The following is a 55,816-nucleotide window of genomic DNA, read 5'->3' on the forward strand; positions in this document are numbered from 1 at the left end:
CCAAGCCGGACGCAAGTCCGGAAGGTGTAGAGACTGGACGGGTGGCGCCTAAAGCGCAAGCCAGGGTGAAGGGACAGTCCAGACCACGAACGCCCATCGGGCGGCGGCGAAAGCCGAAGTGGCAGGTTAATCCGCGGGTCGTGGGTTCGAGCCCCACGGGGCCCACCGTGAAGAGGGGCTCGGTCAGCAATGACCGGGCCCTTCTCCGTGCGCCGAACGCTCAGCGCGGCGATGTCTCGGCAAGCGGCGCGCCCGCCTGGCGCGCGAACAGCGCGATGGCCCGCTCGGCGTCCGCGAAGGAGATGCTGCCGCCCGCGACGATGTGCAGGCCGTACGCGTCCTCGAGGGCGACGAAGTTCATCGCGATGTCCTCGATCGGGCCGGTGAGCGCGAAGTCGCCGCTCGCCGTGCCGGCCTCCAGGATCCGCCGGTACAGTCCGAGCTGCTCGCCGTAGAGGCGCTGGACGAGCTCGTCGTGCAGCGGCGACTTGCCCGCGAGCACATCGAACTCGTAGAGCAGGCGCATGAGCGCGTCATCGGGGCCCGAAGGCAGTCCGGCGCGGATCGCGATCGCGAGCTGCTCCGCCGGATGCTCCGACCGGGCGACGAGCGCCTCGCGCTCCTCGCCCACCCGGCGCATGCCCGCGGCATGGGCCTCGACGAGGATCGCGTCGAGATCCTCGTAGTAGTACAGCAGCGCACCGCGGGTGACCCCGGCCTGGTTCGCGACGTCGGTCAGCGAGAGATTGCGCAGCCCGTGCTCGGCAGCGGCCTCGAGCGCCGCATCGACCACGTCGCGGCGGCGCTGCTCCTGGGTGCTCGGGCGTGCCATGAAGCCAGTATCGCAGTCCCGCGGAGGGATCCGGTTCCGATCGAAAGAGTTTCTTGACATTTGCGTCAATTAATTTACTCTTGAGTCAAAGAACTGCGGTCGCCCCTCCGGGCAGAGCCGCCCGAGCCCCTGGAGCACCGACATGGCCGTCGACACCCTCTACACCGGCGGACGCGTCCGCACCTTCGACCCCGCCCAGCCCTGGGCCGAGGCCGTCGGGGTCACCGGTGACCGGATCAGCTACGTCGGAACGGCCGCCGATGCGCCCGCCGCACGTCGCACGGTCCACCTCGAGGGGCGCCTGGTCACCCCCGGCGTCGCCGACACCCACAACCACCTCCTGCTCGGCTACGACGACCTCGCCGTGAGCCTCGATCAGGTGCAGAGCCTCGACGTCGTGCGCTCGCGCATCGCGGCCTTCGCCGAGGCGCACCCCGACCTGGAGTGGATCTGCGCCGAGAACGCGCTCTACTCGGTGGTCGAGAACCGCCGCCCCCGGGCCGACGACCTCGCCGGCGTGACCGACCGTCCGGTGTTCATCACCACCTACGACCAGCACTCCGTGTGGCTCAACCGGCCGGCACTGGCGAAGCTCGGCATCCTGAACGGCGGCGACATCGCCTGGGGCAACCCCGAGATCGACCGCACCACGGGCGAGCCCACCGGCTGGGTCACCGACTTCTACACGAGCGCGATGACCGTCGACGGCCTCGCCGAGCTGCAGCGCGACATCCCGATGTACTCCCCCGACCGGCGCTACCGCAAGATCGTGAACAGCCTCGACATGGCCCGCCGCTTCGGCATCACGACCGTGGTCGAGCCGCAGGTCCCGCTCGCGGAGCTGCCGCTGTTCGAGCGGGCCGAGCGCGAGGGCAGGCTGACGTCGCGCACCATCGCCGCGATCTACCACCCGGTCGGCGCCGACGGGGACTTCCGCACCCGCATCACCGAGGCGATCCGGGAGACCCCGCAGCACGACCGGTTCCGTCTCGGCATGGTCAAGCTGTACGCCGACGACGTGATCGAGCCGCACACCGCGGCCATGCTCGAGGACTACGCGAACCGTCCCGGCCACCGCGGGCACACCAGCCTCGAGCCGACCGAGTTCACGAAGCTGTTCGTCGAGCTCGACCGCCTCGGCTACCAGGTGCACACGCACGCCACCGGCGACTGGGGCATCCGCCTGACGCTCGACTCGATCGAGGCCGCCCAGCGGGCGAACGGCACGCGGGACGCCCGGCACGGCATCGTGCACGTCGAGTGCCTGGCGCCCGAGGACCTCCCGCGTTTCCGCGAGCTCGGCGTGGTCGCGGCGATGCAGCCCCGCCACGCCTCCCCGGACCTCGTCGCGGGCACCTGGATGGAGAACATCGGAGAGGCCCGCTGGGACCGCGCCTGGCGGTTCCGCTCGATGATCGAGTCGGGCGCGCGCGTCACGTTCTCCAGCGACTGGCAGGTGGGCGAGATGGATCCGCTCGTCGGCGTCTACAGCGCGATGACCCGTGCGCGCCTGGACGGCGGCGACGCCTGGACTCCGGGCGAGCGCCTCGATCTCGACCGCACGCTGCAGGCCTACACCCAGGGCGGCGCCGGAGCGTTCCATCACGAGGACGCCCTCGGGATGCTCCGCACCGGATTCCTCGCCGACCTCGTGGTGTGGTCGGGAGACCTCTACTCCATGGAGCCCGCGGAGATCCTCGCCCAGCACGCCGACCTGACCGTCGTCGGCGGCACCGCGGTGCACGACCACCGCGGCGAGCTCGGCGGCGCCTCCTCCTCCGCCCCGGTCCAGGACCCGGGCGGGGCCGGGCAGACCTGCACCGAGCCCTCCGCCGACCACCACTGCCACTCGCACACCGATTGAGGACTCCCCCACGATGTCAACGCTGCCATCCCACTCCGCCGTCGCCGTCGGCGACGACCAGCTCGCCCACGCCGTCACCCACGAGCCCGGATCGCTCAAGCGCACCCTGAAGCTGCGTCACCTGGTCTTCATCGGCCTCGCCTACATGGCCCCGCTCGCGGTGTTCGACATGTTCGGGATCGTGGCGGATCAGACCAGCGGCCACGTGCCGCTCGCCTACCTGGTGGTGCTCGTCGCGGTGCTGTTCACCGCGTTCAGCTACTCGCGCATGGTGCGCTTCTTCCCGATCGCCGGGTCCGCCTACACCTATGCGAAGGAGAGCATCCATCCCTCCGTCGGCTTCCTCGTGGGCTGGGCGGCGACCCTCGACTACCTGCTGCTACCGATGATCAACGCGATCCTGTCGGGGATCTACATGGGAGCGATCTACCCGGGCGTCCCGTTCTGGGTGTGGGTGCTCCTCACGGTCGTCATCTGCACCGCGCTCAACCTGGTCGGGGTGCGCCTCGCCGCGAGCATGAACGTGATCCTGGTCGGGATCCAGCTCGTCGTCGCCGTGCTCTTCGTGGTGCTCGCGGTGGTCAACATCGCGAACGGCGCGAACGGCGCCGCCTTCAGCGTGCGGCCGTTCTTCTCCGACGACATCCAGGCCGCGGCCCTCGCCGGCGGCGCGGCGATCCTCGCGCTGTCGTTCCTCGGGTTCGACGCCGTCTCCACCCTCGCGGAGGAGGCGGAGCGCCCCACCCGCGACATCCCGCGGGCCATCTTCCTCATCGTCGCCGCAGCGGGCGCGTTCTTCCTCACGGTGACCTACGTCATGCAGACGCTGTTCCCCGATGTGACGAAGCTCGAGAACATCGTCGGGGCATCGCCCGAGATCGCGAAGTACATCGGCGGGGCGGCGTTCCAGGCGATCTTCGTCGGCGGCTACATGATGGCGGTGCTGGGCTGCGGCATCACGCAGCAACTGAGCGCGGCGCGCCTGCTCTACGCGATGGGTCGTGACGGAGCCCTGCCGAAGCGGCTGTTCGGCAGGGTGAACCCGCGCACCGGCGTCCCGGTCGCGAACGTCCTCATCGTCGCCGCGATCGCGCTCACCGCACTGTTCGTCAACCTCGAGCAGGCGTCCTCGATGATCAACTTCGGCGCCTTCATCGCGTTCACCTTCGTGAACCTCTCCGTGATCTTCGTGTTCTTCCGGTTCATCACCAAGCGCACGATCGGATCCTGGATCGGCTTCGTCGTCATCCCAGCGATCGGTGTCGTGATCAACGTGGCGCTCTGGCTCAGCCTGGACGGGATCTCGATGATCATCGGCGGCGCCTGGACCGCCATCGGCGTCGTCTACCTGCTCATCAAGACCCGCGGCTTCCGGGCCGCACCGCCGGATCTGACCGGACCGATCAACGTCGGCATGTACGACTGACGCCGGGCTGGCATCAGCCCCGGCCTCGGCGCCACGTTCAGGCGCGCCGGGCCCGATGCCGGCGCACGGCGTCGCGGTTGGCGCAGCGCACCGAGCAGTAGCGCTGCCGCCCGTTGCGCGTGACGTCGACCACGACGTTCGTGCACGGCGCCGCCGCGCAGCGGCCGAGGCGCCCCATCCCCCGGGTGACCAGGTGCAGCGACGTGCCCACCGCGATGACGGCGCGCAGCACACGGGGCAGCGCATCCTGCTCGTCGCGGTAGTGCAGGTGCCAGCCCTCGCCGTCGTGGTCGGTGAGGCGCGGGTAGGCCGCCGCCGTCGCCATCTGCGCGTTCAGTAGCATCGCGCGCTCCGCGGGGGTCGGCGCGTCGACGACGCGCAGCCACTCGTCGATCACCCGCCGGGTCTCGGCGTGATCGTCGGGCCCCTCCGGGAAGACCATCGTCATCCCGAACTCCCGCGTGCGTCGCTCGATGCCGGCGCGATCGGACGGCCACTCGTCGGCGAGCGACGCCGCCATCAGCACCGCGTACTCGCCGTAAGGGTTGAGATGCATAACGGCATTACATCATCGTGGAACCATGACCGCCACATCCTCCGCCGACACCGCATCGCTCCCCCTCGCCCCTCCGCATCCGCCCCGCGCGGTGCCGGCCCACGAGCACGCCTGGACCACGCGATCGCGGCACCGGACCGCCGACGGCACGCTGCTGTACGTGCAGTGCCTCCGGTGCGGTGCGCAGCGGGTGGATCTGCAGGCGCCCGGGGACGCGGCTCCGCGGGCGCTGAGCCGCGCGCTCGACGCGCCCAGGACGAGCGGACGGTGAGTCCGACCGCCAGCCGGCCGTGACCGTCAGCCGGCGGTGAGTTCGACGAGCTTGCGCACGGTGCGCAGGTTGCGGGCCGTGCCGGCGACGCCGAGGGCGCGATCCAGCACCGGTCGCGTGAGCTTGCTGGAGTGTACTCCCCCGGCGCCGAAGTCGATCCAGAGATCTCGCCCGCGCAGGGCGATCCGCTCGCCGGGCTGCAGCCGCGCGGTCAGCGCCTCCACCGCATCACCCGCGGGCTCCCCCTCGAGGAACATCGCATGCAGCATCTTGTCCTCCACGGCGTCGGGGAACGGGTTCTCGTCGACCGCCCGCACGAGATCGTCATGAGTGCGCAGGATCACCGGAGTATCGACGGCGAAGGCGTCATGGATCAGCGATCGCACCTCGGCGCAGGCCGCCGCCGGGTCGGCGGGGGCGTCGCAGATGACGTTGCCGCTCGCGATGTAGGTGGTCACGATGCCGAACGCCGCACGCTCGTTCAGGAGCGCCCGCAGCTCGGCCATCGGCACCCGGTTGGCGCCGCTCACGTTGACGGCGCGCAGGAGCAGGGCGCAGCGTCCCGCACTCATGCCTCCTCCGCCGGGTGCGCGCCTTCCACGAGCTCCGCCCCCGCGTGGGCCAGCTCCGCGAGCGCCGCGGCACTCGACTCCGCCCCGACGCCGGCCACCAGGTCCGTGAGGATCCGCACCTGCACGCCGTGCGCGATGGCGTCGGCGGCCGAGGCGCGCACGCAGTGGTCGGTGGCGATGCCCACGACGTCGGCCGTCAGCACGCCGCGGGAGGAGAGGATCCCGGCGACCGTCTCACCCGTCTCGGTCGTGCCCTCGAACATCGAGTAGGCGGGGCGGCCCTGGCCCTTGAACACGTGGTGGGTCACGGCGGCGGTATCGAGCAGGGGGTCGTAGTCCGCGCCGGCTGTGCCCGCGACGCAGTGCACGGGCCAGCTGTCCACGAAGTCGGGTTCGGAGGAGAAGTGCCCGCCGTTGTCCCCCGAGGCATCGTGCCAGTCCCGCGAGGCCACGATGACGTCGTAGTCGGCGGCGTGATCGCGCAGCAGTCCGGTGATGCCGCGCGCGACGGCATCTCCTCCGGCCACGGCGAGGGCACCGCCCTCGGTGAAGTCGTTCTGCACATCGACGATCAGCAGCGCACGGGTCATGATCCGAGCGTACGCCGGAACGACGAAACCCCCTCCGCGGAGGGGGTTTCGGGTGGAGCCGCCCAAGGGAATCGAACCCTTGACCTTTTCATTACGAGTGAAATGCTCTGCCGACTGAGCTAGGGCGGCGCACATCCCGAGAGATGCGCATGCGGGCGAACCGCACGATCAACGATCTTACCCTGTCCGCGGGCGTGCTGCGAACCACGCGCGCCCGGGCGCGGCTCGGGCCCGGCAAGGCCCCGCCGCGCCTCGGCCTACTCGCAGCGGATCCCGGCCTTGTCGGGCACGGTGCCGTCGACGAAATAGGCGTCCACCGCGTCATCGACGCAGGAGTTGCCCTTGTTGTAGCCCGTGTGGCCCTCACCGACGCGGGTGATGAGGATCCCGCCTTCGAGCTGCTTGGCGAGGGACTCCGCCCACGAGTAGGGCGTCGCGGGGTCGTTGGTGGTCCCGACGACGAGGATCGGACCGGATCCTGCCGCGGTGATCTCGCCGCGCTTTCCGGTCGGCGGATAGGGCCACTGCTCGCAGGGGTCGGGACCATCCCAGTAGGGGGCGATCGTGGGGGCCTCGGCCTTGATCTTCGCGTCCGACGCGGCCTTGGCCGCGGGATCGTCTTCGACCGGGTAGTCCATGCAGTTGTAGGCCCGGAACGCCTCCGTCGAGTTGTCGGAGTAGGCGCCGTTCTCCCGGTTGTTGTAGAAGTCGGCGAGCTGGAAGGCCACCGACGGGTCGCCCTTCAGCACGGCGGTCAGCGACTGCGTCAGGTACGGCCAGCTGTCCTGCGAGTACAGCGCCGAGACGATCGACGTCATCAGCGTGTCCGCGCCCAGCATGCGCCCGTCGGCGTTCTTCTGCGGAGAGCGGTCGACGCTCGCCAGCAGCGCGCCGAGGTCGCTCATCGCCTCGTCGACGGTGCCCTGGAACGGGCACTTCTTGCCCTTCAGGCACTCGGCCATGTACGCGCGCAGCGCGGACTCGAACCCGATGGCCTGCGTCGTGCTGACGTCGAGGTTGGACACGGCGGGGTCGAGCGCGCCGTCCAGCACCACGTGCCCGACGCGCTCGGGGTACAGCTGGGCGTACGTCGCGCCGAGGAACGTGCCGTACGAGTAGCCGAGATAGTTGAGCTTCTTGTCGCCCAGCACTGCGCGCAGCAGATCCATGTCCCGCGCCGAGTTCACGGTCGTGATGTACGGCAGGATCCCGTCGCTGTTCTTCTCGCACGCATCGGCGAAGTCCTTGTTCGCCGTCTTCTGCGCGGCCGTCCACTCGTCGCTGCCCCGCGCGCCGGGGCGGATCGAGTAGAGGTAGTCGTCCATCTGCGGTGCATCGAGGCACTTCACGGCGGTCGAGGACCCGACACCGCGCGGGTCGAACCCGATGACGTCGTAGTTCTTGATCAGCGTGGGGCTGACGGCGAAGCTCAGGCTGGACTTGATCAGCTCGAGTCCGCTCGCCCCCGGCCCGCCGGGGTTCGTCAGCAGGGATCCCTGGGAGTGGCCGGTCGCGCGATGGCGCACCACGGCGAGATCGAGGCTCCCCTTGCCGGGGTCGTCCCAGTCGAGCGGCGCCTTGACGGTCGTGCAGTCCATGCCGCTGCCGCAGGCGGACCATTGGAGCGTCTGCCCGTAGAACGGCATCAGCTCGGCGGAGACGCCCGACGTGTCGGGGGTCGCGGTCGGCCCGGCTGACGAGGATCCGGCGGGGATCATCGAGTACAGGCAGCCGGTGAGCGCCAGGGCGGCGACGACGACACCCGCCGCCACCGTGGTGATCCGGCGCAGTCGCGAAGCGGAACGCGTGTTCATGGTCTCCTCCCGCTCGTGACGGTCACGAGCAAGCTCTCGAGGGCGAGGGCCGGGGCGACGTTGCGCTCCAGCGACTCCCTGGTCTCGGCGAGGTGGTCCAGCACGACCAGCGTGCGCTCCGGCGGCCAGGCCTCGGCGACGGCGGCGAGCTCGGCGGCGAGCTCCTGGTTGATGAGCCCGTCGTCGCGGCCGAACTGCAGCATGACCACGTCGCGGAACAGCGACTGCAGGTCGGTGAGCACACGGTCGAGCCCGTCGCGCACGCTGCGCTTGGCGCGTTGCTTCTGCTCCTCCTCGAGGGCGTTGATCTGCGAGCGCACGGCGGGGGGAACGGCCTGACCCTCGGCGATGCCGACGGTGTGCAGCAGCGCGCGCCGCTCGGCGTCGTCGCGTTCGGCCGTGAGCGCCTTGGCGTCCTCCGTCGCCGCCTGCACGATCTGGCCGGCGACCTCGACGGCGTCGCTGACGCCCCTGGCTCCCAGCACGGCGCGCATGGTGTGCTCGCGACGAGCCCGGGCCGATTCATCGGTCGCAAGCCGCTGCGCCATGCCGATGTGCCGCTGTGCGAGACGCGCGGCCTGCTCCGCGACCGCGGAGTCGGCGCCCGTGCGGCGCACGATGAGCTCGGCGACGGAGGCGACATCGGGCTCGCGCAGGCGCAGCGACCGCACGCGCGAGCGGATGGTCGGCAGCAGATCCGCCTCGCTCGGGGCGCACAGGATCCACACGGTCTGCTCCGGCGGCTCCTCCAGCGCCTTCAGCAGCACGTTCGAGGTGCGTTCGGTCATGCGGTCCGCGTCCTCGACGACGATCACCCGATAGCGCCCGCTGGACGGCCCGAAATACGAGCGCTCGACGAGGGCGCGGGCCTCGGCGATCGAGATGATCACCTTCTCGGTGCGCAGCACCGTCACATCGGGGTGGGTGCCGGCGAGCACCTGGTGCATGGTCTGCTCGTCGCCGGGGCCGGCGATCAGCGACGCGGCGAACGCCGTGGCCAGCGTCGAGCGGCCCGACCCCGGAGGTCCGGTGATCAGCCAGGCATGCGACATGGCGGCCGGGTTCTCGACCGCGGTGCGCAGCGCCGCGACGGCGGCGTCCTGCCCCCACACGTCGGTCCAGGGGAACGGCGCGGGAACGGTGGCGGGCATGCGGTCAAGCCTAACCGGGAGGGGCGACATGCACCGTGCGCCCGCGACCGGCTGCGGCGCCGCGCGTGCTCGCCCGCCGAGCGGGCGGGAACGTGCTGCCCGCCGAGCCGCGGATCAGAGCAGGGCGGCCACGCGTGCGCGGACGACGTCCGCGATGGCCGCCGGATCCTGCGCCGCGTCGACGACGAGGAAGCGCTCGGGCTCCGCCGCGGCGAGGGCGAGGTAGGCCTCGCGGACTCGCTGATGGAACTCCTCGCGCTCGGCTTCGAGCCGATCGAACGGCTTGTCGGCGGAGTCGAGCCGACGGCGCGCGGCCGCGGGATCCAGGTCGAGCAGCACCGTGAGGTCGGGCAGCGCGCCCTCGGCCGCCCACAGCGACAGATCGCGCACCTCCTGGGCGTCCAGGACCCGCCCCGCCCCCTGATAGGCGACGGACGAGTCGAGGTAGCGGTCCTGGATGACGACCACACCGCGCTCGAGCGCCGGGCGCACCACCGTGGCGACGTGATGGGCGCGGTCGGCGGCGTACAGCAGCGCCTCCGCCCGCGGCGCGATGTCGCCGCGGTGGTGCAGGACGATGTCGCGGATGAGCACGCCGACCTCGGAGCCGCCGGGCTCGCGGGTGCGCAGCACGTCGCGGCCCTGCGCGTCGAGCCAGGCCTCCAGCAGCGCGGCCTGCGTGGTCTTGCCCGAGCCGTCGCCGCCTTCGAGGGTGATCCAGATCCCTCGGGCGGCGCTCACGCCCCGGCCTGCTTCTTCGCGGCGTTGGCGGCGCGCGTGGCGGCCGCCTTCTTCGCCGCGGCGGAGCGGGCAGCGGCCTTCTCGGCGTCGGTCTTCGCCGTGGCCTTCGCGGCTGCGGGCTTCTTCGCAGCGGTCTTGGCGGGCGCCTTCTTCGCCGGTGCCTTCTTGGCCGCCGCGGCACGGGATCCACGCTTGGGCGCCGGTCCCTTGGCCCGCTTGTCTGCGAGCATCTGCACGGCGATCTCGAAGGTGATGTCCTGCACCTGCTGGCCGCGCGGGATGGTCACGTTGGTCTCGCCGTCGGTGACGTACGCACCGAAACGCCCGTCCCGGATCCGGATCGGCTTGCCGCTGACCGGGTCGGCCTCGAACTCGGCGAGCGCGCTCGATGCGCGTCGCGCGCCGTACTTCGGCTGCGCGTAGACCGCCAGGGCCTGCTCGAGCGTGATGTCGAAGATCTGCTGCTCGTTCTCGAGCGAGCGCGAGTCGGCGCCCTTCTTCAGATACGGCCCGAAGCGGCCGTTCTGCGCGGTGATCTCCTCGTCCGTCGCCGGGTCGACACCCACCACCCGAGGCAGATCGAGGAGCTTGAGCGCGGTGTCGAGGTCGATCGTGTCGACCGACATCGAGCGGAACAGGGAGGCGGTGCGCGGCTTCGGCGCGGCCTCCTTCTTCGCTCCGCGCTTCGGCTTCGGCTTCTCCACGACCTCGCCGGTGGTCTCATCGACCTGGTCGTCGTCGGAGACCGGGTCGTTCTCCTGGACGTAGGGGCCGAACCGGCCGTCCTTGACCACGACGACCTTGCCGTTCGCAGGGTTCTCGCCGAGCACGCGGTCGCCGGCGACGGGGGCCTCGATGAGCTCCCGGGCCTTCGCCGCCGTCAGCTCGTCGGGAGCCAGATCCTCGGGGACGTTCACGATGCGCGGTTTCGCGTCGGGGTGCGCGGGATCGGCGACCTCGAGGTACGGGCCGTACTTGCCGAACCGGAGCGTGGCGGTGTCGGTGATCGGAGTCGCGTTGAGCGCCCGTGCGTCGATCTCGCCCAGGTTGTCGACCACCTGGCGGAGGCCGACCTGCGTGTCGTCGCCGAAGTAGAAGGAGTGCAGCCACTCGATGCGCTTCTGCTCGCCGCGCGCGATCGCGTCGAGGTCGTCCTCGAGCGCGGCGGTGAAGTCGTAGTCGATGAGGTCGGCGAAGTGCTGCTCGAGCAGCCGGACCACGCTGAACGCCATCCACGTCGGCACGAGGGCCTGTCCGCGCTTGGTCGCGTAGCCGCGGTCGATCACGGTGTCGATGATGCTGGCGAACGTGGACGGGCGGCCGATGCCGTGCTCTTCGAGCGCCTTCACGAGCGACGCCTCGGTGTAGCGCGGCTTGGGGGTCGTGCGGTGCGGCTTGGCGTCGGCATCGGAGACGCCGAGCACGTCGCCGACGGCGACGGCCGGGAGCGACTGGTTCTCCGCCGCGTCGGCGGCGTTGCGGCGCTCGTCCTTGCCCTCCTCGTAAGCCTCGAGGAAGCCCTTGAAGGTGTACACCGTGCCGGACGCAGTGAACTCCGCGGTGCGGCCGTCCGCGTCCACGGCGAGCGTGACCGTGGTGGTCTCGTACTTCGCGTCGGACATCTGACTGGCGACCGTGCGCTTCCAGATGAGGTCGTAGAGGCGCTGCTCCTCGCGGTCGAGCTGCGCGGACACCGATGCCGGCGTGCGGAACTGCTCGCCCGACGGGCGGATGGCCTCGTGCGCCTCCTGCGCGTTCTTGCTCTTGCCCTTGTACACGCGGGGCTTCAGCGGCACGGCGGCATCGCCGTAGAGCGCGACCGCCTGCGACCGCGCCGCCTGCACCGCCTGGGTGCTGAGGGCGACCGAGTCGGTGCGCATATAGGTGATGTAGCCCTTCTCGTAGAGGCGCTGGGCGACGCTCATCGCCTGCTTCGCGCTCATCGAGAGCTTGCGGCCCGCCTCCTGCTGCAGCGTGGAGGTGGTGAAGGGCGCGTAGGGGCTGCGGGTGCCGGGCTTCGCCTCGACCTTCGTCACGGTGCCGGATCCGGCCGCGTCCACGGCGGCGGCGAGCGCGGCCGCCGCCTTCTCGTCGAGCACGACGACGGCCTTCTTCAGGGCGCCGTTGTCGTCGAAGTCGGTGCCGCGGGCGATGGCGCCCCCGTCCAGCCGCACGAGGCGCACCGTGAACGGAGTGGTGGCGGCTACGGCGGTGGCGTCGACGTCCCAGTACTCGGCCGACACGAACGCCATGCGCTCGCGCTCCCGGTCGACGATCATGCGGGTGGCGGCCGACTGCACACGCCCTGCGGAGAGCCCCGACTTGACCTTGTACCAGAGCACGGGCGACACGTCCCAGCCGTACAGCCGGTCCAGGATCCGGCGGGTCTCCTGGGCGTCGACGAGCGCGAGGTCGAGCTCACGGGTGTTGCCGACGGCGGCCTGGATCGCGTCCTTCGTGATCTCGTGGAAGACCATCCGCTTGACGGGGACCTTCGGCTTCAGGGTCTCCAGCAGGTGCCACGCGATGGCCTCGCCCTCGCGGTCCTCATCAGTGGCGAGCAGGAGCTCGTCGGCGGTCTTCAAGGCGCGCTTGAGCTCGGCGACGGTCTTGGTCTTGCGGTCCGAGACGACGTAGTAGGGGTCGAAGTCGTTGTCGACGTCGATCGAGTACTTGCCGTACGCCTGCTTGTCGGCGGCCGGGATGTCCTTCTTGTCGGCGAGGTCGCGGATGTGCCCCACCGAGCTGAGCACCTCGAAGCCGTCGCCGAGATAGCCCTGGATGGACCTCATCTTCGTCGGGGACTCGACGATGACAAGCTTCTTGCCTTGCGCCACGGGTGCGGTCCTTTCGGGTCCTGAGCTTTGACGAGGGGTCGAAGCACACCATACACACCGCGCCGGAGGAGGGGACTCAGCACGATGGGCCGTCGCCGCAGGAGGTTCGGGTTCTCCTGCACGGGATCCCGCGACAGCCGGGAACCCAGCGTACGCCGCTGCCGGAGGGCCGGGGACCATGAGACGCGCATCGGGCCGCGCCGCCGGCCGCGGACGCCGGTCATCGCCGCCCCGTGCTCGGCGAGGGCGGCCCCGCCCGGGCCCCCGCCGCCGCGGGGAGCCCCGCGTACGCGGTGCCGACGCGCACGACGACCTCGAGGCCGGCGATGCGGCAGTCCTCCAGCGCGGCGCCGTGCGCCTCGGCGACCCTCGCGGCGAGCGCGCAGGGATCCGAGTCCACCGCGACCGCCCCCGACAGCACGTCCGCCGCGGCGAGCGCCGCGGCATCGGCCGCGGCCGCGACGCGCTGCGAGGTCGCGCCCGCGCCGCCCACCGCCACGGCGCCGATGCCCAGCGCGGCTGCCACGGCGATGCCCCCGACGGCGAGGGCGGAGCCGGCCATCAGCGTCCTCCATCGAGCGCGCACCCCGTCGCACGGAGGGGCACCGTCACCGCGCCCAGGATGCGCGCCTGGGACGAGGCGGTGACGCACACCAGCTCGGCGGACCGGCGCACCCCGAACGTCGCTGCCGGATCCGCCCGCGTCACCGCGGCGCCCGCTCGCCCGGCGTCGTCGCCCCGGCCGAGCAGGCGGGCCGCGTCGGCCACGGCGTCCTGCAGCGCGACCATCCGCATTCCGGCGCCGAGGCCGCCGACGCCGAGCAGCAGGATGAGGACGACGATCGGCAGCGCCACGGCGAGCTCGGCCGTCGCCGAGCCGCGCTCCCGGTCGCGCGCGCCACCCCGTGCACCGGAGCGATCGTGACCGGGACCGCGGGCGATCGGAGTCCGGACTCTCATTGCACCGTCAGCGCGCGACGCACGAGATCGGTGAGGATGCCGCGCACCTCGTCGCTGCGCATGATGACCACGAGGAGGCTCGCGAACGCGACGGCCGCCATCGTGGCGATGGCGTACTCCGCGGTCGCGGCTCCGGTGTCGTCGCCGAACAGCCCGGCGGCCCGGCGGCGGGTCAGCGGCGGGAGGGCACTCGAGCCGCTCTGGTGCTTCTGGATCATGTTTCTTCCTTCTCTCTTCTCTCTTCTTCCGTGGGTTTCTTCGTCCCGTCGGATCGGCACCCGGTCGCCGCCGCCCTGCTCAAGCGAACGGCAGCGGCGTCGTCGACAGCACGCTGAGGATCAGGGGCGCGACGCCGAGGAGCAGGAACGCCGGCAGGGTGCAGATGCCGAGCGGGAGCAGCAGGCGCGAGCTCAGCCGCGCGGCCCCGGTGCGCCCCGCGGTGCGGGCTTCCCTGCGTGCACGATCGGCTTCGGCGCGCAGCAGCTCCACGGCCGGAACGCCCGCGGCGACGGACAGACGGAGGATCCGCTCGATCGCCTCCTCGGCCGTCGCCGCATCCTCCCCCTCCGCCAGATCCTGCTCGACCAAGGCACGGGCTCGCGGGATCGCGGTCCCGCCGGAGAGTGCGACGACGAGCAGTTCGGCGCGGATCCCCGGGATCCCGGCCGGCGGAGCCGCGCGTCGGACCAGCGCCCTGGTCCACCCGCGGGCGAGCAGCAGGAGGCCGAGACCCGCCGCGAGGCAGATCCACCCGGCGGGCCGGGTGAGGAGCACCGTCGCCGTATCGAACCCGAGCGCGCCGCCGAGGAGCAGCCCCACGAGCGGCAGCCACAGCATCAGGCGGGCGGTGCCGGCGGGCTCGGCCAGCGCGACCGCCACCTCGTCCCGGATCTCCCCCGCGCCCTCGAGCGCTGCGGCGATCGCGCGCAGCACCTCGCCGAGCGGCGCCCCGACGGTGCCCGCGATCCCCCAGGCCGCCGCGACGACCCGCCAGACTCCGCCGCCCTCGCGGATCGCCTCGACCAGGGGCCGGCCGTGCTCGACGGTCTCGGCGAGCACGCCGACGGCGACGGCGGATCCGCTCTCGGCGAGGTGGCGCCAGGCGGCGAGGGGCGCCGCACCCGCCTGCAGCAGCACGGCCAGCGTGCGGACGGCCTCGGCGACCTCGGCCTCGCGGACGCGGGAGCCCCTGCCCCGCAGCCGAGGGCGCCGAGCCGGATCGCGCGGGGCCCGGAGCTGCGCCGGACGTCGCGCGGAGGGAACCGCCCTCACCACGGCCGCACCTCCTCGATGCCCAGATGCTCGCCGTCCAGACGCAGCTCCCCCACCTGGGCGAGCCGTCGCTCTCCGCCGCTGGCCCGCACCAGGTGCAGCACGGAGGCGAACGCGCTCACGGCCTGACGGGCCAGCGCCGGAGGGTCCATGCCGGCCAGGGCTCCGAGCGCCTCCAGCCGCGCCGGCACATCGGCGAGCCCGCTCGCGTGCAGCGTCCCCGCGCCGCCGTCGTGCCCGGTGTTCAGCGCCGTCAGCAGATCGCGGATCTCCTCCCCGCGGCATTCGCCGACGACGAGGCGGTCCGGCCGCATCCGCAGCGACTCGCGCACGAGGCGCGCGACCGTGATCGCCCCCACGCCCTCCAGGTTCGGCTGCCGGGCTTCGAGCGAGACGTGGTGCGGGTGCCTCGGGCGCAGCTCTGCGACGTCCTCGATGGTGACGATCCGCTCACGCGGCGGCACGTGCGCCAGCAGTGCCGCGAGCAACGTGGTCTTGCCGGTGCCGGTGCCTCCGGTGATCAGCACGTTCTTCCGTGCGACGACGATGCGCTCCAGCCAGCCGCGCTGCGGCGCGTCGATCGCCCCCAGACGTGCCAGGTCGTCGAGATCCGCCGCCCGCACCCGCGGGATGCGCACCGAGACCGCGGTGCCCCTGGTCGCGACCGGGGCGAGCACCGCGTGCACGCGCACCCCCGAGGCGAGCCGCACGTCCACGCACGGGGCCTGATCGTCCATACCAAGTTTTAGACATATCTCTGAACAGGGATTTCTCCGAAATGCCCCGATTCGGGCATCTCCGAGCCCTGATACCGCCCAGCCGTCGCAGGATGACCGTGGACGGCCCCGCGGGCGCTGTGGCACCTGCGAGGCACAGCCCCGGATGCCGATGAGTCAGGCGGCCACCGAGGGAATCGGGTTCGGGAGTGCTACGCGCCGACAGGCTGATACCCGAGGAGGACGTTCACGCTCTCGCGGATCAGGGTCAGGTCGATGTGCGCCCAGGGCTCGGCGTTTGGCCGGGTGCCCTTCGGGAGCGCCGCCCAGCCGATCAGTCCGTCGATGTGCTCCAGGGACCGGAGGAAGTGCGGCATCCCCAGGAAGTCGCGCACGCTGAGGGCCATGGCCTGCTGGCCGACTCCCTGCGCGCGGTCGATCGCCGCATCGCATCGAGCGCAGACCACGCCGTCCAGGGTGTCCGGCATCGGCCTGCCGCCGATGGTGGCGCTGTCGGCGCTCATGAGCGTCCAGACCTCTCCCGCGTCCTCTCGGAACGCCTGCACGGCTCCCACGCCGCATAGGAGGCACCCCGAGGGGCTGCCATCGTCCGAGGGCGCGAGCACGTCCACAGGACGCGCCACGTCGCGCGCGAGGAGGGCTGCGGCGGCGTCTCGGAGCGCCTGCCGCTGCTCTTCAGTGACGTGCGCCCATCGCTTGCCGTTGGCCGGCGTCCGCGTGGCGCGACCGTACCCCGCGGCGCGGGCGTGCAGCACCCACGCGGCGCTGCCGCCCGGGATCGTCAAGGCGTCCATGAGTGTGCGCAGCGGCTTGACGTTCGCGGTCAGCCGGTCGATGATCTGCGGGCTCGTGATCCCGAGGATGTCGAGACCGGCAAGGGCGTCTTCGAGGCGGTCGATCGCGATGGTTCGATCGCCGATGCTGCCGCGCACCGTGGGGTGTGCGTCCATGAGGCCGGATGCTGCCGCACGAGTCATCCGGCACGTGTCACAGCGCGTCCAGAGAAGGTCAAGCTGCCCGTCACCGGGGCCGTGTCCCCTCTCGGGCTTGTAGAGCGTCAGCACCTCCATTTCGGAGTTATCCACAGGCCTGCGCACCGCGATCCCGCACGAGCCGCACGGGAGGGTTCCCGAGGGGATCGCCTCCCAGGCGTCGGCGGTCTCGATCTGCTGCTCTCTGACGGTCATGCTCACAGCGCACCTCGCGTGTTCTTGTTCATCTCGGCCTCGATCTTCCGGAGGCGGTCTCGGGTGGCGGCGTCCGTCGCGCCGTTGCGTGCCGCGGCGAACATGCGCTTCACGGTGGCGGCCTCCTCGGGCTGCATGACGACTGCGCCGTCAGGCTGAGGAAGCACCACGCGAATGGACCTGCCCCGACCGGGCTTCGGCGTCGCAGCAGGCGGCTGCTCGGGCTTCGCCTCCCAGGCCGCGGGCGGCTCAGGCTCCCGAGGGGTCGGCACTGGCTTCGCGTCCTCGCGGTAGCCCTCCGCTCGGAGGGTGGCGGAGTGGTCGACCGCGATCATCCGGGGCTCGTACCGGCGCGTCATGAGAGCTTCCCGAACACCGGGCCGCGCTTCGTCACGCCGATGATCTGCTGATCCTTCGCGCGCCACCGTCGAAGCTGGGCGAGGTTGAACGGGTCCGTCTCGGCTGCCAGTCGCTCCATCGCCGCGAGGGCGGGCGCTGTGCTGGTGCCGGGGGCGAGCTCGATCCACTCGTCCTCGATGCGCTGGCGCTCCTCCGTGGTGAACGCGCTGTCGCGGTCGCTGTTCATCGCGTGGCCGCCCGCCGCTGCACGCGCCGCCAGCACACGCCGCGCGCGACGTTGCCGAAGCAGTATTCGCCCGCGGCGGCCTCGTGCTCGGCGCACGGGACCGTCAGCACCGAGGGCACGAGGGCTGTTCGCCTGAGGCGGTGGCGCACGACCGCGATGCGCTCTTCGAGAGGGGGGAGACCCACCGGCAGGGCTCCCAAGGCGATAGGTCTGCCGGTGGGTCGCACGTCCCCCGCATGTCCTCGGACAGGGGACGTGGGAGGCTCCCCCGCCGCGGGTGCGTTAGCGCCGCGGAGGAGCCGGTCAATGGTCGCTTCCGCGTCGGCGGCAGCGAGGTTGCGCGAGCGCTTCGCGCTCTTCAGGGTGCCGCCGTGGGCAAGCACGGTCAGGGCGTTGACGGTCGCGTCTTCCTTCGCGTCGCTGATGTGCTCAGGGCGACGCGCAAGCTGGATGCGGTGGGGGCTGTCTTCAGATCGGGACATGACGGGGCCTTTGAATCAGGCCCGGCCCTACCGCCAGCAGCGCACCTCGGGCCGTGCAAGGGCCCTCGTTCACAAGCGTACTACGGGCCTCTTCGCTGTGGTACCCCAGAGGGGTATTGGGTATCCTGATGAGGTCAGACCACACCGTGAGAAGAGGGGTCTGACCGACCGAACGGAGCCCCGATGACCACTGCACTCGCCCCCGCACCTCGCCCTGTCGCTGAGGTGATCCGCGACGTCGTCCGCTGGCAGTCCGCCCTCCTGCTCGGGCGCGATCCGGGCGCAACGCCGGTCGGTGAGTCGGGGTGGCCCCTCTCCCGACTCGCCGCCCGTACCTACTTCGGATCCGACGTGCTCAACGGTTCCGCCTGCGTGCTCACCTGAGGCTGCCCCCGCCCCGTCGTACCGTGCCGTACCGTACCGTCGCCCCTACTACGTAGGGGCGTGACACGGTACGGTACGGAACGGTACAGCGGGATCAGGTGCAGCCGGGGTGCTACCCGGCGCTCTGCGCCTTCTTCATGGTGATGATCGCCGCCTTCGTCGGACGCTTGGCCTCGTCCGGCTCGGCTGCGACCACCGCCTTGAACAGCGTGTTGATCCCCGCGGCGATGTCGAGGCCGTGCTCGACGCACCAGGCCTTGGTGCGTGACGCCGGCCACTCGTCACGCCTCGGTGCCTTCTTCGGGACTGTGCCGCCGCCTCGGGGCCAGCCTGAGCCCCGCTTCTTCTCAGGCACCGGCGCGTACGCGGCCCGCTCGGCATCCGAGAGGGCGAGCACTCGCCGGTACTCCGCGGCAAGGTCCAGCGGGCTCGGATCCTCCTCGGGATGCTGCCCGCACGTGTCGTGCGCGGGGATCATCCCTCGGTCAGCGTCCAGCACGTAGGAAACGCGCACCCAGCGCCCATTCTCGTCCGAGTCTCCGCACTCCCACGAGACACGCGCCTGCTCCACCACGACCGGATGCCCAGCCTGTTGCAGCACCGCAGCGAACGCCTGAACGCGGATCCTAGGCGGGAGCATCTGCATGAGCGTGAACGCGTCGTAGGCGGCTTCGTCGGCGGCCTGGACACGTTCACGCTCGCGCCGCAGACGCTCCCACTCCTCGTTCCACTCGTCTCCTGTCGTCGCCACCGCTTCCTCAAGGGCGTCGGCCAGTCCCGAGCGCCAGTCCCACCCTCCGAGGGCTTCGTCCTCGCCGTGACAACACGTGGTGACGCTGAGCGCGTCCACGGCATCCTCGGCAAGGATCAGCGCTCGAGGATCGGTCAGCGTCCGAGGGAATCGGATGCTCACGACCCCATCGCACTCGGCCAGGAGCACTTTCCACCAGGGAGCGTCGCCGTTGTGCGACACCGGCCGCACGCGCCGTGCGCTGTACTGCAACCGCTCCGGCTGACGCGGGTAACAGGCCGCGCACATGATGCTGACGCCCGCACCGAGCACTACCGCGTTGAGCGCCCTGTCCTCGGCGCTCGAATGCAGCAGCTCGACGACCTTTCGGGCCGGGATCACCTCGTCACCCATGCCCGCTGCCTTCCTTGACCGCCTGGTAGGCGTCCAAGCAGTCAGCCGCGATGCGGGCGGCACGGGCTCGCTCTTCCGGGGTGACGCCGGGATCAGGGATCGCGGGCTTCGCCTTCGCGAGACCGGCGCACGTGACCGAGCAGAACCGGCGCGCGCTGTTCGATCGGGGATGGAACGCAACGCCGCACTGAGCGCAGGCCGCGAGCCGCTTCAGTCGTCCGCTCATGAGGCACCTCCCGAGGGGTGCACGACGCTCAGCAGCCGCGCCACACGCGCGCACTGGTCATCGGTCAGGGGCGGAAGCGCCGCCGCGGCCTCCTGCGGCGTCGGATGCACCGCGGCGGCGCTCACTGGTCGCTCCCCTCGGCCACGATCAGGCGCACGATGCGCCCCTTCGCGCCTCGCTTGCGCCCATCGCGCATCTTGCGCGGACCCTGGGTCTTGAAGGCTCGTTCGATCTCGTCCAGGTCGTACTGCAGCGCGCGGCGACCGTCGAGCCGGTAGGCGCGGATGTATCCGAGGTTGCGCCAGCGGACGACGGTCTCTTCTCCAACCTGGAAGAACTGCGCCACGCCTTCTCCATCGCGCATACGGCGCGGGGCGGGGGTGTCGGTGTCGGACATGCGAAAAGCTCCCTGCGGGTGCTCAGCCGACGTCTCCGCGCCTTTCAACTACAGTCCGCGCGAGGACGTCTTGTGTGATGCACCGCAGGGAGCTCGTGGGAGTCCTGCACTGGGCCCGAAGGCCTCGCCCATCGGAGGCGTCCGATCCGTTCTACTCGTCGGCCTGCCTGGTGCGGCGGTGGCCTTGAGGTCCACGCTCCGAGCGGCCAACGGCGAGCCCTCGGGGAGGATCGGAGCCGCCCTCGCGGGCGTGGCTCCGATATGCCTAGTTTATCGGATTTCCGGTGTCTGTAGGGGTTTAGGGCGTTCCCGGAGTTCGGTCATATCCGCCGCTTCCCGGCGTTCTGAGCGCGCGGGAATGCCAGGAACCACCGAGGACAGGCAGAACGCCGGAAACCGGCGAATATGGCCGCCTCCGGACGCCCTCAAACCGCGGGACTCAGGCGCAGGCGCGCCGGGGACCATGCGAGTCCCCGCCGCTCCTGTGGCACGACCTCGACGTTCAGCACCGTGCTCAGCACGGCACGCTGCACGTCAACGGGCGAGTCCAAGAACGCCTGGCCGGGATCCTCAGCCCGAAGGATCGCCGCCGCTGCCGACATACGTAGCAGCCGCGCAGAACGGGTGTCGATATCGGCAATCTCCGCGGTCACGCGCTCTGTCGCGCGCTTCAGCTGGGCCGCGCTGATATGTCCCGCCGCGTAGTCGTCTTCGAACGACTCCAGCCGTCGTGTGAGCTTCGCCCGCTCCTCGCGATCGACGGCGAGCTGCGGATCGGCATTCGGTGCGAGTGCGGCCTGGATCCGAGGATCGCGCACCATCTCCGCCACGACTCCGCGCACGTAGTCGTCGGTGAACGACGCCCGCACCGTCAGGTGCGCGCTCTCCACGCATCGATAGATCGTGTGGCGGCTACCCGGCTTGCTCGGCGTGCCGCCGTTGGGCGCGGTGCGCATCTTCCCGCCGCACCCCTCGATGCCGCACCGGTAGATGCTCGACCCGAGGTGCTTCGACTCGCGCTGGTTGCCGAAGTAGGTTCGCCGTCCCGGATCGGTCAGCACCTTGACCAACGCGCGCCACTGATCCTCGGGGACGATCGCCGGCCAGGCGGCGGGGCCGATCTCCTCGTACTCGCGAGTGCTCTTGTTCGTCGCCGCGTTCCGGTTCGGGAGACCGTGGGCCACGATGCCCGCGTTCCGCGGCTTGAGGAGCATGTCGCGGAGGTTGTTGTAGGTCACAGGCTTACCCTGGGTACCCGTGACGCCGCGCTCTCGAAGCTCGCGCGCCACCGATGCCAGCGTGCGCCCCGCAAGCAGCGCCTCGGTGCATTCGCGGATGATCGCCGCTTCGCTCTCGCGGATGACCATGCCGCCCTTCTCGTACCCGAACGGGCGCAGTCCCCCGCGGGGCTTGCCCTCCCTAGCCCGCTGGTCGGCCGCCGCCTTGATCCGCTTCTTGGTCTGGTCCACCTCGTACCGAGCCACGGCCCCGAGCATGCGCGCCACCAACTGCCCCGCTTCGGTCGAGAGGTCGTAGCTCTCCTTCGTGACTTCGACGGTCTGAATCTGCGTCCCGTACGTCTGCACGAGGGTGATGAACTCCTCAAGCTCCGCCGGACGCCGGTGGAGCCGGTCAGGGTGCCACGCGAGGATCGCGTCAACTTCCTTCGCCTTCACCGCGTCCAGCATCGCCCGGTACTCGGGCCGAGGCTTCCCGCTTGCGGCGCTCACGTCGTTGTCGATGTAGACGCTGACGACCTCCCACCCGAGGCGCTTGGCCAGGGCTCGACAGTCCCCCTCTTGGCGGTCAACGCCCTTCCCCTCGCCCGTCTTGTCGCTGCTGATGCGGGCGTAGATCGCCGCTCGGACGGGGCGCGTTTCCGGGGTTTCGGGCATATGTCTATTTTATGGTTTGGAGTCGTCGAGGTGCCGGCCGCCGAGGGCGACCAGGCGCACGGCGAGCTCGCGCACCTCGCGTTCGGACGCGGTCCACCCTGGCACCGGTTCGACACCCGCGCCTCGGTCGGCGAACAACCCGCCCGCCCCGTTGAGGAAGAGGTCGGTCACCCGCGGATCGGCGGCGTGGACCGCGAGGTCGCCGAAGGCGGGATCCAGGTCGAGCCGCTCCGGGGAGTCGGCGGGACCGCGGGGGACGATCACGAAAGGCGAGGCCATGTCCCGACGCTAGGCACCCGGCTCGGGCGGCCGAGACGCCCGAGCACATCCCGTGCACAAGTCCCTCCCCGCCCCGGCTGTGCAGGAGCAGCACGTCGGAACGGCGTCGGAGCGCGCAGGCCGGGGGCGCGCACCGGACGCACGAGCCCCGCCCGGGGAAGCACGCCGGGCCCGGCAACAGACACGGCAGGAAGAAGGGCGGCATCCCACGGGGGGAATGGGATGCCGCCCGGCCGCGGTGGACGGAGGGGGACCGTCGCTGCCGCGGGAAAGCCGGAATCGAATGATCGGCCGTCGGACAGTGTACGTCTGAAAAGAGACCGAACAAAACGACCGGCACTACCGACTTCCGGCGGTATTGTCAGGCGATGGGCGCGGCTAGATTCGCCCCTGTCGCGGCGAGGCCGCGGCCCATCCCCGCCGCAAAGGAGCGCCCCCTCACATGAGCAGCCAGATCGATCACGTCTTCGACGAGACCCGTGTGTTCCCGCCCTCCCCGGAGTTCGCGGCCGCCGCCGTCGCGCAGCCGGAGATCTACTCCGAAGCGGCCACCGATCGCGAGGCGTTCTGGGCGAAGCAGGCCCGCGAGCTGCACTGGCACACGCCCTTCACGCAGGTGCTGGACTGGACCACGCCGCCGTTCGCGAAGTGGTTCGCCGACGGTGAGCTCAACGTCGCGTACAACTGCCTCGACCGTCATGTGGAGGCCGGCAACGGCGACCGCGTGGCGCTGCTGTGGGAAGGCGAGCCCGGAGACGAGCGCCGCATCACCTACGCCGAGCTCACCGACGAGGTCAAGCGCCTGGCGAACGTGCTCGAGGGCCTCGGCGTCGGGCACGGCGACCGCGTCGCCATCTACCTGCCGATGATCCCCGAAGCCGTCGCCTCCATGCTCGCGGTGGCCCGCATCGGCGCGATCCACTCCGTCGTCTTCGGCGGCTTCAGCGCCGACAGCCTGCGCTCGCGGATCGACGACGCGGGCGCGAAGGTCGTCATCACCGCCGACGGCGGCTACCGAAAGGGCAAGGCCTCCGCGCTCAAGCCCACGGTCGACCAGGCCCTCGCCGACCGCGGCGAGGGCGAGCAGAACACGGTCGAGCACGTCATCGTGGTCAAGCGCTGCGAGAACGAGATCGACTGGGACGACGAGCGCGACCTCTGGTACCACGACGTCGTCGGAGCCGCCTCGAACGCGCACGAGGCGCAGGCGTTCCCGGCGGAGAACCCGCTGTTCATCCTCTACACCTCCGGCACCACCGGGAAGCCCAAGGGCATCCTGCACACGTCGGGCGGCTACCTCACCCAGGCGTCCTACACGCACCGCGTCGTCTTCGACCTGAAGCCGGAGACGGACGTCTACTGGTGCACCGCCGACATCGGCTGGGTCACCGGGCACTCGTACGTGGCCTACGGCCCGCTCGCGAACGGCGCCACCCAGGTCATGTACGAGGGCACGCCGGAGACCCCGCAGCAGGGGCGCTGGTGGGACATCATCCAGAAGTACGGCGTGACCATCCTCTACACCGCGCCGACCGCGATCCGCTCCTTCATGAAGCTGGGGCGCGAGATCCCGAACCAGTACGACCTGACCTCCCTGCGCCTGCTCGGCTCCGTCGGAGAGCCGATCAACCCCGAGGCCTGGATCTGGTACCGCGACGTCATCGGCGGCGGGCACACGCCCATCGTCGACACCTGGTGGCAGACCGAGACGGGCGCCATCATGGTCTCCCCGCTCCCCGGGATCACCGCGACCAAGCCGGGCTCGGCGCAGGTGCCGCTGCCGGGCATCTCGATCGATGTGGTCGATGACGACGGAACCCCCGTGGGCGTCGGCGGCGGCGGGCTCCTGGCGATCACCGAGCCGTGGCCGAGCATGCTGCGCGGCATCTGGGGCGACCCGGAGCGGTTCAAGGAGACCTACTGGGAGAAGTTCGAGAAGCAGGGCTACTACTTTGCGGGCGACGGCGCACGCTTCGACGAGGACGGCGATCTGTGGCTACTCGGCCGCGTCGACGACGTGATGAACGTCTCCGGACACCGCCTGTCCACCGCGGAGATCGAGTCCGCCCTGGTCGCCCACGAGGCGACGGCGGAGGCCGCCGTGGTCGGGGCCTCCGACGAGACCACGGGTCAGGCCGTCGTCGCGTTCGTGATCATCAAGGAGAGCTACATCCGGGTGCACTCCCCCGAGGGACTCGCGCAGCTGCTGCGCGGCTGGGTCGGCGAGCAGATCGGCCCGATCGCCCGTCCGCGCGACGTGTACATCGTCGGCGAGCTGCCCAAGACCCGCTCCGGGAAGATCATGCGCCGCCTGCTCCGCGACGTGGCCGAGGGCCGCGAGGTCGGCGACACGACGACCCTCGCCGACACGATGGTGATGTCGACCATCTCGGCGCAGGTGAAGTAGCCGAGGGCGGCCGCAGGGCCGATACGACGAGACCCCCGTCCCGGATCCCTTCTCGAAGGGACCGGAACGGGGGTCTCGTCTTCCCCGGAGGGGGAATCAGGCGAGGGTGAAGACGACGTCGACCTCGACGGGGCTGTCCAGCGGCAGCACCGCGACGCCGACGGCGGCGCGAACGTGCTTGCCGGCATCGCCGAAGATCTCGCCGAGCACCTCGCTCGCCCCGTTGATCACCCCGGGCTGACCGGAGAACGACGGCGCGGACGCGACGAAGCCGCCGACGCGCAGAACGCCGCCGAGCCGGTCCACGCCGCCGGCGGCGTCGGCCGCCGCGGCGACAGCGTTCAGCGCGCAGGTGCGGGCGAGGGCCTGGGCGTCCTCGGCCGAGACCTCGGCCCCGACCTTGCCGGTCGCGGGCAGGGATCCGGCCACGAACGGCAGCTGCCCCGACGTGTAGACCAGGCCGGCGTGCACGCGGGCCGGCACGTACGCGGCGACGGGGGCCGCGACGGAGGGCAGCTCGATGCCGAGCTCGGCGAGGCGGGAAGCGATGGTCATGCGTTGTCTCCTTCGAACTGGCGGGCGGCCTCTGCGGCGGCACCGAGGCCGGTGTTGGCGGCCGCATCGCCGCCGACCGGACGCTTGAAGTACGCCACGAGCCCGCCCTCGGGGCCGGTGACGACCTGCACGAGCTCCCACCCCTGCTTGCCCCAGTTGTTCAGGATCGCAGCGGTGTTGTGGATGAGCAGCGGTGTCGTGAGGTATTCCCACGTGGTCATGGCACTCCCGGAGGGACGGACGCGCGCAGGCGCGTCAAAGTTGGCGTTCAGGGAACTCCCCTACGATCAAGCGTATGCCTCAGACCAAACGGACGCTCACCAGTGTGCTCAGCGGCCTGGCCGGCCTCGTCGGTCTCAGCGTCGTCGCCGGTGTGCTCGTTACGGCGACCGTCACCCCGGTCTTCGCCGTGACCGGTGCCACCGCCGCTCAGTCGATCGACCTCTTCGAGGGCCTGCCCTCCAACCTCAAGGTCGACCGTCCGATGCAGCCGACGACGATCTACTCGAAGGACGCGGCCGGCAACGACCAGGTCATGGCGCGCTTCTACGACCAGAACCGCATCCCGGTGAAGTACGACCAGGTCGCCCCGGTGCTGTACGACGCGCTCCTGTCCAGCGAGGACAAGAACTTCTACTCGCACGGCGGCATCGACATCGCCGGGACGATCAAGGCCGTGGTCGGCAACGTGACCGGATCCGCGACCAACGGCGGATCCTCGATCAGCCAGCAGTACGTCAAGAACGTGCTGCTGCAGGACTGCGAGAAGGGCGTCCCGCTCAACGACAAGAACCGCGACGCCAAGCTCGCCAAGTGCTGGGAGGACGCGGCCGCGACGGTGGGCAGCTCCGGCATCGCCCGCAAGCTGCAGGAGATCCGCTACGCGACCGCGATCGAGAAGCAGTACTCGAAGCAGGACATCCTCATCGGCTATCTGAACCTGGTGAACTTCGGTGGCACGACCTACGGCATCGAGGCCGCGGCGCAGCGCTACTTCAGTGTCTCCGCCTCGCAGCTGAACGCCGTGCAGGCGGCGACCCTCGTCGGCATGGTGCAGAACCCCAACGCCTTCCGCATCGATCTGCCCGGCGGCACGTACGACTGCGACAAGGACGGCAACAACTGCAAGAACTCGCAGGCCGACGGGTATCACGACACGCTCGTGCGCCGCAACTACGTGCTCAGCCGCATGGAGGTGCTCGGCAAGATCACCAAGGCCGAGTACGAGGCCGACAAGGCCCAGCCGATCACGCCCGCGATCAAGACGCCGAGCTCCGGCTGCTCCGACGCCGGCGACAACGCGTACTTCTGCAAGTACGTCCAGGCTTCGCTGGAGAACGACGAGTCGCTCAACACCGCCCTCGGCTCCACGTCCGCGGAGCGCAACGACAAGCTGTACCGCGGTGGCCTCAACATCTACACGACCCTGTCCGCACCGATGCAGGCCGCGACGGTCCAGGCCATGCACGACAACACGACGGCCACGATCGACGGGATGGTCTTCGGCGCCGCGGCGGTGAACCTCGACCCGAAGACCGGCAAGATCCTCGCCCTCGCCCAGAACACGACGTTCAACGAGGCGCAGGACGCGCCCCCCGGCCAGACCGGAATCGTCTATGCGGCCGACCAGGCGCACGGCGGCGGCATCGGCTTCTCGGTCGGATCGACCTACAAGGTCTTCACGCTCATCGACTGGCTGGAGAAGGGCCATTCGCTGCGGGAGACGGTGGACGGCAACAACCGGCGCATGACGTTCAAGTGCGGCACGGACACGATGACCACGGACACGTCCGAGATCGGGAACTTCCAGAACCAGCGCGGCTACGTCGGCACCCCGATGCAGTTCACCGCGGCGTCGCTGAACAGCGGCTTCCTGGCGATGGCCTCCAAGCTCGACCTCTGCGACATCAACGACGTCGCGGCGCGGATGGGCGTGCACACCGGTGACATGAAGGCGGTCAACTCCCACGAGACGACCTACTACCCCGGCACCGACACCGTGGACCTCGAGGGCCCGACCCCGTTCGGCGTCCTCGGGTCGAAGAACATCGCCCCGATCTCGATGGCGGCCGTCTACGCCGCCATCGCGAACAACGGCACCCGCTGCGATCCGCACGCGATCGACAAGATCACGGGGCCGGACGGCTCGGACATCCCGCTCGCACCGACCACCTGCACCGAGGTCATCAAGCCCGAGATCGCCGCAGGGGCCGCGTATGCGCTCCAGGGCGTCATGGCGGGCGGCGGCACCGGTTCGCGTGCGAACCCGGACGACGGCACCCCGCTGATCGGCAAGACCGGATCGCACAACAACCAGCAGACGATGCTCATGGCGTCCTCGACGGCGTCCACCACCGGCATCTGGGTGGGTCAGGCCGACGGCAACGTCGACATCAACGACTTCTATACGCACGACACCAACGTCCCCGACATCCGCTACTACCTGGGGCGTCAGATCCTGGGGGCCGCGGACGAACTGTTCCCCGCGGGCGATTTCCCCAGTCCGCAGCAGAGCGCGCTCAAGCAGTCGTACACCAACCTGCCGAGCGTCATCGGCATGACGGTCGATCAGGCGACCCAGACCCTCGAGGACGCCGGGTTCTCGGTCTCCGTCGGCGCCGCCGTGCAGAGCAACCTGCCGGCCGATCAGGTGGCTCAGCAGGATCCGGGTCCCGGCCAGGTCGTCACCGGCAGCACCATCACGATCAGCCCCAGCAACGGGCAGGGAGTGGCGGTCCCGAACGTGGTCGGCATGACCATGGGCGACGCCGCGAACGCGCTGAAGACCGCGGGCTTCCAGGCGACCAAGGGCACCTGCACGCCCGGCAACGGCGACGACTCCGGAACCGTGTCGGCCACCGTGCCCGCGGCGGGCACGGCGGCGCCGAAGGGCTCGTCGGTCACGCTCAACTACATGAAGAAGAACTGCTGAGGATGAGTCCCTCGCGCACCACCCGCTCGGCCCTCATCGCACTCGGTGCGGTGGGGGCCGCCGGTGTCGCAGCCGCCACCTGGGGCATCGGCATCGAGCGCTACCTGTTCACGGTGCGCCACGCCACCGCACGGACGCTGCCGACCGGATCCCGTCCGCTCCGGATCCTGCACATCTCGGATGCGCACATGGCGCCGTGGCAGCATCGCAAGCAGCGCTGGCTCGCCTCCCTCTCCGGCCTGCGGCCCGACCTCATCGTGAACACGGGCGATAACCTCGGCCACGAGCACGGACTCGAGGGCATCAGGGCCGCATTCGCGCCGTTCGCCGGCACTCCGGGGGTCTTCGTGCACGGGTCGAACGACGTGCACGCACCGTCGCCGCGCAACCCCTTCCGCTACTTCATGGGGCCTTCGGCGCGGGTCGCCACCGCGCCGAAGCTCGACACCGCCGCGATGGACGCCTACTTCACCGACGAGCTGGGCTGGACGGATCTGGACAACACCGCCGCATCCCTGACCGTCGGGGGCCGGCGCATCGACCTGTTCGGCGTGGACGACGCGCATCGTCACTGGGACGACCTGGACGCCCTTCCGGCCGAGATCGACGCCCTCGGCGCCCGCCCCTCCGACGTGCCCGTGCTGGGTGTGACGCACGCACCCTACCAGCGCGTACTGAACGCCTTCACCGACCTGGGCGCGGATGCGATCCTGGGCGGCCACACCCACGGCGGTCAGGTGTGCATCCCCGGCTTCGGGGCGATCGTCGCGAACTGCGACATCCCGCTGCGACAGGCGAAGGGGCTGAGCACCTGGACGCACGCCGGGCGCACCGTGCCGCTCAACGTGAGCGCCGGATGCGGCCACTCGATCTACGCGCCGGTCCGCTTCGCCTGCCGCCCGGAGGCCACCCTGCTCACGCTGCTGCCGCGGAACTGAGCGACGTGCGCCCCGCCGCTCCGGAGCGCGTCCGGCCGGCCGCAGCACGCGTGGTGGGCGGCGTACGGGGACTGGTCGGCCTCGCCGTCCTCGTGATCCTGCTGTACACCTATGCGATCGGCGGCGAAGCCCACGGGTACAACCCCTTCGACTACTTCGGGTACTTCACGAACCTGACGAGCCTGCTCGCCGCACTCGTCCTCCTGACCTGCGGCGCACTCGGTCTGACCGTTCGACGCACGCCCTGCTGGCTCGCACCGGCTCGTGCCGTCGTCACCGCGTGCATGCTGATCGTCGCGGTGATCTACAACACCGTGGTGCCGGGCACCGGATCCGCCCCCGCCTGGGTGAGCCTCACCCTCCACGCCGTCCTTCCGACGCTGATGGCTCTGGACTGGCTGCTGATCGGAGACCGTCGATGCCTGCCCTGGTCGCGGCTGTGGGTGCTCGCTCCCTATCCCCTGCTGTGGCTCGCCGTCGTCCTCGTGCGCAGCGCGACCGACGGCTGGGTTCCCTACGGCTTCCTGCTCCCCGAACGCGGCGCGACCGCGATGACGCTGACCGTCCTCGGTCTGCTCGGCGCGCTCACGGCAGCGGGCGTCCTCGTGTGGGCGGCGAGCCGCTTCCCCGGGGTGGTCCTGCGGCGCGGGACGGATCATTGACGGATCCGGCCTGCGCCGGGGCCCGCCAGACGCCACGAGACAACGAGAGAGGGACCGACCCTGTGGGTCGGTCCCTCTCTCGTTGGTCGGGGTGACAGGATTTGAACCTGCGGCCTCTTCGTCCCGAACGAAGCGCGCTACCAAGCTGCGCCACACCCCGTGGCAACCGTTCAAGTCTATACGGAGACGGACGCGGGAGCGAATCGAGGCGGCGCCCGCGCGTGGCGCGGTGCACGATCGCCCCGCGCGGCGGTGACGCCGCGCGGGGCATCCCCCAGCATCCTTGACCGCTGCTCCCGTATCCTGGAAGCGCTATGACGACGCCACGCCTGGTCGCCTTCGACCTCGACGACACCCTCGCCGCCTCCAAGAGCCCGATCGAACCCCGCATCGCCGCCCTCCTCCTCGCCCTCGCGGAGCGCGTCGAGGTCGCGATCATCTCCGGCGGCAACGAGGAGCAGTTCCGCACCCAGGTGATCTCCCGGCTCGGCGCCGACGTCTCCGCCCTGCAGCGCATCCACCTGCTGCCCACCTGCGGCACCCGCTACCTCGCGCACGACGGATCCGGGTTCTCGCTCGTCTACGCCCGCGACCTCAGCCCTGCACAGAAGGACGCGGCCCTCGCCGCGCTCGAGGAGGAGGCCCAGCGGCTGGGCCTGTGGGAGAGCGAGACCTGGGGACCGATCCTCGAGGACCGCGGCTCGCAGATCACCTTCTCGGCCCTCGGCCAGAAGGCTCCGCACGACGCGAAGAAGGCCTGGGATCCGGATGGATCGCGCCGCGCCGCGCTGCGCGACGCCGTCGCGCCCCGGGTGCCCGATCTCGAGGTGCGCTCCGGCGGATCCACGTCGATCGACATCACCCGCGCGGGCATCGACAAGGCCTACGGCATGACCGAGCTGGCCGAGCGCACCGGCATCCCGTTCGCGGAGATGCTGTTCTACGGCGATCGCCTCGACGAGGGCGGGAACGACTACCCCGTGAAGACCCTCGGCGTGCCCTGCGTCGCGGTCGACGGCTGGCAGGACACGGCCGACAAGCTCGACGCGCTGCTGCCGACGCTCTGACCGGCCGCGACGGCGTCAGCGCTCGGCATCAGCGAACGGCGGCGGCGAGCGACGGAGCGACCGGCACCATGCGGGTGAGCTGCGTGACGTGGCGCGGCTCGAGCTCTGCCAGCGACGTGACGCCGAGCAGGCGCATCGTGCGCTCGATCTCGCTGCGCAGGATCGCGATGGTCCGGTCGACACCGCGCCGCCCGCCGGCCATGAGTCCGTACAGGTAGGCGCGTCCGATGAGCGTGAAGTCGGCCCCGAGCGCGACCGAGGCGACGATGTCCGCCCCGTTCATGATCCCGGTGTCGACCATGACCGTGAAGTCCTCGCCGACGGCCTGGCGCACCTGCGGCAGCAGATGGAACGGGATCGGAGCGCGGTCGAGCTGGCGTCCGCCGTGGTTGGACAGCACGACGCCGTCGACCCCGTGCGTGTCCTTGAGCCGCATCGCGTCCTCGACCGTCTGCACGCCCTTCACGAGGAGCTTGCCCGGCCAGATGCCGCGGATCACCTCGAGGTCGTCGTAGCTGATGGTGGGATCCATCGCGGCGTCGAGCAGCTCGCCCACGGTGCCGCCGGTGGTCGACAGCGACGCGAACTCGAGCTTCGGCGTCGTGAGGAAGTCGATCCACCACCACGGCCGCGGGATCGCGTTGACGATCGTGCCGAGGGTCAGCTGCGGCGGGATGGAGAACCCGTTGCGCTTGTCGCGCAGGCGGGCGCCGGCGACCGGGGTGTCCACCGTGAACATGAGCGTGTCGAACCCGGCCTCGGCGGCGCGGCGGGTGAGGCCGTAGGAGATCTCGCGGTCGCGCATCACATAGAGCTGGAACCAGTTGCGCCCGTGCGGGTTGGCGGCCTTGACGTCCTCGATCGAGGTCGTGCCGAGGGTGGAGAGCGTGAACGGGATCCCTGCGGCGGCGGCTGCACCGGCGCCGGCGATCTCCCCCTCGGTCTGCATGAGGCGCGTGAATCCGGTCGGTGCGATGCCGAACGGGAGCGCGCTGGATCCCCCGAGGATCGTGGTCGACGTGTCCAGCTCGGGAGCCGGAGCGAGGATCCCCGGGTGGAACTCCACGTCCTCGAACGCCTGCCGGGCGCGCGCCAGCGACAGCTCGCCCTCCGCCGCGCCGTCGGTGTAGTCGAACGCCGCCTTGGGGGTGCGCCGCTTCGCGATCGTGCGCAGGTCGGAGATCGTCAGCGCTCCCTCGAGGCGGCGCTTGGTGCCGTCGAGCTCCGGGGTCTTGAAGCTCATCAGCTCGAAGATCTCGGCGGGGTTGGGGAGCTGGCGCTTCACCATGGGGATCCTTCCGATCAGGGATTCGTGTCGGCCGCGCCGGCGAGGCCGGTCGCGGAGTAGTAGCCGGTGATGTGGTCGCGCACGAGCGCCGCGGCCGCGTCGGCGCGGCCCTCGTCGATCGCGCGCACGAGATCGCGGTGCTCCGCCCGCAGGCGCTCGGCCATCCGCTCCCAGTCGCGGATCCCGGCGGATCCCGAGAGCACGTAGGACTCGATGCTGTCGCGCAGGCCCGTCATCATCGCCGCCACGACGGCGTTGCCGCTCGCCTCGGCGAGGGCGAGATGCAGCTGCGCGTCGAGCGCGAGGAAGTCCGCCGCCGGCAGCTCGGCCTCCATGGCGTCGAGGATCCGATGCGCCTCGGCCGTGTCCCGCCGGCCCGCGGCCAGGGCCGCGACGACAGCCTGCTCGAGGATGAGGCGGGTTCCGACCACATCAGCGATCGGGAAGCCCTGAGCGGCCACCTGGAGGCGCAGGAGCGCGGACAGCCCTCCCCCGGGCGCGGCGATGACGATCGCCCCCGCCTGCGGGCCGGATCCGGTCGAGGTGCGGATCAGGCCCATCACCTCGAGCACGCGGATCGCCTCCCGCACGCTCGATCGGCCGACGCCGAGCTCCGCCGCGAGGTCGCGCTCGCTGGGCAGTCGATCCCCCGGGCCGAGCTCTCCGTCGAGCAGGCGACGCTCGACGTGCTGCAGCACCGTGCGCCAGGTGCGCGCGGGCGCGTCGCTGCGGTCGGGCATGCATCCTCCTGTGGTCAGACCACAGCCTAGGGCGTGTAGTCAGACCACGCAAGACGGCGCATCCGGGGTCGTTGATCGCGGACCCCACGCAAGAACGGGGTCGTTGAGCGAGGACGGTGAAGCCGACCGAGACGAAACACGGTGACCTGCGAGAGCGCCGCGTTTCGTCTCACTCGCGCTTCGCGCGTGTTCGCTCAACGGCCCCAGAGAGGACGGGCGTGCGGGCGCGTCCGCTCGACGACCTCGAGCAGCGAGGAGGCGCTCAGCCCAGGCGCCCGCCGGACTCCTGGAGATAACAGTGGCCGCAGAGCGACTCGTAGGCCACGGCGACGCCGTCGATCGCGACCTGATCCCCGTCGAACACGAACCGGTCGCCGATCCGCCGTCCGTTGAACACGGCCTTGCGCCCGCACCGGCAGATCGTCTTCAGCTCCTCGAGCGTGTGCGCGATCGCGAGCAGTCGCCCGGATCCCGGGAACGCGTGCGTGAGGAAGTCGTTGCGGATCCCGTAGGCGAGCACGGGGATGTCGTCCTCCACCGCGATGCGGAAGAGGTCGTCGACCTGCCACGGCTCGAGGAACTGCGCCTCGTCGACGAGGAGGCACGCGATGTCGGATCCGCCCTCCCGCGCCTTCGTGCGCTCCTGCCCGAACAACTCGCGCGCGCTCTGCCCCGCGGCGATGAGAAAGTCGACCTCGCGGGTCATCCCCAGGCGGCTCTCGATCTGGCTGGCGCCCTTGGTGTCGATCGCAGGCTTCGCGAGCAGGACCCGCTGGCCCCGCTCTTCGTAGTTGTACGCCGCCTGCAGCAGCGCCGTGGACTTGCCGGAGTTCATCGCCCCGTAGCGGAAGTACAGCTTGGCCACGGCGCGGGATCAGGCCGTCAGATCGAGCGTCTTCGCCGTGGCGCCCATGGATGCGCGCGCGTCGGCGGCGGAGTCGTTGAGCTTCTCGCCGAGCGTCGGGATCAGCTCCTGCAGCTTGGGCTCCCAGGCGCCGTACTGCTCCGGGAAGCAGCGCTGCAGCACGTCCAGCATCACCGGCACGGCCGTGGAGGCGCCCGGGGAGGCGCCGAGCAGACCCGCGATCGTGCCGTCCGCCGCAGCGACGACCTCGGTGCCGAACTGCAGCTTGCCGCCCTTCATGACCTGAGCGCGCTGGCCGGCCTGGAGCAGCTCCCAGTCGCCGTCCTGGGCCGTGGGCATGAAGTCGCGCAGCGTCGAGACCTTCCGGTGGTGGGTCTTCAGCAGCTCGCTGACCAGGTACTTGATGAGGTCGAAGTTGGTGAACGCGACCTTGAGCATGCTGCCGAGGTTGTGCGGGCGCACCTGGGTGACGATGTCGAGCATCCCGCCCTGCTTGAGGAACTTCGGGCTGAACGTCGCGAACGGACCGAACAGCAGGCTGGTCTCGCCGTCGACGACACGGGTGTCGAGGTGCGGGACTGACATCGGCGGCGCGCCGACGGGCGCCTGCGAGTAGACCTTGGCCTGGTGCTTGGCGACGATCGCCGGATCCGACGTCTTCAGCCACTGGCCGCCGATCGGGAAGCAGCCGTAGCCCTTGATCTCGTCGATCCCGGATCCCTGCAGCAGCTTGAGGGCCCAGCCGCCCGCGCCGACGAACACGAACTTCGCGTTGAGTTGGCCCGGGGTGTGCCCGATCGCATTGCGGTAGCGGACGTTCCAGGTGCCGTCCTTCTGCTGCTTCAGCTTGCGCACCTCGTGGTTGCGCAGCAGCGTGAAGCGGTCGTCCTCGGCGAGGTGGTCGAACAGCTGGCGGGTGAGGGATCCGAAGTCGACGTCGGTGCCGCTGGGCACCCGCGTCGCGGCGAACGGCTCGCCCTTGCGGCGCTGCTCCATCAGCAGCGGCGCCCACTGGTTGATGACGCGCGAGTCCTCGCTGAACTCGATCCCCGCGAACAGCGGCTGCTCCTTGAGCACCTCGTAGCGGTGGCGCAGGTAGTCGACGTCCTTCTGGCCGCGCACGAACGTCATGTGCGGCGTGGAGTTGATGAAGGTCGTGGGCGCGTCGAGCACGCCGCGGTCGACGAGCGTCGACCAGAGCTGACGGCTGAGCTGGAACTGCTCGTTGATGCCGATCGCCTTCGCGGGGTCCAGCGTGCCGTCCTTGCCCTCGGGCATGTAGTTGAGCTCGCACAGCGCCGCGTGGCCCGTGCCCGCGTTGTTCCACGCGTTGGAGCTCTCCTCCGCGACGTCGCTCAGCCGCTCGAAGGCGACGACCTTCCAGTCGGGCTGCAGCTCACGCAGCAGGGTTCCCAGGGTGGCGCTCATGATGCCACCGCCGATGAGGACGACGTCGACGGATTCAGTCACTCGATCAGTCTAGTTGCCCGCGAGAGCCGAGTTCTTCGCCGAGACGGCCATCCGGCGCCGGACATTCGCCACGCCGTACAGGACACGCCTGCGACGAGGGGATCCGGCGCCGGAGCCGAGGTGCGTCAGGCTCCGAGCCGCGCGGCGACGAGCTCCGCCACCTGGACCGCGTTCAGCGCGGCACCCTTGCGCAGGTTGTCGTTGCTGATGAACAGCACGAGGCCCTTGCCCTCCGGCGCGGACTGGTCGGCGCGGATCCGGCCGACGTAGCTCGGGTCCTTGCCGGCGGCGTACAGCGGCGTCGGCACCTCTTCGACCACGACGCCCGGGGCCGCGGCGAGCACGTCGTACGCGCGCTGCGGGCTGAGGTCGTTCGCGAACTCCGCGTTGATCGACAGCGAGTGCCCGGTGAACACCGGCACGCGCACGCACGTCCCCGCGACGCGGAGGTCCGGCAGGCCGAGGATCTTGCGGCTCTCGTTGCGGAGCTTCTTCTCCTCGTCCGTCTCGTTGAGCCCGTCGTCGACCAAGGATCCGGCGAGCGGGATGACATCGAACGCGATCGGTGCCACGTACTTCTCCGGCTGCGGGAAGTCGAGCGCGGATCCGTCGTGCACGAGCTTGAGGGTGTCGCCCTGGGCGAGCACGCCCTCGACCTGGCCGAGCAGCTCCTGGGCCCCGGCGAGGCCCGATCCGCTCACGGCCTGGTACGTGCTCACGATGAGGCGCTCGAGCCCCGCCTCCGCGTGCAGCGCCTTGAGCACCGGCATCGCGGCCATCGTGGTGCAGTTGGGGTTCGCGATGATGCCCTTGGGGGCGTCCGCGATCGCCTCGGGGTTGACCTCGCTCACGACGAGGGGGACCTCGGGGTCCATCCGCCAGGCGCTGGAGTTGTCGACGACGGTGGCCCCGGCGGCGGCGAAGCGCGGCGCGTAGGCGCGGCTCGCGGTGGCGCCCGCGGAGAACAGGGCGATCTCGACACCGGCCGGATCCGCGGTCTCGACGTCCTCCACGATCACCGGGATCCCGCCGAAGTCGATCGCCGTGCCCGCGGAGCGGGCCGAGGCGAACAGGCGCAGCTCGCGGATGGGGAACGAACGCTCCGCGAGGATGTCACGCATGACGGTGCCCACCTGGCCGGTGGCGCCGACGATGGCGACGGAGAATCCTGAGTCGGAGATGCGGGTCATGGGGATGCTTCCTCAGCTTCGTGCCGCGGCGGATGCCGGACGGCGGACGAGGCGGAGGCGCGGTCGCCGGGTATGGCGGAGCTGTCCGCGCCTGGCGCCGGTGTCAGGGTTTGGGCGATTCTATCGGTTCCGCGAGGATGCGATCTCCGCGGGCCAGACCCGAGGATGCTCCCGTCGCAGTTTCTGCCGCTTTCCGACGCTCGGAGCGACAGTTCTCGCGACGGGAGCGAGGGCTCCGGGGTCCGCGACGGAGCGTCGGGTCAGCGGCCGGTTCCGGCGGCGACGACGGCTTCGACCTCGCCGTCCAGCCCGTAGGCGGCGTGCACGACGCGGGCCGCATCCGCGAGCTCGTCGCCGCGCACGACGACCGAGATCCGGATCTCCGAGGTCGAGATCATCTCCAGGTTCACGCCCGCGGTGGACAGCGCCTCGAAGAGGATCGCCGAGACGCCGGAGTGCGTGCGCATCCCGGCGCCGACGACCGAGAGCTTGCCGATCTGGTCGTCGTGCAGCAGGCTCTCGAAGCCGACCTCGGACTGCTCCGCGGCGAGCGCCTTGAGCGCGGCCGTGGCATCGGACTTCGGCAGGGTGAACGAGATGTCGGTGCGGCCGGTGGAGGCGGCCGACACGTTCTGCACGATCATGTCGACGTTCGCGCCCGACTTCGCGACGATCTTGAAGATCTCCGCGGCCTTGCCCGGGACGTCGGGCACGCCCGCGACCGTGACCTTGGCCTGGCTCAGATCGGTGGCGACACCGGCGACGATCGGCTCTTCCATGGCTTCTCCCTCGGTTTCGCGGGGGTTCTTCATGCCCTCGCCCAGAACGTAGGTGCCCTCGTTCGCCGTGAAGGTCGAACGGGCGTGGATCAGGACGCCGTGCCGGCGTGCGTACTCGACGGCGCGGATGTAGAGCACCTTGGCGCCGTTGGCGGCGAGCTCGAGCATCTCCTCGCTCGACACGTGCGAGAGCTTGTGCGCGAGCGGGACCACTCGCGGATCCGCCGTGAAGATGCCGTCGACGTCGCTGTAGATCTCGCAGACGTCGGCGTCGAGGGCCGCCGCGAGCGCGACCGCGGTCGTGTCGGATCCGCCGCGGCCGAGCGTCGTGATGTCCTGCGTGTCGTCGTTGATGCCCTGGAAGCCGGCGACGATGACGATCGCACCCTCGTCCAGCGCCTCGCGCAGGCGCGTCGGGGTGACCTCGACGATGCGCGCGGATCCGTGCCGGCTGTCGGTGCGCATGCCCGCCTGCGGACCCGTGAACGAGCGGGCGTCGAAGCCCATCGAGTGGATCGCCATCGCGAGCAGCGCCATCGAGATGCGCTCGCCGCTGGAGAGCAGCATGTCGAGCTCGCGCGGCGCCGGGATCGGCGCGACCTGCGCGGCGAGGTCGAGCAGCTCGTCGGTGGTGTCGCCCATGGCGCTCACCGCGACGACCACATCGTGGCCGGCGCGACGGGTGTCGACGATGCGCTTGGCGACGCGCTTGATGCTCTCTGCGTCGGCGACGGACGAGCCGCCGTACTTCTGCACGATGAGGGCCACGGATCACTCCTGGGGATGCCGGGCGCCGGAGGCGGCGCACCAGAGGTCATTCTACGAGCGGCCTTCATGCCCGAACCGGTATGTGACGGCCCGCCGGAGCGAGCGACAGCCCCGGGGATCCGGCTCAGAGCAGGCCGCGCCGGCGGGCCTCCGAGACGGCCCCGGTGCGGCTGTCGGCGGAGAGCTTGTCGAGCAGGTGCACGATGTGCGTCTTCACCGTGGCCTCGGCGACATACAGGCGCACCGCGATCTCGCGGTTGCTGAGCCCCTCGGCGACGAGCGCCAGGACCTCCTGCTCCCGCGCGGTGAGCTCGACCCGGGGCGCGCGCAGCGCGGCCACGAGGCGCTCGTCGCCACCGGGGGTGGGCACGCTGGCGCCGGCCGCGGCGTCGACGATCGCCCGGGAGATGATGTCGACACCCACCTCCTTGAGCAGGTACCCGGCGGCGCCGGCCTCCACCGCGCGCACGATCTGCGCGTCGTGGTCGAACGTGGTGAGGATGAGCACCGCCGGCGGATCCGGCAGCGCCCGCAGCGACGCCGTGGTGGCGACGCCGTCCATCCCGTCGCCGAGCCGCAGGTCGCAGAGCACCACGTCGGGGCGGAGACGGCGGGCGGCCTCGACGGCCTCCTCACCGGTGCCGACCTCGGCGAGGACGTCGAAGCCGCGCGCCTCGACGACCGCGCGGATCCCGGCGCGCACGATGGGGTGGTCGTCGACGATGATCAGCCGGACCGTCATGCCGCTCCTCCGATCGCACCCGGGGTGCCGTCGTCGGCGGCTCCGGCGCCCGAGCCGGAGCCGGGGCGGGTGCCGGGACTGGAGCCGGAGCCGGAGCCAGAGCCGGCGCCCGAGCCGGAGCCGGAGCCGAGGGGCAGGGTCGCCTCGATCGTGGTGCCGGCGCCGGGTGCGGAGCGGATCGCGAGCTCTCCCCCGCCCTCGCGCAGCCGCGAGCGCATCGCGGCGAGACCGTAGGACGCGTCGGAGGGCCGCACATCCTGGTCGAACCCGACGCCGTCGTCCTCGAGCCGCAGGCGCACGGATCCGCCGCCCGTCGTCAGCGCGACGCGGACGGTCCGTGCTTTCGCATGCTGGCGCACGTTCGCGAGCGCCGACTGGGCCACGCGCAGCAGGGCGACCTCGACCGGCGTCGGCAGCGCGGGGAGGTCGGGATCCACCTCGAGCGTCCCGGTGACGCCGGTCTCCTCGCGCAGGGCGTCGAGCATGCGGGCGAGGGCCGCCGCCAGGGCGGACTCGTCCAGGTCGGCGGGGGCGAGGGCCGCCACGATGCGGCGCAGCTCGGTGAGCGAATGCTGCGCCAGCTGCTCGATCAGCGCGGTGCGGTCGGGCCGCGCCTCGCCCGCAGGCGTCTCGGCGTCCGTCCTGGCGAGCATCACGATGGTGCTGAGCTCCTGCGCGATCGTGTCATGCAGATCACGGGCCAGCCGGGTGCGCTCGCGCGTCGCGCCGGCCTCGCGCTGGGTGGCCGCGAGCTCGTCGTGCAGCTGCGCCGCCTCGCGCTGCGCGCGCAGCAGGGAATCGATGAGACGCTCGCGCTCGGCCGAATCCCGGAGCATGGCGTCGTAGCCGAGCGAGACGGCGAACGCGAACCCGCCGCCGACGAGCGGGCCGATGAGGTGGGCGAGCGCCGTGCCGGGCTGCACGCCGCCGGGGTGCAGCCAGGGCGCGACGATCGACGCGACCAGCACGACGGCCACGAAGACCGCGGACCAGGGCAGGCGGAGCACATGACCGGCGAGCAGCAGCAGGGGGAACGCGAGCCACACGAACTCCGGCGAGAGCACGAGCATCCCGCTCCAGATCGCGACCAGGCCGAGCATCCACCACCCGGCCGCGTGCTTGTGCGCGAGCCCCGCACCGGCGCCGTACCAGGCGAGGTACACCGCGGCGGCCAGCAGCACGGGCAGCAGCGCGCCCTCGACCCCCGCGCGGACGGTCGTGACGACCACGAGCACCACCGTGATGAGGTGCAGCGCGAACCGCGCGCCGCGCAGCATCCGCCGACGGGCGGAGGCGGGCGCGGTGCTCATGATCCGATTCTCCCCCGTGACGACGCGGATCCCACCCGCTCAGGATCGATCCTTCGATGGATCCGCCGCCCGCCGAAGCTCGGGAGGCTGGGATCATGACCTCCTCCTCCGACCTCACCGCCTGTGCCACGGCGCCCGGCGCCTCGCGGCGCGCGCTCGCGCAGCTCTTCGTCGCGACCGTCACCTGGATCGCCCTCGGCCTCGCCGCCGGCCTCTTCTACCGCGAGTTCACCAAGGCGCAGGGCTTCCCGAACGGCGTCAGCGGGCAGCTCGCTCTGGTGCACACGCATCTGCTCGCCCTCGGCGCCCTCGTCACCCTCATCGTGCTCGCCCTGGAGAAGCTGTTCACGCTCTCGGCGAGCCGCCTGTTCCGCTGGTTCTTCTGGATCTACAACGCCGGGGTGCTGCTGACCGGCGCGATGATGACCTGGCACGGCATCCTCGACGTCCAGAAGGCGGAGGCGTCGAAGGCGATCTCCGGGATCGCCGGCGCCGGGCACATCCTCATCGGCGCCGGCTTCGTGCTGCTGCTGATCACCCTGTGGAAGGGGATCCGCCGGTCCTCCTGACCTCGGACGGGGACTCCGGGCCGCGCGTGTCCGCCGCGACCGGGGGCACCGGCTCGGCCGTCAGCTCCACCGCGGCCCGGTCGACCGCCGCCTTCGGACGCAGGCGTCCGCCGGTGCCGGCGAACCAGCATCCGATGATCACGAGCGGGAATCCGACGAGCAGGCCGGCGGTCAGCGGCTCGGCGAGCACGATCGCGCCGAGGATGATCGCGATCACCGGGTTGACGTAGGTGAACAGCGGCGCGCGCACCGGGCCCACCTCCTTGATGAGCGCGAAGAACGCGAGGAACGCGATCGCGGTGCAGATCACGCCGAGGGCGATCAGCGCCGCGATCGACGGCACGGTCGGGACCTGATGCTGGGTGAGCACCGCGACCGGCAGGTAGAGGATCCCGATGAACAGCAGCGCGAGGGTGATCGTGCCGATCGAGGGCACGTCGCCGAGCTTGCGGGCCACGATGAACGGCGCGGTCGCGTAGAGCACCGCGACGAGCAGCACCTCCCCCGCGGCGAGGAGGTCGACCTTGCCGCCCGTCAGACCCGGGCCGGCGACCACGACGCCGACGCCGACGAACCCGACGAGCAGCCCGATCAGCCGTGCGGGGCGCAGCACGGCGCGGTCGCCGCCGCCGAGGGCGATGAGCGCGGCGAAGAGCGGGACCGTGGCCACGAGCAGACCGGTCAGCCCCGACGGCAGCGACTGCTCCGCGTGGCCGAGCAGGAGGAACGGTCCCGCCATCTCGACGAGCCCGAACGCGAGCACCCAGGGCCAGAGCTTCCACGCGGCCCGGAGCGCGCCGCTGCGGATCGCGAACGGGAGCAGGAGCAGAGCCGCGATCAGGGTGCGGCCGGCCACCATCGCCGGCGGCGAGAACGACTCGACCACCACGCTGATGAGCAGGTACGGCACGCCCCAGAGGAGGCACATGGCTCCGAAGAGCAGCCAGCCGCGACGGCTGAAGCCGGTGGCGCTCACAGGACGCGCCGGCCTTCGAAGGCGCGGCCCAGCGTCACCTCGTCCGCGTACTCCAGGTCGCCGCCCACGGGGAGGCCGGAGGCGAGGCGCGAGACCGTGATCTGCATGCTCACGAGCAGCCGGCTGAGGTAGCTCGCCGTCGCCTCGCCCTCGAGGTTCGGGTTGGTGGCGAGGATGACCTCCTGCACCGTTCCGTCGGCGAGGCGGGTCATCAGCTGCGCGATGCGCAGGTCGTCGGGGCCGACGCCGGCGATCGGGCTGATCGCGCCGCCGAGCACGTGGTAGAGCCCGCGGAACTCACGGGTGCGCTCGATCGCCGCGACGTCCTTCGCGTCCTCCACGACGCAGATGAGCGCGGTGTTGCGACGCGGGTCGCGGCAGATCGCGCAGCGCTCCTGCTCCGCGACGTTGCCGCAGATCTCGCAGAAGCGCACCCGCTCGCGCACCTCGGTGAGCAGCTCGGCGAGCCGCTTCACGTCGAAGGAGGGCGTCTGCAGGATGTGGAAGGCGATGCGCTGGGCCGACTTCGGGCCGATGCCCGGCAGGCGGCCGAACTCGTCGATCAGCTCCTGGACGATGCCGTCGTACATCTCGATGGTCCTTTATCGGTCGTCACTGGAATCTGGTCTGCGGCTCGTAGGGCTCCTCGCGCAGGAAGGTCGCACCGAGCACCTGCCGCACCACGGCCTCGCCGTACCGCTGCACCCCCGGCACCCCGGAGCGCGGAGCCCGGTCGACGACCGCGGGGGCCGCCGCCGCGCGCGGTGCCGGATCCGGCCGGGGCGCAGGGGCCGCCGGAGCGGGACCCGTCGTCCGCGGGGCCGCGGCCATCGCGGGCGCCGGGATGCGATGCGCATCCGGATCCTCCTCGGGCCCCGGTGCGTCCGCGTCATCGGGGAACGGCGGCTCGTCATCGAGGACGTCGCCGTCGTGCCCTGGCTCGTACCAGCCGGATGCCGGCATCGCCTCGACGTCGGCCGGCTCCTCGTCCACGGGGAACTGGCCCACCCGCGCTGCGGGAGCGGACGGGGCGGACGGCGCCGCTGCCGAGGGCGCGCTCTCGGTCTCGGCCACGGGATCGCCCTGCGGGATCGCCGCGACGGCCCACTCGGTGACCGGGGCTGCCGAGGCGGCCGGACCCGACGCGCGCGGAGCGGCCGGCGCCGGAGCCGGGGCGGACGCACGCGGAGCGGACGGGGCCGAAGGGGCGGATCCGCGCTCGGCGGGGTTCTGGTCGGAGGGGCGCGGGGCCTTCCCGCTCTCGGCTAAGTTCCGTTCGACGCCCGCCGGATCCGCGCTGGGCAGCGGGGCCGGAAGGTACTTCACCGTGACCGAGAGCTCGGCCTCGATCGCGGTGCGCAGATGGTCGGAGGGGCCGTTGCCGGGCGACGTGCCCTTGAATCGCGCGACGTCGTTCGGGCCGGGGAAGCCGAGGGTGAGCACCTCCGAGGCCGCGTCGTAGGCGAGCGGCTGGACGGCCGTGACGACCAGCCAGGATCCGCGGCTGATCTTCTCCAGGCGGGTGAGCACGGCGGGCCAGACGGCGCGGACCCGGTCGAGGTCGATCGGCCCGGCCGCCGGGGCCGGCTCGGGAGCGGCCGGAGCCTGCGGGGCGTCCGGACGCGCGGTCGCGCCGTCTCCGTCGCGGGCGACGCCGTTCGGCTCGGGCGCTTCGCGTCCTCGGTCGGCGGCCCCGGACGGCGCAGTCGCCTCGGCGGCCCCGGACGGCGCGGTCGCCGCGGCGGGCCGACCTCCGGACGGCGCGGTCGCCTCGGCGCGCGGCTCGACCCTCGGCGAAGGCGCGGTCGTCGGGGCGGGTGCGGTCGCCTCTGCACGCCGCTCGGCGACGGCGGGCGTGGGAGCAGCGGCCGGGGCGGTCGCGGACGCCGGGGCGGTCACGGACGACGCCGGCGCGCCCTCCGCGCCGCCGGAGAGCGCGGTGAGCACCCGGGCGACCAGCAGCTCCAGGTGCAGTCGCGGTGAGGTCGCCCCCGTCATGTCGTCCAGCGCCGAGCTCACCAGGTCGGCCGCACGGGACAGCCGGGGACCGCCGAAGGTCGCGGCCTGCGCCCTCATGCGGACGAGCTCGTCCTCGGGCACGCCACGCAGCACCGCCGAGGCGGCGTCGCCGACGGCGGCGATCACGATGAGGTCGCGCAGCCGCTCGAGCAGGTCGTCCACGAAGCGACGCGGATCCTGTCCGGTCTGCACGACGCGGTCGACCGCAGGGAACGCCGCCGCCGCGTCGCCCGCTGCGAGCGCGTCGACGATCTCGTCGAGCAGCGCCGAGTGCGTGTAGCCGAGCAATGCGACCGCGCGCTCGTACGCCACCTCGCCGTTCTCGGAGCCGGCGATGAGCTGGTCGAGCAGCGAGAGCGTGTCGCGGGGGGATCCGCCGCCGGCGCGCACGACGAGGGGCAGCACGCCCTGGGCGACGGTCACGCCCTCCTCGGCGCAGAGCTTCTCGACGTACTCGAGCATCGCCGCCGGCGCCACCAGCCGGAACGGGTAGTGGTGCGTGCGGGAGCGGATCGTGCCGAGCACCTTCTCGGGCTCGGTGGTCGCGAAGATGAACTTGATGTGCGGCGGCGGCTCCTCGACGAGCTTGAGCAGCGCGTTGAAGCCCTGCGGCGTCACCATGTGCGCCTCGTCGAGGATGAAGATCTTGAAGCGGTCGCGGCTGGGCGCGAATGTCGCCCGCTCGCGGAGGTCGCGCGCGTCGTCGACGCCGTTGTGGCTGGCCGCATCGATCTCGACGACGTCGAGGGAGCCGCCCCCGTCGCGGGAGAGCTCGACGCAGCTCGGGCACACGCCGCAGGGCACGTCGGTCGGCCCCTCGGCGCAGTTCAGGCAGCGCGCCAGGATTCGCGCCGACGTGGTCTTGCCGCAGCCGCGCGGGCCGGAGAACAGGTAGGCGTGCCCCACGCGGTCGCCGCGCAGCGCCGTCATGAGCGGATCGGTCACCTGCGACTGCCCGATCATCTCCCCGAAGTTCTCGGGCCGGTAGCGGCGGTACAGGGCTGTGCTCACCCGACAAGCCTAGAGCGTGCCTGCGACATTCGGACCGGGTCGGTCCCCGGCGCTCGTTCGGATCCGCCCCGCCCGTGCCCCAGCTTCGGAGATGTGCGCTTCGCGCGGACCGGATCCTGGATTCCGTCCGAGCGAAGCGCACATCTCCGCGCGAGGCGCACGTCTCCGAGCGAAGCGCACATCTCCGAGCGAAGCGCACATCCGAGCGAAGCGCACATCCGAGCGAGGCGCACATTTCCGAGCGGGGTGCGAGCCCCCGCCGGTCCCGCCGGTCCTGCGCCGGGCGCTACTCCCCCGACTCTCTGACGTACCCGACGATCGGGATGGCCGACGTCGTCGGCACCGTCGGCGAGAGGATCGTGCCGTCCTCGCGGAGCGCCTGACGACCGAACTCGGGCCGCCCGCGGAGCACAGGCCCCTGATTCGCCAGGGGCACCGCCGCCGGCGCCTCGGTCGAGGCCGTGAACATCGCCCCGCGCACCGAGAACGAGACCGGATCGCCGGTGCGCACCTCGACGAGCAGCCGGTCCGCGGTCAGCGTGATCTGCAGCTGGGACCCGCGCCACTGCAGCGGGTACGACAGCTCGGGCCAGTCCGTCGGCAGCCGCGGGTCGAAGCTGAGCTCGCCGTCGTGGTCGCGCATGCCGCCGAAGCCGGACACGAGCGCCGTCCAGACGCCGCCGGCCGAGGCCACGTGCACCCCGTCGGAGGCGTTGCGGTGCAGGTCGCCCAGGTCGACGTAGATCGCGTGCTCGAAGTACTCGTGCGCGAGATCCTGGTAGCCGACCTCTGCGGCGAGGATCGACTGCACCACGGCCGACAGCGTCGAGTCACCCGTGGTCAGCGGGTCGTAGTACTCGAAGTCGGCGAGCTTCTCGGCCTCGGTGAAGTGATTGCCCTGCAGGAACAGCGCGAGCACGACGTCGGCCTGCTTCAGCACCTGGAACCGGTAGATCACCAGCGGGTGGAAGTGCAGCAGCAGCGGGCGCTGCTCGGCCGGGGTGTGCGGCAGATCCCACACCTCCCGCTCGAGGAAGAGCGAGTCCTGCGGGTGGATCCCCAGGGCCGGGCTGAACGGGATGTGCATCGCGTCGGCGGCGCGCTCCCACTGCTCGACCTCGGAGGGGTCGATGCCGAGCCGCTCCACGGCGGCGTCGTACGCCTCGGGCGCGTCGGCGGCCATCTCCCGCACCACCCGCGCGGCGAAGCGCAGGTTGTAGCGCGCCATCACGTTCGTGAACAGGTTGTCGTTGACGACGGTGGTGTACTCGTCCGGCCCGGTCACGCCGTGGATGTGGAACGTGTCAAGCCCCTCGGCCGAGCGCCAGAACCCGAGCGTCGCCCACATCCGCGCGGTCTCCACGGCGATGTCCACGCCCTGGCGGTACAGGAAGTCGTCGTCGCCGGTGGCGCGCACGTACTTGCCGAGCGCATAGCTGACGTCGGCGTTGATGTGGTACTGCGCGGTGCCCGCGGCGTAGTACGCGCTGGCCTCCTCGCCGTTGATGGTGCGCCACGGGAACAGCGCCCCGCCCTCGTTCAGCTGGCCGGCGCGGCGGCGCGCGGCGGGCAGCATGTGGACCCGGCAGCGCAGCGCGTTGCGCGCGAACTGCGGCGACGTGTAGGTGAGGAACGGCAGCACGTACACCTCGGTGTCCCAGAAGTAGTGCCCGCCGTAGCCGGATCCCGACACGCCCTTCGCCGAGACGCCGGCGCCGTCCGCGCGCGCGGACGCCTGCGCGATCTGGAACAGGCACCAGCGGGTCGCCTGCTGCAGGTCGTCGTGCCCGGCGATGCGCACGTCGCTGCGCTCCCAGAACGCGGTCAGCCACTCCGCCTGCTTGGCGAACTGCGCCTCGACCCCCTCGACGGCGGCGCGGTCGAGCGTGCGCCGGCAGCGGTCGATGAGCTCGCGCGCGGGCACGCCGCGCGACGTGTGGTAGCTGACGAGCTTCGTCACCCGCGTGGGGACGCCCGCCTTCGCCTGCACCCGGAAAACGTTCTTGGCGATGTCCGGCTCGACCAGCTGCCGGGCGGTGTAGTCGTTCTCGGTCTCGACCACGTGGTCGGCGACGACGGCGAGCGTCATGCCCGAGTTCGCGACCCGGTAGGCGAGCGCGGAGCGCTCCCCGTCCTGCCAGAACTCGGCGGGCTGCAGCACCCGGTCGCCGAACCGCTCCGCCTTGCGCGGGTCGAAGCCCGCCTTCTCCCCCGGCGAGCCGGCGGCCATCGACGGGACGCCGCCGTAGACGTCCTCGCCGTCCTGCCGGTTCAGCAGCTGGCAGGAGATCGTCACCGGGGCGTCGGCGTTCTCGACGGTGACCTCGAGGCGGAGCACGGCGAGGTGACGCTCGACGAACGACACGATGCGCTCATCGCGGATCCGCACGCGCTTGCCGGACGGCGTCTCCCAGAGCACTTCGCGCTGCAGGATGCCGGTGCGGAAGTCGAGCTCGCGCCGGTACTCGCGCACGTCGGCCTCGTCGAAGCTCAGCGGCTCGTCGTCGACGTACACCCGCATGACCTTCGCATCGGGGGCGTTCACGATGGTCTGGCCGACCTCGGCGAAGCCGAAGGCCTGTTCCGCGTGACGGATCTTCCAGGTCTCGTGCAGCCCGTTGATGAACGTGCCGTGCTCGAGCGCGCTGCGCCCCTCGATGTGGTTGCCGCGCAGGCCCAGGTAGCCGTTGCCGAGACCGAGCAGCGTCTCCGAGACGCCGGGGTTCGCATGCGGGTACTGCGTCTCGACGAGACGCCAGGGGTCGACGGGGAAGAGGTCGCGGTCGATCATGCAGTGCTCTCCGTGAAAGGGATGGCGGGTCAGGACAGGAAGCGGGAGAGGTCGTCGACGACGACCGTGGCGCCATGGGCGAGGAGGGAGTCGGATCCGGCGCCGCGGTCGACGCCGACCACCGTGCCGTAGCCCGCCGCGGCCGCGGACGCGACGCCGCTGGTGGCGTCCTCGACGGCGACCGCGGACGCGGGATCGACGCCGATGCGCTCGGCGCCCACCCGGAACACGTCGGGAGCGGGCTTGGAGGCGAGGTGCTCGCGCTCTGCCACGACGCCGTCGACGACGACCGTGAAGAAGTCGCGGATGCCCGCCGAGGTCAGCACCTCTTCGGCGTTCTTCGAGCTGGACACGACGGCGAGCGGGACACCGGCCTCGCGCAGCTCCTCGAGCAGGGCAAGGGATCCGGGATAGGGCGCGATGCCGTCGCGGCGCAGCGCCTCGGAGAAGGCGACGTTCTTGCGGTTGCCGATGCCGCAGATCGTGTCGGCCTCGGGGTCGTCGTCCACGGATCCCCACGCGATCTCGACATTGCGGCTGCGCAGCAGGCTCGCGACGCCGTCGTAGCGCTTCTTGCCGTCGACGTAGGCGAAGTAGTCGTCGTCGGTGTACGCGGGCTGGATTCCCCAGAGGGTGAAGACCTCGTCGAACACGGCCTTCCAGGCGCGCATGTGCACCTCGGCGGTCGGGGTCAGCACACCGTCAAGATCGAAGAGCACGGCGGCGGCGCGGTGCAGATCGGGAAGCGCTGCGGGGGTGTCGGGCACGGCGAGGCCTCCGGGTGGCTGAGAGCGGGATCGGTCGGATCGGCACGTCTGGGTGCCACCCTGTCCAGAGTAGTGGGCGACGGTGCCCTCCGGAAGGTGCGGGAAGGCCCGATTCGCGACCGTTTCCGAGCCGTCCGACCCCGCTCCGCGCCCGGTCGATCGCGAGCCGCGCGGGCCCGGCGGCGGGGGCGCGCTCAGGAGAACGAGGCGACCTTCTCGGCGCCCACGACGTGCAGCTCGGCGATGCCGGAGCCGTTGTAGATCGTGGTGCGATCGGCGGCGTCGACGACGGCGAACCGGATCCGCAGCACATCTCCGCGCACAGCGGCGTCGAGGATCCCCGGATCCGCCGTGAGCGCGACCGGATTCCCCGCGTCCTGCAGCGTTCGCGCGGGCTGCTCCGCTCCCGCGAAGCCGACGAGGCCCGTCGTGTCCCGCAGGCTCTGCGGGATGCTCTCCGTGCCGACCTGGATCTCGACGTACGCGGTGTGCCGCTCGCCAGCGTGCGCGGCGGCGTCCTGCAGGAGGGCCTTCAGCTGAGCCGGATCCAGCGCCGGGAACGCCGGATCGACGGCCGGCGCGGCCGGAGCCGGCGCCGCCGTGGGCGGCACGGCGGCGGAGGTCTCGACCGCGGCGCCGACCGCGGGCGGCGCCGCGTCGTCGGAGGCGGGCTGATCCGCGAGTCCCGAGAGGAGCGCGATCGCGGCGGGGACGGCGATGAGCGCCGCGATCGCGATGAAGAGGAGCGGCGCCCACGAGCGGGAGCGCGCCGGGGCCGGCTCAGGGGCCCCGACCGTCCGCGGACGCCCCCTCTGATCGTGCTCGAGCGGCGGGATGACGTACGGGGCGGTGAGGTTCTTCGGCACCGCGGAGTAGACGGTGGGCCGGTGCTCGTCGTGTCCCATGCTCGGACCCTAGCGCGTCGGACTCGCGTGCGGCGGAACCCGCGTGCCGCAGACGGTGCGACCGGCTGCGGGCAAAGGCGGCGCACGGGTTCCGGGCAAAAGAAAAGACCCTCCGCGCACCCGACAGAGCCCGGTTACCCTTGCTGCGTTTCCGCCCTGGGGGAGTTGGCCTGGGTGCCGCCACGCGGAGAGCCGTCGACCAGTCTACCCGAGGTCGCGGGCGGGTCGGACCGGGCGGCGGATCGGATCCCCGGCCCGCCCGTCCCGGGCGCGGGTTACGATCGAGACGCGGGCGCACCGCGGCGCCCGGTGAGAGGGACGCATGCACGCCACGAACGCCGCCGACGTCGCCACGAGCACGGCCCCGCAGACGCGCACCGGATCCGCCGACGGGATCGACGCGGCCGGGTTCGCCCGGCAGACCGCCGCGATCCTCGACTCCATCACGGCGGTGATCGACGGCAAGGACGACGCCGTCCGCAGCGCTCTGGTGTGCCTGCTCGCCGAAGGCCATCTGCTCGTGGAGGACGTGCCGGGGGTCGGCAAGACGATGCTCGCCCGCGCCCTCGCCGCGAGCATCGATGCGACCGTGCGCCGGATCCAGTTCACCCCCGACCTGCTGCCCGGCGACGTCACCGGGGTCAGCGTCTACAACCCCGTCGCCCAGGAGTTCGAGTTCAAGCCCGGCGCGGTGTTCGCGCACATCGTGATCGCGGATGAGATCAACCGCTCCTCCCCCAAGACGCAGTCGGCCCTGCTGGAGGCGATGGAGGAGCACCAGGTGACGGTCGACGGGCACTCGCGCCCGCTGCCGGATCCCTTCCTCGTCGTCGCCACGCAGAACCCCCTGGAGATGGAGGGCACCTATGCCCTGCCGGAGGCGCAGCGCGACCGCTTCATGATGCGCATCTCGATGGGCTATCCCGATGCGGCCGCCGAGACCCTGATGCTGCGCCAGCGCGACACGGCCAACCCGCTCGACGCGATCCGGCCGGTGCTCGCCGCGTCCGATGTGCGGGGGCTCATCACGTGGGCGCGGGCCGTGCACGTCGCCCCGGCGCTCGAGGAGTACGCCGTCGCGCTGTCGCAGGCCACCCGCACCGACCCCAACCTGCACCTGGGGGCGAGCCCGCGCGCCACGCTGCAGCTCGTGCGCGCCGCGAAGGTGCAGGCGGCCCTGGACGGGCGGGACTACGTCATCCCGGACGACCTCACGGCGCTGCTGCCGGACGTCTTCGCGCATCGGCTCATCGCGGCCCGCGGACTGCACCGGGCCGGCGCCCGGCCCATCGAGTCGGCGCTGGAGGCGATCGTGCGGCGGATCCCGGTTCCGGTCGGCCTGCCCCGGTGACGCGATGACCCGGCCGAGGCGGGAGCGGCGTCCGGCGGATCCGTCCGGGCGGCGGATGACCGGGCGGGGAGCGAGCGCGCTCCTGGTCGGGATCCTGCTCGTGATCGGCGCGAACGTGCTCGCCGCGCCCGTGCTGCTGTACGTCGCGGCGCTGCTGTTCGGCCTGCTCGTGCTCGCCGCGCTGTTCGTGTTCGCGCCCCGGCGGCGCGTGCGGGTGAACCGCGCCGTGGCGGCCGACCTGCTCACGGTCGGCGACGACACCACGGTGCGGATGCGGGTCGAGCTGCGCACCCTGCTGCGCCCGCCCGCCGGGCGCTGGAGCGATGCCCTCCCCGCCGCCGTGCACGGCCAGGCGGCCGGGCCGTTCCCCGCCGCGGACGCGGAGCCGATCCCCGGCGGCACGACAATGTCGATGACCTATCCGATCTCGGGAGCGCGGCGCGGACTCGCCTCGCTCGGACCGCTGCGCCTGAGCACCGCCGACCCGTTCGGGATGTTCACCCGCACCGACGAACTGGGCGACGTCACCCCGATCACGATCGTCCCCGCCGTGCTGCCCCTCCCGCGGCTCGCCGACCGCACCGGGCGCGCCGGCGGCACCGCCCAGACCTCGTCACACCGCCTCGGGCAGGGCGCCGACAACCTCTCGCCGCGCCGGTACGTGCCCGGCGACTCGATGCGGCGCATCCACTGGCGCGCCACCGCGCACCGCGGCGATCTCATGGTGCGCCAGGAGGAGCAGGAGTCCAGCCCGGATGCGCTCGTCGTCCTCGACCGCGCCGGAACGCGCTGGGCGGGCGCGGATCCCGATGCCTTCGACCGGGCGGTGACCGCCTGCGCCTCGATCGCGGTGCACCTCGTGGATCAGGGATTCGCGGTCGACGTCGTCGATGCGACCGGCGTGCTGATCGGCCGGCTGCGCGGAGCGGAGGACGAGCGCGACGGGCTGCTCGTGAGCCTCGCCGGGATCACGCCGCGCTCCGGCGAGCGCGACCACGGACTCCCCGCGGCGAGCGAGGGCCACACCGTCGGCCCGCTCGTGATGATCACGGGGTCGATCGACGCCGCCGACGCCGGTTCGCTGCCGCACGGCGGCGCCGGCACCCCGATCCTGCTCGCGACCTCCTCCGCCGCGGACGCGCTTCCCGCCGCCTCCCTCCAGGGCTGGCGGACGGCCGCGCTGGGCGACGACCCCGCCGAGGCCTGGGCGGATGCCGGCGCTGCGGATCCCGGATCCGCGAGCACGGATGCCGGATCCGGACACCCGCAGCACCGCCGGCCCGTCCCGGCGGGGCGCGAGGACGAGGCCGGCCCGCCCCCGGAGACCGCCCATGTCCGTTGACGCCAGCGCCTACGCCGGCCCGCCGCGCCCGTCCCGTGCGGAAGCGGGTCCGGTCGCCGCCGCCCTGCTGGTCGCGCTGGGGGTGTTCGCCGCCGTGTGGCCGCTCAGCGCCGTGCTCCAGCCGGGCAGCTGGAGCGCGGGGGCCGCGACGACGTCCGCCGCGGTGATCGTCGCGGGGGCCGCGACGCGCCTCCTCGCGCGCCGGGCACAGGCGTGGATCGCGATCCCGGCGGTCCCGGTGGTGCAGCTGATCGCGGGGACGGTGGTCCTCACCGTGTTCACGGGCCGGCAGCTGGGCAAGGCATGGCTGCTGCCGTCGCCGGAGGTGTGGCGCGCGGTGGACGCACTCGTCTCCGCGGCGATCGCCGAGATCCGCGGCGGCGTCGCGCCCCTGGCTTCGACCGTCGCGATCGCCGTGTCGATCGCGGCCCTGGTCGGGCTCGTCGCGATCGTGCTCGATCTGCTGCTCGTCCCGCTGCGATCCCCGCTGGTCGCCGTGGTGCTGGTCACGGTGATCGGCGCGCTGCCCGCGATCGTGGTGCACCAGGGCCTGGATCCGGTGTGGTTCGTCGGGCTCGCCGTCGTGATCCTGCTGTTCCTGCGCGTCCGCTTCGCGCCGACCGGGTCCGCCGCTCCCGCGCCGCAGACGCCCGAGGGCATGTCGGCGCGGGCGCACGCGGCCGCGGCATCTCCTCCGTCCGCGGCGGTGGCGCGCACCCGCCGCCTGCCCGCCGTCGTCATCGGCGCGATCGCCGTCGTCGCCGCCCTCGTCGTGGCCCCGCTCCTGCCGGTGTCGGCCTCGGGCATCAGCACGGGCGGAGGGCGCGCGACCCTGAGCGCCACGCTGAACCTGGGCCAGGACCTGCGGCGTCCCGCTCCCGTCACCGCGCTCACCCTGATCACGCAGGACGGCACCCCGCCGTACCTGCGCATCGCGACCCTCACCCGCTTCGACGGCTCGACCTGGCAGCCGGACCGGCCCGCCACCGTCCCCCTCTCCCAGGGCTTCGGGGACGTCACGGCGCCCGACGGCGTCGCCGTGCACGAGAACAAGACGACGATCCGCACGGCCGGGATCTCCGGATCCTGGCTTCCGGTCCCCTATCAGGCCACCACGGTGCGCGGGGAGGACGGCGGCTGGAACGCCGCACCCGACAACCGCACCGTCATCGCCGCGAATGCCGACGCCGCGGATCAGAACTACACGACCGACACCGCGGTGCTCGTGCCCACGCTCGATCAGATCCGCGCCTCCTCGGCTTCGGGATCCGACGCCCCGGCGGAGCTGCGGGCGCTTCCGGCCGACATGCCGGCGATCATCGCCGACGACGCACGGCAGGTGGTCGGTGACGCGACCAACGACTACGACCGCCTGATCGCGCTGCAGACCTGGTTCCGAGCCGGATTCCGGTACTCGCTGCAGACCCCCGTCGACGAGCGGTTCGACGGCACCAACGTCGACGCGGTGGCCACGTTCCTCACCGTGCGCGAAGGGTACTGCGTGCACTTCGCGGGCGCGTTCGCGCTCATGGCGCGCTCGCTGGGCATGCCGGCGCGGATCGTGGTGGGGTATCTGCCCGGCACGGCGACCGATCGGCGGTCGGACGACGGGCGGGTCGTGTTCGAGGTGTCGACCGATCAGCTGCACTCCTGGCCGGAGGTCTACTTCTCCGGCATCGGCTGGGTGCCGTTCGAGCCCACCGCCACCCGCGGCGTGCCGACGGCGTTCACCGCGGCGGCCACGGCCGGCGGTGCCGGGACCGGCAGCGCGACGACGGCTCCCTCCCCCGCCCCCACCGCGACCGGCAGCGCGAAGGATCCGAAGAACCTGGACGTGCCGGAGGCCGGAGGCGCGGGCGGCACGACATCGACCGCCCTCGCCGCGGCTCCGGTGCTGTGGACGATCCTGGGACTGCTCGCGGTGCTGCTCATCCCGGCCCTCGTCCGCCGCGTGCAGCTGTCGGGCCGGCGTGCCGCGGCGCGCCGGGGCGACGCGGACGCGGCGTGGGCCGAGCTGCGCGCGACGCTACAGGATCTGGGGCTGCCCGCCCCGCCCGCGGAGTCCCCGCGCCGCCGCGGCGAGCGCCTCGTCCGAGAGCGCGGCGTCGATCCCGCCGCCGTCGCCGTCCTGGTGCGCGCGATCGAACGCGCGAGCTACGCGCCGTCCGGATCCGGATCCGGATCCGGATCGGAAGACCTCCGGGCACCCCTCGATGCCATCCGGCGCGAGCTGCGCCTGCATGTCTCCCGTCGCGATCGCGTCGCGGCTCTGCTCGCGCCGCGGTCGCTGCTGGGTGCGCGCCTGCTCGCGGCCTCGACGTCCTGAGCCGGCGCAGGCGGTTACGCTCGAAGCCGGTGCGATCCGGCGCCGGCGGGGAGGGAAGCATGGCCGAGGCGAGCACGCCGTTCGCCGGCTGGCGCTTCACGGGCGTGCTGCGCACCTACCAGCGGCAGGTGCTCGAGCGTCTCGCCCCCGGATCCGAGGATGCGCTGCACATCGTCGCGCCTCCGGGATCCGGCAAGACCCTGCTCGGGCTCCTCCTCGCGATGCGCGAGGGCGGGCGCACTCTCGTCCTCGCCCCCAGCACGACCATCCGCGAGCAGTGGGCGCGCCAGGCCGCCGAGCTCGCGCCGGACCCGACGGACGTCTCGACGGATCCGCTGCGCATCGCCGCGCTGACCGCGCTCACGTACCAGGCCGTCAGTGTCACGGGCGACGGGTCGCCGTTCGAATCCCTCGCCCGCGCCCGCTGGGCGGAGGAACTCGTCACCGCGGGCCGCGACCAGGCCTCGGCGGAGACCTGGCTCGCCGCCCTCGCCGTCGACAACCCGCGACAGTACCGCTCGGGCCTCGCCCGCCGGGTCGTGCGCCTGCGCCGACGACTCGCCCGCGAGCGCCCCGAGACGATCGCCCAGGTGCTGCATCCGAACGCGGTCGCCCTGCTCGATCGCATCGTCGACGCGGACGTGGACACCGTCGTGCTGGACGAGTGCCATCACCTGCTCGACCACTGGGCGCTCGTCGTCGCCTACCTCGTCGGCGCGATCCGCGGGCGCGGCGGACGCGGAGTCGTCATCGGCCTCACCGGAACGCTGCCGGACGTCGCGGACGGGCCGGAGTACGAGAACTACACGCAGCTGCTCGGCGAGGTGGACTTCGAGGTGCCGACGCCCGCGGTCGTGAAGGAGGGCCACCTCGCCCCCTATCGCGATCACGTCTGGTTCACCGAACCGGTGCCGGCCGAGGCCGCGTTCATCCGGCAGCACGGCGACCGGCTCACGGAGCTCCTCGCCCAGGTGCTGTCCACGCCCGACGGGATCCGGTATCTCGAAGAGCGGCTGCAGCCGGCCGATCCGTCCGCCGCCGACCCGTCGCCGCCGGACCGGGAGACCGCGCATCAGCCGTCCCCCTCCGCTGAGGCGCTCGAGCGCGCGCTCTCCGAGGACCTCCCGCTCACCCGCTCCTGCGGCGTCGTGCTGCGTGCCCTCGCCCCGGAGCACCCGCTGTGCGCGATCCTGCCGCCCGCGCTGTTCGAGCGGTGCACGACCGACGATCTGCTGACCGTGCTCGCGCGCTTCGCCCTGACGCGGCTGCTGCCCGACCCGGCGGCGCGGCCCCAGTGGCTCTTCGTGAAGAGGGCTCTGGCGGACTTCGGCCTGCTGCTCACCGATCGCGGGCTGCGCCGGGGCAGGGATCCGATCGAGACGACCCTGGCGTTCTCGGAGGCGAAGGATCGCGCCGCCGTCGACATCCTTGGTCTCGAGCTCGGCGGATCCGACGGCGCCCTGGTGCGCGCGGCGATCGTGACCGACTTCGTCGAGCACGGCAACAGCCGCGGTCTCGTCGGCGAGCGCGCGGCCGGGGCGCTGCGCGTCTACGAGCTGGTCGTGAGCGACCCGGTGACCGCCGCGCTGTCCCCGGTGCTGCTCACGGCGGACCGCATCCGGGTGCCGGCGGGCTCCGCCGAGGCGTTCGCCGCGGCGATCGCCGAGGACGTGGGATCCGCCGTGCGCGTGCAGGATGGCGTCGGCCCGTGGCGCGACCTGGATGCTCCGGGAGTCGGATCCGGGCGGATCGTGGCCGCGGTCTCGGCGCTCATCACGGCGGGCGCCGTGCGGCTGCTCGTGGGCACGAGGGGGCTGCTCGGCGAGGGCTGGGACTGCCCCGC

General features: G+C 71.7%; 52 protein-coding genes, 2 tRNA genes and 1 other RNA gene (1 of these 55 only partly in view). 14 read left to right on the plus strand and 41 right to left on the minus strand.

What is annotated here, in order from left to right:
- Positions 1-220 precede the first annotated feature (220 nt).
- Positions 221-832, minus strand: coding sequence for a TetR/AcrR family transcriptional regulator (locus WFJ01_RS08445; RefSeq protein WP_336628790.1), 612 nt, complete (start codon positions 830-832; stop codon positions 221-223).
- Between the two features lie 142 nt (positions 833-974).
- On the opposite strand from WFJ01_RS08445, the gene WFJ01_RS08450 reads away from it, so the two are divergent.
- A complete protein-coding gene (locus tag WFJ01_RS08450; protein ID WP_336628791.1) occupies positions 975-2,696 on the plus strand; it encodes an amidohydrolase in 1,722 nt (573 codons plus the stop codon).
- 13 nt (positions 2,697-2,709) lie between these two features.
- The gene (locus tag WFJ01_RS08455; protein WP_336628792.1) at positions 2,710-4,122 is read left to right on the plus strand and encodes an APC family permease; all 1,413 of its coding nucleotides are present in this window, start codon (positions 2,710-2,712) and stop codon (positions 4,120-4,122) included.
- A gap of 37 nt (positions 4,123-4,159) precedes the next feature.
- Here WFJ01_RS08455 and WFJ01_RS08460 read toward each other — a convergent pair whose 3' ends face one another.
- Entirely contained in the window at positions 4,160-4,678 is a 519-nt protein-coding gene (locus WFJ01_RS08460) for a CGNR zinc finger domain-containing protein (protein ID WP_292884061.1), read from the minus strand.
- 25 nt (positions 4,679-4,703) lie between these two features.
- Between WFJ01_RS08460 and WFJ01_RS08465 the strand changes: the two genes are divergently transcribed.
- Positions 4,704-4,949 (plus strand): hypothetical protein, encoded by a 246-nt coding sequence (locus WFJ01_RS08465; protein WP_336628793.1) that lies wholly within the window; start codon positions 4,704-4,706, stop codon positions 4,947-4,949.
- Between the two features lie 26 nt (positions 4,950-4,975).
- Here WFJ01_RS08465 and WFJ01_RS08470 read toward each other — a convergent pair whose 3' ends face one another.
- The 16 genes from WFJ01_RS08470 to WFJ01_RS08545 all read right to left on the minus strand — a co-directional run bounded on the left by WFJ01_RS08470 (position 4,976) and on the right by WFJ01_RS08545 (position 17,878).
- Entirely contained in the window at positions 4,976-5,521 is a 546-nt protein-coding gene (locus WFJ01_RS08470) for a DUF1697 domain-containing protein (RefSeq protein WP_336628794.1), read from the minus strand.
- Positions 5,518-6,111: an isochorismatase family protein gene (locus tag WFJ01_RS08475; RefSeq protein ID WP_336628795.1), complete on the minus strand. Its 594-nt coding sequence runs from the start codon at positions 6,109-6,111 to the stop codon at positions 5,518-5,520. The genes WFJ01_RS08470 and WFJ01_RS08475 overlap by 4 nt, the downstream gene beginning before the upstream one ends.
- 53 nt (positions 6,112-6,164) lie before the next feature.
- Positions 6,165-6,240: transfer RNA gene (locus tag WFJ01_RS08480), tRNA-Thr, on the minus strand.
- A 128-nt stretch (positions 6,241-6,368) separates the two neighbouring features.
- Positions 6,369-7,925 (minus strand): alpha/beta hydrolase, encoded by a 1,557-nt coding sequence (locus WFJ01_RS08485; protein WP_336628796.1) that lies wholly within the window; start codon positions 7,923-7,925, stop codon positions 6,369-6,371.
- Positions 7,922-9,076, minus strand: a complete 1,155-nt coding sequence (locus WFJ01_RS08490; protein WP_336628797.1) for a DNA polymerase III subunit delta' — start codon at positions 9,074-9,076, stop codon at positions 7,922-7,924. The genes WFJ01_RS08485 and WFJ01_RS08490 overlap by 4 nt, the downstream gene beginning before the upstream one ends.
- A 114-nt stretch (positions 9,077-9,190) precedes the next feature.
- A complete protein-coding gene (gene tmk / locus WFJ01_RS08495; RefSeq protein ID WP_336628798.1) occupies positions 9,191-9,817 on the minus strand; it encodes a dTMP kinase in 627 nt (208 codons plus the stop codon).
- On the minus strand, positions 9,814-12,654 hold the full coding sequence (gene topA, locus WFJ01_RS08500; RefSeq protein ID WP_336628799.1) for a type I DNA topoisomerase: 2,841 nt from the start codon (positions 12,652-12,654) through the stop codon (positions 9,814-9,816). Before topA ends, tmk begins: the two co-directional genes overlap by 4 nt.
- Positions 12,655-12,874: 220 nt before the next feature.
- On the minus strand, positions 12,875-13,216 hold the full coding sequence (locus tag WFJ01_RS08505) for an Rv3654c family TadE-like protein (protein ID WP_336628800.1): 342 nt from the start codon (positions 13,214-13,216) through the stop codon (positions 12,875-12,877).
- Positions 13,216-13,614, minus strand: a complete 399-nt coding sequence (locus tag WFJ01_RS08510; RefSeq protein WP_336628801.1) for a TadE family type IV pilus minor pilin — start codon at positions 13,612-13,614, stop codon at positions 13,216-13,218. The genes WFJ01_RS08505 and WFJ01_RS08510 overlap by 1 nt, the downstream gene beginning before the upstream one ends.
- A complete protein-coding gene (locus WFJ01_RS08515; protein WP_295034839.1) occupies positions 13,611-13,832 on the minus strand; it encodes a DUF4244 domain-containing protein in 222 nt (73 codons plus the stop codon). Before WFJ01_RS08515 ends, WFJ01_RS08510 begins: the two co-directional genes overlap by 4 nt.
- Positions 13,833-13,911: 79 nt before the next feature.
- Positions 13,912-14,886, minus strand: a complete 975-nt coding sequence (locus tag WFJ01_RS08520; RefSeq protein WP_336628802.1) for a type II secretion system F family protein — start codon at positions 14,884-14,886, stop codon at positions 13,912-13,914.
- Entirely contained in the window at positions 14,883-15,623 is a 741-nt protein-coding gene (locus WFJ01_RS08525) for a CpaF family protein (protein WP_442928043.1), read from the minus strand. Before WFJ01_RS08525 ends, WFJ01_RS08520 begins: the two co-directional genes overlap by 4 nt.
- Positions 15,624-15,814: 191 nt before the next feature.
- Positions 15,815-16,573 (minus strand): hypothetical protein, encoded by a 759-nt coding sequence (locus WFJ01_RS08530; protein WP_336628803.1) that lies wholly within the window; start codon positions 16,571-16,573, stop codon positions 15,815-15,817.
- 239 nt (positions 16,574-16,812) lie between these two features.
- Positions 16,813-17,169 (minus strand): hypothetical protein, encoded by a 357-nt coding sequence (locus tag WFJ01_RS08535; RefSeq protein WP_336628804.1) that lies wholly within the window; start codon positions 17,167-17,169, stop codon positions 16,813-16,815.
- Entirely contained in the window at positions 17,166-17,396 is a 231-nt protein-coding gene (locus WFJ01_RS08540) for a hypothetical protein (RefSeq protein ID WP_336628805.1), read from the minus strand. Before WFJ01_RS08540 ends, WFJ01_RS08535 begins: the two co-directional genes overlap by 4 nt.
- Complete coding sequence (locus WFJ01_RS08545; RefSeq protein WP_336628806.1) at positions 17,393-17,878, minus strand: hypothetical protein; 486 nt, start codon at positions 17,876-17,878, stop codon at positions 17,393-17,395. Before WFJ01_RS08545 ends, WFJ01_RS08540 begins: the two co-directional genes overlap by 4 nt.
- 183 nt (positions 17,879-18,061) lie before the next feature.
- On the opposite strand from WFJ01_RS08545, the gene WFJ01_RS08550 reads away from it, so the two are divergent.
- Positions 18,062-18,262, plus strand: a complete 201-nt coding sequence (locus WFJ01_RS08550) for a hypothetical protein (RefSeq protein WP_336628807.1) — start codon at positions 18,062-18,064, stop codon at positions 18,260-18,262.
- 112 nt (positions 18,263-18,374) lie between these two features.
- On the opposite strand, the gene WFJ01_RS08555 is transcribed toward WFJ01_RS08550, so the two are convergent.
- The 5 genes from WFJ01_RS08555 to WFJ01_RS08575 all read right to left on the minus strand — a co-directional run bounded on the left by WFJ01_RS08555 (position 18,375) and on the right by WFJ01_RS08575 (position 22,203).
- Positions 18,375-19,406, minus strand: a complete 1,032-nt coding sequence (locus tag WFJ01_RS08555) for a hypothetical protein (protein WP_336628808.1) — start codon at positions 19,404-19,406, stop codon at positions 18,375-18,377.
- On the minus strand, positions 19,399-19,632 hold the full coding sequence (locus WFJ01_RS08560) for a hypothetical protein (RefSeq protein ID WP_336628809.1): 234 nt from the start codon (positions 19,630-19,632) through the stop codon (positions 19,399-19,401). The genes WFJ01_RS08555 and WFJ01_RS08560 overlap by 8 nt, the downstream gene beginning before the upstream one ends.
- Positions 19,633-19,753: 121 nt before the next feature.
- Positions 19,754-20,029 carry a hypothetical protein gene (locus WFJ01_RS08565; protein WP_336628810.1) on the minus strand — a complete coding sequence of 92 codons (276 nt, stop codon included), beginning with the start codon at positions 20,027-20,029 and terminating at the stop codon, positions 19,754-19,756.
- 425 nt (positions 20,030-20,454) lie between these two features.
- Complete coding sequence (locus WFJ01_RS08570; protein WP_336628811.1) at positions 20,455-21,924, minus strand: recombinase family protein; 1,470 nt, start codon at positions 21,922-21,924, stop codon at positions 20,455-20,457.
- 9 nt (positions 21,925-21,933) lie between these two features.
- Positions 21,934-22,203, minus strand: coding sequence for a hypothetical protein (locus WFJ01_RS08575; RefSeq protein WP_336628812.1), 270 nt, complete (start codon positions 22,201-22,203; stop codon positions 21,934-21,936).
- 442 nt (positions 22,204-22,645) lie between these two features.
- Between WFJ01_RS08575 and acs the strand changes: the two genes are divergently transcribed.
- Complete coding sequence (gene acs / locus WFJ01_RS08580) at positions 22,646-24,610, plus strand: acetate--CoA ligase (RefSeq protein ID WP_295034841.1); 1,965 nt, start codon at positions 22,646-22,648, stop codon at positions 24,608-24,610.
- Between the two features lie 96 nt (positions 24,611-24,706).
- On the opposite strand, the gene WFJ01_RS08585 is transcribed toward acs, so the two are convergent.
- Both WFJ01_RS08585 and WFJ01_RS08590 read right to left on the minus strand, forming a co-directional pair.
- Positions 24,707-25,165: a RidA family protein gene (locus WFJ01_RS08585; RefSeq protein ID WP_292884035.1), complete on the minus strand. Its 459-nt coding sequence runs from the start codon at positions 25,163-25,165 to the stop codon at positions 24,707-24,709.
- Positions 25,162-25,386, minus strand: coding sequence for a DUF4177 domain-containing protein (locus tag WFJ01_RS08590; RefSeq protein WP_251446047.1), 225 nt, complete (start codon positions 25,384-25,386; stop codon positions 25,162-25,164). The genes WFJ01_RS08585 and WFJ01_RS08590 overlap by 4 nt, the downstream gene beginning before the upstream one ends.
- Positions 25,387-25,460: 74 nt before the next feature.
- On the opposite strand from WFJ01_RS08590, the gene WFJ01_RS08595 reads away from it, so the two are divergent.
- The 3 genes from WFJ01_RS08595 to WFJ01_RS08605 are packed head-to-tail and all read left to right on the plus strand — an operon-like array spanning position 25,461 to position 29,697.
- On the plus strand, positions 25,461-28,097 hold the full coding sequence (locus tag WFJ01_RS08595; RefSeq protein WP_336628813.1) for a transglycosylase domain-containing protein: 2,637 nt from the start codon (positions 25,461-25,463) through the stop codon (positions 28,095-28,097).
- 2 nt (positions 28,098-28,099) lie between these two features.
- Positions 28,100-29,035: a metallophosphoesterase gene (locus WFJ01_RS08600; RefSeq protein ID WP_251446041.1), complete on the plus strand. Its 936-nt coding sequence runs from the start codon at positions 28,100-28,102 to the stop codon at positions 29,033-29,035.
- Between the two features lie 5 nt (positions 29,036-29,040).
- The gene (locus WFJ01_RS08605) at positions 29,041-29,697 is read left to right on the plus strand and encodes a Pr6Pr family membrane protein (protein ID WP_295035809.1); all 657 of its coding nucleotides are present in this window, start codon (positions 29,041-29,043) and stop codon (positions 29,695-29,697) included.
- An 83-nt stretch (positions 29,698-29,780) separates the two neighbouring features.
- Here the strand turns inward: WFJ01_RS08605 and WFJ01_RS08610 are convergent.
- Positions 29,781-29,857 (minus strand) — tRNA-Pro (locus WFJ01_RS08610).
- Between the two features lie 154 nt (positions 29,858-30,011).
- On the opposite strand from WFJ01_RS08610, the gene WFJ01_RS08615 reads away from it, so the two are divergent.
- On the plus strand, positions 30,012-30,764 hold the full coding sequence (locus WFJ01_RS08615; RefSeq protein WP_336628814.1) for an HAD-IIB family hydrolase: 753 nt from the start codon (positions 30,012-30,014) through the stop codon (positions 30,762-30,764).
- Between the two features lie 28 nt (positions 30,765-30,792).
- Here WFJ01_RS08615 and WFJ01_RS08620 read toward each other — a convergent pair whose 3' ends face one another.
- From WFJ01_RS08620 to WFJ01_RS08655, 8 genes are all read right to left on the minus strand, one after another.
- On the minus strand, positions 30,793-32,052 hold the full coding sequence (locus WFJ01_RS08620; RefSeq protein ID WP_336628815.1) for an alpha-hydroxy acid oxidase: 1,260 nt from the start codon (positions 32,050-32,052) through the stop codon (positions 30,793-30,795).
- Between the two features lie 14 nt (positions 32,053-32,066).
- Positions 32,067-32,792, minus strand: a complete 726-nt coding sequence (locus WFJ01_RS08625) for a FadR/GntR family transcriptional regulator (RefSeq protein ID WP_251446029.1) — start codon at positions 32,790-32,792, stop codon at positions 32,067-32,069.
- A gap of 262 nt (positions 32,793-33,054) precedes the next feature.
- Positions 33,055-33,657 (minus strand): thymidine kinase, encoded by a 603-nt coding sequence (locus WFJ01_RS08630; RefSeq protein WP_336628816.1) that lies wholly within the window; start codon positions 33,655-33,657, stop codon positions 33,055-33,057.
- Positions 33,658-33,666: 9 nt separating this feature from the next.
- Positions 33,667-35,127 carry a malate dehydrogenase (quinone) gene (gene mqo / locus WFJ01_RS08635; protein ID WP_292884021.1) on the minus strand — a complete coding sequence of 487 codons (1,461 nt, stop codon included), beginning with the start codon at positions 35,125-35,127 and terminating at the stop codon, positions 33,667-33,669.
- Between the two features lie 125 nt (positions 35,128-35,252).
- On the minus strand, positions 35,253-36,317 hold the full coding sequence (locus tag WFJ01_RS08640) for an aspartate-semialdehyde dehydrogenase (protein ID WP_336628817.1): 1,065 nt from the start codon (positions 36,315-36,317) through the stop codon (positions 35,253-35,255).
- A 260-nt stretch (positions 36,318-36,577) separates the two neighbouring features.
- The gene (locus tag WFJ01_RS08645; protein ID WP_251446023.1) at positions 36,578-37,864 is read right to left on the minus strand and encodes an aspartate kinase; all 1,287 of its coding nucleotides are present in this window, start codon (positions 37,862-37,864) and stop codon (positions 36,578-36,580) included.
- A 124-nt stretch (positions 37,865-37,988) separates the two neighbouring features.
- A complete protein-coding gene (locus tag WFJ01_RS08650) occupies positions 37,989-38,606 on the minus strand; it encodes a response regulator (protein ID WP_251446020.1) in 618 nt (205 codons plus the stop codon).
- Complete coding sequence (locus WFJ01_RS08655) at positions 38,603-39,916, minus strand: sensor histidine kinase (protein ID WP_336628818.1); 1,314 nt, start codon at positions 39,914-39,916, stop codon at positions 38,603-38,605. Before WFJ01_RS08655 ends, WFJ01_RS08650 begins: the two co-directional genes overlap by 4 nt.
- Positions 39,917-40,011: 95 nt before the next feature.
- Between WFJ01_RS08655 and WFJ01_RS08660 the strand changes: the two genes are divergently transcribed.
- Positions 40,012-40,485 (plus strand): DUF2871 domain-containing protein, encoded by a 474-nt coding sequence (locus WFJ01_RS08660; RefSeq protein ID WP_336628819.1) that lies wholly within the window; start codon positions 40,012-40,014, stop codon positions 40,483-40,485.
- On the opposite strand, the gene WFJ01_RS08665 is transcribed toward WFJ01_RS08660, so the two are convergent.
- The 7 genes from WFJ01_RS08665 to ffs form a co-directional block, all read right to left on the minus strand.
- Positions 40,451-41,461, minus strand: a complete 1,011-nt coding sequence (locus tag WFJ01_RS08665; RefSeq protein ID WP_336628820.1) for a DMT family transporter — start codon at positions 41,459-41,461, stop codon at positions 40,451-40,453. The two genes, WFJ01_RS08660 and WFJ01_RS08665, sit on opposite strands and share 35 nt — an antisense overlap.
- Positions 41,458-42,051 (minus strand): recombination mediator RecR, encoded by a 594-nt coding sequence (gene recR, locus WFJ01_RS08670; protein WP_251446009.1) that lies wholly within the window; start codon positions 42,049-42,051, stop codon positions 41,458-41,460. Before recR ends, WFJ01_RS08665 begins: the two co-directional genes overlap by 4 nt.
- A gap of 22 nt (positions 42,052-42,073) precedes the next feature.
- A complete protein-coding gene (locus WFJ01_RS08675) occupies positions 42,074-44,491 on the minus strand; it encodes a DNA polymerase III subunit gamma and tau (RefSeq protein ID WP_336628821.1) in 2,418 nt (805 codons plus the stop codon).
- Between the two features lie 286 nt (positions 44,492-44,777).
- Positions 44,778-47,282, minus strand: a complete 2,505-nt coding sequence (locus tag WFJ01_RS08680; RefSeq protein ID WP_336628822.1) for a glycoside hydrolase family 65 protein — start codon at positions 47,280-47,282, stop codon at positions 44,778-44,780.
- A 29-nt stretch (positions 47,283-47,311) separates the two neighbouring features.
- Entirely contained in the window at positions 47,312-48,049 is a 738-nt protein-coding gene (locus WFJ01_RS08685) for a beta-phosphoglucomutase family hydrolase (RefSeq protein ID WP_251446000.1), read from the minus strand.
- 194 nt (positions 48,050-48,243) lie between these two features.
- The gene (locus WFJ01_RS08690; RefSeq protein ID WP_336628823.1) at positions 48,244-48,954 is read right to left on the minus strand and encodes a hypothetical protein; all 711 of its coding nucleotides are present in this window, start codon (positions 48,952-48,954) and stop codon (positions 48,244-48,246) included.
- A 100-nt stretch (positions 48,955-49,054) separates the two neighbouring features.
- Positions 49,055-49,151: signal recognition particle sRNA small type (gene ffs, locus WFJ01_RS08695), an RNA gene on the minus strand.
- A 125-nt stretch (positions 49,152-49,276) separates the two neighbouring features.
- On the opposite strand from ffs, the gene WFJ01_RS08700 reads away from it, so the two are divergent.
- The 4 genes in view from WFJ01_RS08700 to WFJ01_RS08715 are tightly spaced (at most 59 nt apart) and all read left to right on the plus strand, a layout consistent with a single transcriptional unit that may run on beyond the window.
- A complete protein-coding gene (locus tag WFJ01_RS08700) occupies positions 49,277-50,305 on the plus strand; it encodes an AAA family ATPase (protein WP_251445994.1) in 1,029 nt (342 codons plus the stop codon).
- A gap of 55 nt (positions 50,306-50,360) precedes the next feature.
- Positions 50,361-51,647, plus strand: coding sequence for a DUF58 domain-containing protein (locus WFJ01_RS08705; RefSeq protein ID WP_336628824.1), 1,287 nt, complete (start codon positions 50,361-50,363; stop codon positions 51,645-51,647).
- Positions 51,637-53,973: a transglutaminase family protein gene (locus WFJ01_RS08710; RefSeq protein WP_336628825.1), complete on the plus strand. Its 2,337-nt coding sequence runs from the start codon at positions 51,637-51,639 to the stop codon at positions 53,971-53,973. The genes WFJ01_RS08705 and WFJ01_RS08710 overlap by 11 nt, the downstream gene beginning before the upstream one ends.
- Positions 53,974-54,032: 59 nt before the next feature.
- A protein-coding gene (locus WFJ01_RS08715; RefSeq protein ID WP_336628826.1) for a DEAD/DEAH box helicase crosses the window boundary here: on the plus strand, positions 54,033-55,816 show its 5' portion. The gene runs 1,153 nt beyond the window's last position; the window shows 1,784 of its 2,937 coding nt (coding positions 1-1,784); the start codon lies at positions 54,033-54,035; its stop codon lies beyond the right edge, outside the window.

It is taken from the genome of Microbacterium sp. MMO-35, assembly GCF_037147555.1.
In the GTDB taxonomy this organism is placed as follows: Bacteria; Actinomycetota; Actinomycetes; order Actinomycetales; family Microbacteriaceae; genus Microbacterium.

What these genes read in the sequence shown, in the direction of transcription:
- WFJ01_RS08570 (WP_336628811.1), bottom strand. Translation starts at nt 21,924, where the DNA reads ATGCCCGAAACCCCGGAAACGCGCCCCGTCCGAGCGGCGATCTACGCC.
- WFJ01_RS08540 (WP_336628805.1), bottom strand. Translation starts at nt 17,396, where the DNA reads ATGAACAGCGACCGCGACAGCGCGTTCACCACGGAGGAGCGCCAGCGC.
- WFJ01_RS08460 (WP_292884061.1), bottom strand. Translation starts at nt 4,678, where the DNA reads ATGCATCTCAACCCTTACGGCGAGTACGCGGTGCTGATGGCGGCGTCG.
- WFJ01_RS08555 (WP_336628808.1), bottom strand. Translation starts at nt 19,406, where the DNA reads ATGGGTGACGAGGTGATCCCGGCCCGAAAGGTCGTCGAGCTGCTGCAT.
- WFJ01_RS08505 (WP_336628800.1), bottom strand. Translation starts at nt 13,216, where the DNA reads ATGGCCGGCTCCGCCCTCGCCGTCGGGGGCATCGCCGTGGCAGCCGCG.
- WFJ01_RS08690 (WP_336628823.1), bottom strand. Translation starts at nt 48,954, where the DNA reads ATGGGACACGACGAGCACCGGCCCACCGTCTACTCCGCGGTGCCGAAG.
- WFJ01_RS08515 (WP_295034839.1), bottom strand. Translation starts at nt 13,832, where the DNA reads ATGATCCAGAAGCACCAGAGCGGCTCGAGTGCCCTCCCGCCGCTGACC.
- WFJ01_RS08545 (WP_336628806.1), bottom strand. Translation starts at nt 17,878, where the DNA reads ATGTCCCGATCTGAAGACAGCCCCCACCGCATCCAGCTTGCGCGTCGC.
- acs (WP_295034841.1), top strand. Translation starts at nt 22,646, where the DNA reads ATGAGCAGCCAGATCGATCACGTCTTCGACGAGACCCGTGTGTTCCCG.
- WFJ01_RS08585 (WP_292884035.1), bottom strand. Translation starts at nt 25,165, where the DNA reads ATGACCATCGCTTCCCGCCTCGCCGAGCTCGGCATCGAGCTGCCCTCC.
- WFJ01_RS08475 (WP_336628795.1), bottom strand. Translation starts at nt 6,111, where the DNA reads ATGACCCGTGCGCTGCTGATCGTCGATGTGCAGAACGACTTCACCGAG.
- WFJ01_RS08490 (WP_336628797.1), bottom strand. Translation starts at nt 9,076, where the DNA reads ATGCCCGCCACCGTTCCCGCGCCGTTCCCCTGGACCGACGTGTGGGGG.
- WFJ01_RS08710 (WP_336628825.1), top strand. Translation starts at nt 51,637, where the DNA reads ATGTCCGTTGACGCCAGCGCCTACGCCGGCCCGCCGCGCCCGTCCCGT.
- WFJ01_RS08560 (WP_336628809.1), bottom strand. Translation starts at nt 19,632, where the DNA reads ATGAGCGGACGACTGAAGCGGCTCGCGGCCTGCGCTCAGTGCGGCGTT.
- WFJ01_RS08530 (WP_336628803.1), bottom strand. Translation starts at nt 16,573, where the DNA reads ATGGACGCACACCCCACGGTGCGCGGCAGCATCGGCGATCGAACCATC.
- recR (WP_251446009.1), bottom strand. Translation starts at nt 42,051, where the DNA reads ATGTACGACGGCATCGTCCAGGAGCTGATCGACGAGTTCGGCCGCCTG.
- WFJ01_RS08510 (WP_336628801.1), bottom strand. Translation starts at nt 13,614, where the DNA reads ATGAGAGTCCGGACTCCGATCGCCCGCGGTCCCGGTCACGATCGCTCC.
- WFJ01_RS08640 (WP_336628817.1), bottom strand. Translation starts at nt 36,317, where the DNA reads ATGACCCGCATCTCCGACTCAGGATTCTCCGTCGCCATCGTCGGCGCC.
- WFJ01_RS08470 (WP_336628794.1), bottom strand. Translation starts at nt 5,521, where the DNA reads ATGAGTGCGGGACGCTGCGCCCTGCTCCTGCGCGCCGTCAACGTGAGC.
- WFJ01_RS08575 (WP_336628812.1), bottom strand. Translation starts at nt 22,203, where the DNA reads ATGGCCTCGCCTTTCGTGATCGTCCCCCGCGGTCCCGCCGACTCCCCG.
- WFJ01_RS08535 (WP_336628804.1), bottom strand. Translation starts at nt 17,169, where the DNA reads ATGACGCGCCGGTACGAGCCCCGGATGATCGCGGTCGACCACTCCGCC.
- WFJ01_RS08660 (WP_336628819.1), top strand. Translation starts at nt 40,012, where the DNA reads ATGACCTCCTCCTCCGACCTCACCGCCTGTGCCACGGCGCCCGGCGCC.
- WFJ01_RS08445 (WP_336628790.1), bottom strand. Translation starts at nt 832, where the DNA reads ATGGCACGCCCGAGCACCCAGGAGCAGCGCCGCCGCGACGTGGTCGAT.
- WFJ01_RS08680 (WP_336628822.1), bottom strand. Translation starts at nt 47,282, where the DNA reads ATGATCGACCGCGACCTCTTCCCCGTCGACCCCTGGCGTCTCGTCGAG.
- WFJ01_RS08625 (WP_251446029.1), bottom strand. Translation starts at nt 32,792, where the DNA reads ATGCCCGACCGCAGCGACGCGCCCGCGCGCACCTGGCGCACGGTGCTG.
- WFJ01_RS08465 (WP_336628793.1), top strand. Translation starts at nt 4,704, where the DNA reads ATGACCGCCACATCCTCCGCCGACACCGCATCGCTCCCCCTCGCCCCT.
- WFJ01_RS08620 (WP_336628815.1), bottom strand. Translation starts at nt 32,052, where the DNA reads ATGGTGAAGCGCCAGCTCCCCAACCCCGCCGAGATCTTCGAGCTGATG.
- WFJ01_RS08595 (WP_336628813.1), top strand. Translation starts at nt 25,461, where the DNA reads ATGCCTCAGACCAAACGGACGCTCACCAGTGTGCTCAGCGGCCTGGCC.
- WFJ01_RS08550 (WP_336628807.1), top strand. Translation starts at nt 18,062, where the DNA reads ATGACCACTGCACTCGCCCCCGCACCTCGCCCTGTCGCTGAGGTGATC.
- WFJ01_RS08655 (WP_336628818.1), bottom strand. Translation starts at nt 39,916, where the DNA reads ATGAGCACCGCGCCCGCCTCCGCCCGTCGGCGGATGCTGCGCGGCGCG.
- WFJ01_RS08565 (WP_336628810.1), bottom strand. Translation starts at nt 20,029, where the DNA reads ATGTCCGACACCGACACCCCCGCCCCGCGCCGTATGCGCGATGGAGAA.
- WFJ01_RS08705 (WP_336628824.1), top strand. Translation starts at nt 50,361, where the DNA reads ATGACCGGGCGGGGAGCGAGCGCGCTCCTGGTCGGGATCCTGCTCGTG.
- WFJ01_RS08600 (WP_251446041.1), top strand. Translation starts at nt 28,100, where the DNA reads ATGAGTCCCTCGCGCACCACCCGCTCGGCCCTCATCGCACTCGGTGCG.
- WFJ01_RS08700 (WP_251445994.1), top strand. Translation starts at nt 49,277, where the DNA reads ATGCACGCCACGAACGCCGCCGACGTCGCCACGAGCACGGCCCCGCAG.
- WFJ01_RS08450 (WP_336628791.1), top strand. Translation starts at nt 975, where the DNA reads ATGGCCGTCGACACCCTCTACACCGGCGGACGCGTCCGCACCTTCGAC.
- WFJ01_RS08590 (WP_251446047.1), bottom strand. Translation starts at nt 25,386, where the DNA reads ATGACCACGTGGGAATACCTCACGACACCGCTGCTCATCCACAACACC.
- WFJ01_RS08615 (WP_336628814.1), top strand. Translation starts at nt 30,012, where the DNA reads ATGACGACGCCACGCCTGGTCGCCTTCGACCTCGACGACACCCTCGCC.
- WFJ01_RS08650 (WP_251446020.1), bottom strand. Translation starts at nt 38,606, where the DNA reads ATGACGGTCCGGCTGATCATCGTCGACGACCACCCCATCGTGCGCGCC.
- WFJ01_RS08485 (WP_336628796.1), bottom strand. Translation starts at nt 7,925, where the DNA reads ATGAACACGCGTTCCGCTTCGCGACTGCGCCGGATCACCACGGTGGCG.
- WFJ01_RS08525 (WP_442928043.1), bottom strand. Translation starts at nt 15,623, where the DNA reads ATGGACGATCAGGCCCCGTGCGTGGACGTGCGGCTCGCCTCGGGGGTG.
- WFJ01_RS08455 (WP_336628792.1), top strand. Translation starts at nt 2,710, where the DNA reads ATGTCAACGCTGCCATCCCACTCCGCCGTCGCCGTCGGCGACGACCAG.